The sequence below is a fragment of the Alkalihalobacterium chitinilyticum genome, assembly GCF_029028005.1.
GTDB lineage: Bacteria > Bacillota > Bacilli > Bacillales > Bacillaceae_F > Alkalihalobacterium > Alkalihalobacterium chitinilyticum.
Genome location: NZ_JAOTPO010000003.1, coordinates 403,525 through 460,689, shown reverse-complemented (window position 1 = coordinate 460,689; position 57,165 = coordinate 403,525). Strand labels below are relative to the sequence as shown.

Genomic DNA, 57,165 nt, shown 5'->3' with positions numbered 1-57,165 from the left:
GATCGCGATTGCATAGACGTCAACTCCATTGGCTCTACCTGTTACATGTTCATGATCAATGACTCTATTGTTATTTACCATACGTGAAAGAAGGGCTGCGTGTTGGTTTGGGTTGGATTGAAATAATTGGTCATACCGTTCTCTCATTTTACCAATTCCCTTGTATAATAAAGTTGAAGGAAATTCATAAATTTCTACATCTTCGCTATAAACCGTTAAGAATTCTTCGAGGTTTTGATTATTATAGGCATCTAATTGTTTTTGTGCTAACTTTTCTGCTATGTTTTCCATAATGATCCTCTTTTCCATATATAAAATTTATAAGTAACTTTGTTTATTATTTCCGAATGAACACTTGATGCTCTTCTGACAAACTATTTTCATAGGCTTTTGCAATACCCATGACTTGAATGGCACTTTTTAATACAGTTTTGTACTTTAATGTTAACTCAAATTCATTATCAAATGGAAACGAACTTACCCTTATTTCATTTTGATTGATCCAGTTTGCTACAAAAGGATTGTTGTTACCTGTAAAAATTTCTGAGTTGGCAAACCCATTAACAAACCATGGATGTTCTAGTTTTTTACCGACGCCGGGTTCGTTAAGACAGATATACAATGATAGGTCATCTGAAAGTTGCAGTAAACGGAAATGTTCAAAAAGCAATTCATGATTAAGAGTTGTTATATTTTGTTTAATTTTTGCTTGTCTCTTCCGTTCATGATTTAGAAATTGAACCGCACGTTCATCCGTCGACTTCGAAAAGAACGAGCAGTAGTGGAGACTGCATAATAAACTTGCATACGGATTGGCTTGTTCAATTTCATCCAGCCCGATCTTGTAGAATGCTAGCTTCGGGATTAGCGGGAAATCGGAAAACGAGTAAGGCACTTGAGCTTGATCATTCCAAATAGGAGTTTCATCTAAACCGATCCAACTCCGGTCATGCTCATAAGCAGCATAACGTATATCTTTCATGAAATGGTTGGATTGGAGCAAGTCGGGTGAGAAGTGCTCAACGACTCTCCCTGAGAGAAAGGCGTGGTCATGTTGTTTTATCATTATAAATGCATCTTCGGTTTCTCTAATAATCATTACATCAACGCCCTTTCTATAATGAATACTTCTATTGTAACGATGTGCAGCTATTAGTTCAAAGAGAAAGACCAAATTGTGGATACGACTTTATTCTCATTGAGTTGTGAACAGGCATATATGAATAAAAAACGGGTATGTTAACTGTAGAGAAAAAAGGTAAGTAATAACAATTAGAAAACAAAAGTGCCTTAAGGAGTTGGTGTCGTGGGTAAAAAAAGTAATCTAGGACCAGGTTTTGTCATTGGAACTCTTATTGGGGGAATGATCGGCGCAACGAGCGCACTGTTACTTACACCAAAACGAGGAGAAGAGATGAGGCAAGATCTCTTTGAAAAAATGAACGTTACACCTTCTGAAGAAAAACCGCTATCTCATATGATTTTGGAAATGGGGAGCGAATGGGCTCAGGACCTGTTTGAAATAGACGAAGAGCAAGGAAATTTACAGCAAGAGGATCAAGGTGGCGGTGATACAGGGTATGTCGTCCACAGTATGCTGGAAAATATAGATGGAGAAGAACAAAGAGGTTGACAAGGAAGTCAGCCTCTTTATAATTTCTACATACTTTTAGTTTATAGTTGATAGGTGATGGTTAAGTACAATTTACAGCGAGTGAATGATTTTCTCTAAGTTTAGTTGGACAAGGGGCTGATCGTTCATTATTCGAAGATATATCCCATTCAACAGCTTTTTTTGCTGATCATTCAAGTGATCTAGATCCCATTTTTTATGAAAAACACCATATAGTTCGCAGTCCCTTAATTTCAAGAATAATGATATTTCTTTAAGGCTTTCTAAGTGTACAGAACGTTCGGTTTGATAACCCTTTAAAAAATGCATAAGGAATTCATGACCAAAATGATTTCTGTCTTGTTGGTTGTCGCATTTTAACCAGGTAGAATAGTATAAGGGAATGGCGATATCACTTATAAAATGATGATAAGAACAATCATCAAAATCAAATACAGTCATCTTGTCCGTCGCTTCATCATAAAAGAAGTTCCCTGAATGAACATCAGAATGAATCAGACCATAACGTATGGAGGACTTGGGTAATTGCTTGACCGCCTGTAGAACTTCATTTACCTTGGATAGCAACTTCTGACCTTTAGGTAAAAAAGGAGCAAACTGTTTGTCATACTCTTCAACCAGATCGGGGCGCTTTGTAATGAAGTCTGGTCGAGTATAGTTGACTGTTAATCGGTGGAAGCGACCAATCGTTTTCCCCCATTTATAAAATAATGTTTCATTAAATAACGACTCGGTTACTTTAACGGGACGACCTATTGCTTTTTCAAATAAGCTTACGAAAAATGAGGTATCCTCAGATTGGACCGTTTCAACCAAATTACCATTAATAGAAGGTAAGCAGCCGGAAACGGGTGCGTTATTATTATGTAAGTATGATAACCAATGGAGCTCAGCTTCAACTTGTTCTTTCGTTCTATGACTGCTGTGGGTTAATCTTAAGATGACCTCTTCACCGTGAGAGTTGATACCTTCAAATACGTAGTTTTCAAAGCTTCCTAATTTTTTTAAAGAGGTGAAAGGGATTTGAAAGCTAGTAGCTGCTTGAAGTAAAATATCATCATTTAAATATTGTTCAACTTCTTGTTCCATACGTTCACATCCTTTTTATTTATATTTTATAGACGTCAAAAAATAAAACATAGTTACAAATTTAACATTGGAGGACCTATCAATGAAAAAAAAGATCATTCTTATTGTAGATGATGAAAGCGATATGCGTGAATTGATTAGTATATGTTTACAAAATGACTATGAAACTGTAGAAGCAGAAAACGGGGAAGCTGCATTAGAAATTCTTGACACACAAAGTGTCGACCTTGTTCTTCTTGATGTAATGATGCCCATAATGGACGGTATTTCCGTACTGACTGAAATGAAACAATTAGAGAAAATGAAAGAAATTCCAGTCATATTATTAACTGCACTTGGAGATACAGATGATATCGTAAAAGGGTTAAATAAAGGCGCAGACGATTATATTGTTAAGCCATTTGAACCGCGGGAAATGGTTGCAAGAATTCAATCGGTGATAAGAAGATCGGCAATTAGTGAACAAACATTTGAAATACACGGCTTACTGTTTGATCAGGAAAAATATCAAGTATCCCACGATGGAAAAGTTGTTCCGTTAACGAAAAAAGAGTATCAATTATTTTTTCGATTGGCCAGTCATCCAGGAAGAGTCTATTCACGTGAACAATTAGTTGAATTGGAATGGGATTTTTCTTTTGATGGTGACGCTAGAAATGTGGATGCCCACATAAAAAATATACGTGAAAAGTTAAAGAAAACAGGATACACACAGAAAGTAATTGAAACGGTTTGGGGGATTGGTTATCAAGTCGTTGAAGACTTTTCGTGAAGATTGGAGGATACAATGAAGCTCTCTTCAAAACTAGCGATGCTCTTAGTTATTACCCTATTAGCGACAATATTAACGATGAGCTTTACGTTTTATATTCAGTCCAAAGAATTTTATCGAGATCACCTAACGAAACAGTTAGAACACCGACTAGTAGCTCATGCAGAAAGTATTGAAAATCACTTTGTGATTGATACGATATTACATGTATTAAAAATGGAAAAAGAAGATACCGTTAACTTTCTTCTTTTTGATGAACATTTAACTCCCTTAGTAATGGCACAGCCTATTGATGCGGATTTGATCGAGGCGTACCATATATGGATCGAACAAATTATTGATACAACAGTGCTTCACCCAAGTATCAAACAACCTATTACAGATTATGTTTCCATACGAGAACATCCTATTCAGCACATATGGTCGATGAAACCTATCTACGTAAATGAAAGAGTCAAAGGTTATTTGTTTATTGATCAAGACATGAGGGAATTCGAAACAACAAAAAATAATATCCTCCAACTTGTATTTATAATGAGTATTATCATTTTTATAGTAGGTCTTTTATTTGTTTTATATTTAACAAGAGTATTAACAAAACCACTGCAAATGATGGGTAGGGCAACGAATCAAATTGCTCAAGGGAACTTTGAGTATGAAATACAAACGACGGCTAATGATGAAGTGGGCAGGCTGGCTCAAGATATCCAACAAATGTCAAATCAATTAAAGCGTTATAATAATACAAGGAAACAGTTTCTGTCTCATATTTCACATGATCTACGAACCCCCCTAACGTATGTTAAGGCGTATGCTGCACTGTTAAAGGATCGAGAAGAGAACGATACATTGTGTAAAAAACAAGCAGAGATGATCTACAAGCAGGCTAAGAATATGGAGGTACTCGTAAATGATTTGTTTGAGCTGGCGAAATACGAGGAGGGGAATATACAACTTCATAAGGATGTTGTAAACTTATATTCTTGGTTCCATGATTTAAAGCTGGATTTTGATTTGAAACTCCAGCAGGAAAATATTAAATTAAAGCTAGAAATAGAGAATAACGAGTGGTCTGCATTTTTTGATAAAGAAAAGATGAAACAGGTAGTGAAAAATTTAATTGAAAATAGTATTCGTTATACTCCAAATGGGGAAATTCAAGTACGGATTGAAAAAAATGAACAGTTGCAGCAACTCGATATTTCAATCCAAGATAATGGACAAGGTATTCCAGAAAGTGAATTACCTTTTATTTGGGAACGATTTTATCGGGTCGATAAATCCAGAACATCTAAAAATGGTGGGAGTGGTTTAGGCCTAGCAATTGTAAAACATATTGTCGAACTTCATGGTGGAACAATTACTGTTGAAAGTAAGCCAGGGTTTGGTACAATCTTTACTATAGTTCTGCCACAGGGAACTGGATTGAAGGAAGATTGATTGGGGGAATAATGCGTTGCCTGAACTAATGAGTCAACTAATTGCACTTTTTATGCAATATCGAGAAATTACAACAATTATCGTCGTCGTTTTCTTTGTTTTTATCAATCGATGGTTATCAAAGCTTGTAATCTATTTACTTTCAAAATTGATTAATAAAACAAATAATGAATTTTTTATCTCGGTTTTAAATGCGTTTGAAAAGCCGCTTCGGACGTTTTTTATCTTTTTACCGATCTATATTGGAATAAAAACTCACGATCTTCCAATTGGCACCGAGCTATTAGTGGACCGTATTTTTAATACGATCGTTATTTTAGTTATTGGCTCAGGTTTAGTTAAGCTGTCAAGTAAGAGTTCAGCAGTGTTTGAAAAACTAAAAGAGAAGCTCGATGTAGAGTTTGATGATATTTTAATTCCATTTTTTTCAAAGGTTGTACAAGTTGTCGTTATTGCTGTGATCCTAAGTTTAGTTGCCCAAGCGTGGGGACATAACATTAACAACTTAGTTGCAGGTTTAGGAATTGGTGGACTGGCTGTTGCTCTTGCAGCCCAAAGTACATTAGGGAACCTTTTTGGCGGTGTTGTAATTATAACAGAAAAACCATTCTCACTTGGGGACTGGGTTAAGACACCTTCAGTAGAAGGCGTTGTTGAAGACATTGGTTTTAGAAGTACAAAAATTCGTACGTTTGCTAATTCCGTTATTATAGTCCCGAACTCAACATTAGCCAATCAAGAAATTGAAAACTTTAGTAACATGGGTAAACGGAGAATTATGTTTAACCTAGGTTTAACTTATCAAACGACTAGAGAGCAGATGCGTAAATGTGTCGACCGTATAAATGAATTAATCCAAAATCATGAAGAAGTTCACCCTGAAACGATTATGGTTCGTTTTGATAAATTTAATGAAAGCAGCTTAGATGTGTTTATTTATTTCTATACGAAAACAACGATTTGGAGCGAGTATTTAGAAGTAAAAGAAGATATTAATCTAAAAATAATGAAGATTTTAGAAGAAGAAGGAGCATCTATTGCCTACCCAAGTCGTTCTTTATATGTTGAAACCGTAGAGAAAGAAACAAAAGGTAAAGAGATTACTGCAGAAAGCTAGTAAACAAGGAAGAGGCTGACACTAGGTCAGCCTCTCTTTTATTTCATAGACGCTTTAGTGAATTAAAGGTACCTGGTACCATTTAAATGGTACCAGGTACCTTTTATATTCCATCAATAATTTGTGCGATTTAATTCTAGTTTTCCTAACGCCTCGTGCGATGGTCCATGATATCATAAAAGACAATAGTAAAGTCCTGGGTTTCAAAAAAATGTTACTAACCCAGGGAGTTATTTCTAGGTCTATTAGGTTATAATGAGAAACTATTGCAAACGGAGGGGTAGTAAATGGAAGTTATTGTGTATTCAAGTAAAGGCTGTCCTTATTGTGAGAAGGTAAAAACGGCGTTACAAGAGTGGGGGATCGAATACGAAGAACGAAATGTATCGATTGTAAAAGAGTATTATGATCAATTAAAAGAAAAAAAGATTATAGGTACACCAGCAACCTTAGTTAATGGGAAATTAATTCTAGGATTTCGAGAGAAGAAATTTAGAAAAGCACTTGGTTTACCTTTAGAAGGTGTGTAAAAGTCGAAAGCCCATGAGCATGACTATAAGATAATCAGTTTTGTAGATGTTTCATTTTCTATGTTATCAAATGTTACATCATTGTAGTTAGAACGGTTGGTTTATTATTATAATTGCCCTCAATACAACAGGTGTGGAGGGGTTATTATGAAACTTGAAAAGGAATTGATTTTTCCAAAAGGGTTTACGGTAAGAAAAGTGATCGAACTTGTAACAGCAAATGAACGTTTTGCCAGCAAAATCTACTTCCAAACGAAAAGTCATCAATGTAACGGAAAAAGTATGCTAGGATTAATGTCGTTTATGCTAATGACGACAATTGGAGAGTCATATATAATTTCGGTTGAAGGTGAAGATGCTGAGAAGGTAATTCAATTTTGGAACAAATTTGTAAGAGAAATTCACGAAAACACAACATTGAGCTACTGGGAGGAGGAGGGCGCTCAAACCGTTCAAGAAGCGATGTGCCAATCGATATCGTTCTGGAATTCCTCGGTTCGTTCAGTAGCTCAATCGTATTTAAAGCCGGGTAAAAAAGAGATATAACATTATAATTCTAGTTTTAATAGAGCAGCCTTTTTCCGTTCGTTGTAAAATAGACTGTAGCATCCAATTCCACAAACCAAACATGTAATCGCTGATAAAAGGTGGGCGCTTAAATAGGAATTAGTATAATCAATTAGAAGCCCGGTTACTATTGGAGAAACGAGCTGTCCAGCACTAAAGAATATCGTTACAAAGCCCATTGCGACTGGAATGTATTTCGCGTCAATATAGTCTCCTACACTCGCATTCATTATAGTCGGTACGCCCCATAGCGTTGAACCGTAAATAATCACTTGCATAAAAATGAAAAAACTGTCTGTGGAAAAACTAAGACCCATTAACATAAGGAACTGCGTAAAAAATACAATCATCAATGCAACCATTCTACCAACTTTATCAGAGACACTTCCCCAAACAAATCCGCTAATGATGCTGGCGATGCCTGCTGCCGCAAAAAAGTTTCCAGCTTGTTGACTTGTAAATTTAACGTCTGTAATTAAGTAGTCTACAAGGAAAGTTGAGAAAATTAAGTAGCTTACTCCCCATAAAAAGTAGATCGATCCAATAAACCAAAGTGTTTTGTTGCGATATACATTTTTGGGTTTAGCAACTGACGGTTCAGATGAGCGGATTTGTGATAAGCGACTGTCAGTTGCTCCAATGGGGTGTAATCCAACATCCTCTGGTTTATTTTTCAAAAGTATCCAATTGAGAAGTGCGATAATAATAACTAAAAAGGCAAGTAAATACCAGCTTAAGCGCCAGCCTTGATCGATATTGATAACAACTAAAGCGGGAACCACGAATCCGCTAAATACCATACCAATACCCGACCCTGCCATAGCTGTCCCCATAGCCATTCCTCTTTTTTTAGGTGAAAACCATTGACTTATAAGACCTAATGATGGAACGTAGGATCCTCCAGTCCCAAGCCCTGTTAGAAAGCATCCAATGTAGGCTATTAAAAAGGAAGGAGAATTTGCTGTAATCAGCATTCCTATTGCAATAACGATTAGTGAAGCAACAATGACTCTTTTTGCTGTGTATTTTAAGACAAAAAAACCTGAAAGCAGGACTGCAACTAAATAACCTAAAAAAATAGATGATGCAATTAACCCTGTCTCTCGATAATCTAGCAGTAAACCTTCTTTCATAAATGGAAGAATGGCTCCAAATGAAAAACGGCCAAAGCCAAGACAAGCTAATACACTGAGAACGATAAGGATGAGCATGAACCATCCTTTATGAAAAGAAGAAGACTGTTTCATTTCAACCAACCTTTAAGTGTTTATTTTGAAAATTCATACTAATTATTGTAATGGAATTTTCAGAAAAAACATAGAGGTAAAAAAGTTTCTGGGAATAATTTGGATCAGAAGAAGGGAATTCAATTACCATGAGGAATTATATACATATAAAAGTATAACCGAGTATGATTACTTCATAACAAAAAGGGAGAGCGTGGCGTTCTCCCTTAATTAAACTTAATACTTTAGTTTAGTAAATCTTCATATGGAGTTAAATCAATATTTTTACTTTTTAATAAAGCTACAGCACGTTTTTGCATTGGACCAGGAGAAGCTAAGATATAACCGCGGATCACATGGTCTTTCGTAACTTCTTCACCATTTGCTAATTCATTAATCTTTGCCTCGATACCTTTTTTGGCCATTGGTCTTACAAATACAGGTACTGGTGCTAATAATTCTTCTAATAAAGATGTTGCTTCAGCATTCCAACTCACTATGTTTCAATCCTTTCAAAAACTATAATATTTTTCAAACCTATTATATACATAATTGCTAGCCTATAACAATTTGTTAATTCTCCAAACCATACTTCGTTTAATTTCCCTGATCTAAAAATGATGCATATTTTTAGATTACAAAGGGTAAACATGTAACAAACAGTTATATGGACAAGCTTTAAATTTTATAGAACGTTATACTTGAAGTTAAAAAAGTTAGGTAGTTAACCTTTACAAATTAGGCTTTAATAAGGTCCAGAATAAGAGACTTAAGGAACGGTTATTTCACTTTTTAAGTTTGGAGGAGTACGGATTATGAAGCATATTACGTTTAAATTATCACTTGTGACATTGTTTGTGATTTTGACTATTTTTTCGATTGATTTTCTAAATAATCAATTCTCTTATAGCAATGGCGAGTACGATAATGGGGATTACGATATTGAGGAGACAATTGAAAAGAGCGGAGATGCAGGTACAGTATTTGCAGCCGATAAACAAATGATTAATAGGGACTGGATTGAAAAAGGAGTTGAGGGTCAGCTCGATCATATTGAGTTCCAACTAGGCACTGCAAAAGAGACGATTTTAGCGAGCAGGGGAGATGCAATTGATACAGGGTTTTATGAAGGAGGAGAGTTTTTTCGTTATGATGACGCAACCTTTTTTATTAATCCTGAGACGGACCGCTTAGTAGCCATTGCACTTTCTACAGAGGCATATGAGCTAGATGCAGCAAAGTTAAAAGAAGTGTTCGGTAACCCGGATGTTAGTGAACGAAATGAAATGGAAGGACTATGGATGTACGAATATTATTTAGATAAATATTCTCTCATGTTTGAAGCTGAAGAAGAGGATGGAAGAATATTATTTGCTTGGTTGAGAGAAAGACTGTAGGACCTCATGACGTTCTCGGTAAAAATAAATTTGAAGAATGAAAAAGCTGCACATCACAGTGCAGCTTTTTTGTAAGAATTCGAAGATGTCTAGCTCCAGGCGCCATCGGCTCGAGGTCGCTTCGGTCCACCAAACGTGGGGGTTCTCCAGTCCGTACTTTGCAACCCGGGCGATTACGTTTTTTAAAAATCGTTATTCAGTAATATTTTCAAAAATTGTAGTTACTTCAGGAGCCTCTTCAATAAGTCCAGCAGATAATAACCAGTCAATGACTTCTTGCCAAGATTCTTTGGTTTGACTACCAAAACTTTCATTTTCAGTTTCCATTTTAGAAAGAAGAATCTCTAAGCTCTGATCTTCAACTTCGCGAATAAGAGGGAAGTTGGCTTGGTCTTGATTTGCAAATAGAATATCTAAACTTTCTGCAGGGCTGTTTTTCATTTTCTCATATCCTTTTACAGCTGCGCGCCAGAATGCTTCAATCTCTTCACGTTTTTCTTCTAAATTATCTTCATTGGTTACAATAACTAACTCGTAGTATGCAGGAACACCGTAATCTATTGGATTGAAATAACGGATTTCATGTCCTTGGTGCTTTAACACAGGATATTCATGGTTAATATAAGTTCCAATCACAGCATCTACACGCTCACTTACTATTGAAGAACCTAGTTCGAAGCCAACATCCATTAAGTTTACTTGATTGTAATCACCGCCATCAGCTTCGACCATTGTCTTTAAAATTGGTTCATTAACAGGAATGCCAGGAAACCCAACCGTTTTTCCTTCTAAATCAGAAGGTGACTCAATGTCACTGTCTGCCATAACCATCATATGGTTTAAAGGAGAGCGAACAATAGCAGCGATAGAAACGACTGGAACATCTTTTGTGCGTGCCATAATGACATCAGGCTGATATGTAATCCCTAGAGTCACTCCGCCAGAAGCAGCGAGATTTATAGGATCTGTTGGGTTGGCAGGGAATACAATTTTTACATCTAATCCTTCTTCTTCAAAGTAACCTTCCTCTAATGCCGCGTATAAATAAGAATGGACTGCATTAGGATACCAATCTAGCATAATATCAATACTAGTTAATTCTTCTGTTTCAGCTGTGCCTGGTAAATTTCCAGCTGTTGCCTCTTCGTTTTCTTCTTGTTGATCATCAGCACCACACGCGACTAGGCTTAATGCGGTTGCAAGAGAAAGGACAAACATCGATAGTTTTTTCATGATTTTTTCCTCCATTTAAGTAAATAAGTTTCAAGTGCTTTAACGATTAAAAATAAAGTAATGCCAAGAATGGATAACCAGACAATCGGTGCAAAAACTCCGGCACCATCAAATTGGGTCATCATTCTGCGGCTAAAATAACCTAAACCTGCATTCGCCCCTAACCATTCACCGATTGCTGCTCCAATGACGCTTAAAGTAACAGCTACTTTTAAGCCAGAGAAGAAATACGGCAGAGCAGTTGGAACTTGAATTTTATAAAAGATTTGCCAGCGGTTAGCTCCCATTGTTCGTAATAAATCGATATGATCTTTACTTGTGGATCGCAGACCGTCAAATACGCCAATCGTTATTGGAAAGAATGTGATAAGAACGGTAACAAAGACTTTACTCCAAATGGTATAGCCAAACCACAACACGAAAATAGGTGCTAAAGCAATAATGGGTATGGTTTGAGATGCAATCACAATAGGAAAAAATGTTTTTTCAGCAAGTGTGCTCATGTTCATCCAAACGGCTAAGCTAACCCCAAAAACAACCGAAATAAACAGGCCAATGAGTATGACTTCTAGTGTTGCAAGTAAATGGACTTTAAAAAGAACGTCATGTAATTCAAGCATCTTCGCTAGTATTAATGTAGGTGATGGTAGAATAAAAGGTTTATTCACCTGATTTGCACCTATTTCCCAACCGATAAGCAGCAGGAGTAAAAGGACGACTGAACTTGTATAATGCTTTAATTGTTTCATAGTTTCACCTGCTGCCGTAATTCCCTGAGTAATTCACTTTTGATTGTTGCGAGTTCAGGTGACAGTAAGTCTTCTAGTTTTCTAGGCCGCGGCAGTGGCACTTGTATTTCTTTAAAAGTAGATAGTGGCGATTGCGAGAAAAGAAACACTCGATCCGATAAAAATAATGCTTCGTCTACATCGTGAGTAATAAAAACAACTGTTTTTTCAAGCTTCTCCCATTGATCTAGAAGCCACTCTTGCATGGATAGACGTGTTACTGCATCGAGTGCACTAAAAGGTTCATCAAGAAGTAATAGGTTCCCCCCGCCAAGCATGGCCCGTAAAAAAGAGACTCGTTGTCTCATTCCTCCAGAAAGCTGATGGGGATAGTCATATTCATGTCCTTTAAGCCCGAATTCTTCAAGTAGCTGCAAAACCTGTTCTTTTCTGTCTTTTTTAGTAAATCCATTAATTTCAAGTGGTAGAAACGCATTATCAAGGATATTTCTCCAGTCGAGAAGCATATCTTGTTGAGGCATGTAACCGACTTTGCCTAAGCGTTTCATTTCCTCTTCTCCATATAGAGAAATCAAACCTTTTGTCGGTTGTTCCAGCCCCGTTATTAATCTGAAAATAGTGCTCTTGCCAGATCCGCTCGGTCCTAATAAGCTTACAAATTCACCACTTTGGACGCTTAAAGATAATTGGTCAAGAATGGGCGTTACCTTTTCTTTCTTTTTTCCTTTATAGGAAAATGAAACTTCATCAAACGTAAGAACATTATTGCTCATCATCTGTTGGCCACATCTGTAAGTTGTAAGACATATCCCAGAACATATACTCATAGCGACTTGTATTTAGAAAAATTTCTTCAAGGGCTGTTAGTTCGGCTTCTGTTTTTCCTTCTGCTAGTTCGTTCATTAAAGTGATAAGCCAATCAGCTAGTTCCCCAAACTCTTCAGAGGCGTACATCTTTACCCATTCACCGTATGTTTCATTTTCAAGTGCTCCAGGAATTTTACTTAACTCAGTTCCAATCTCATAATAACTCCAAGTGCAAGGCAGGACTGCGGCAACGAGGTCTGCTAATGATCCGCGTTGGGAAACATTTAGCATGTATCCACTGTAAGCTAGAGTAGTTGGAGCGGCTTTTGTTGCTTCAAGTTCTGCTTCACTAATTCCAAGACGACTTGCATATTGACGATGTAAATCCATTTCTACATTTAATGTAGAGTCTAGTAATTTTGCAAAGATTGACATCGTTTTAAGGTCAGTTCCTTTAAGACTTCCTAATGCAAATAAACGAGCATAATCAATGAGATACAAGTAGTCTTGTTGCATAAAAAACTTAAACTTTTCAATATCTAACGTACCATGGCCAATTCCTTGAACAAACGGATGGTCATGGCTTTTTCTCCAAATTGGTTTTGCTTTTTTGTATAAACGATCTGTAAATTGCATTATAATCACTCCTTGATTTTTGGTTTTCTTATATGTCCTCCAGCGCTTGTCGCCGATTAACAGGAGCCTTCCACTTTTCGTGTGTTACACCATTCGTAAATGAATTGTGTCATAACTTTTGTAAATTGAACGAGTTGATCAATTGAAAGTTGTTCATTTACAGCATGGGCATGTTCGAGCTTACCAGGTCCATATATAACAGTAGGAATACCTGCTTCTCCAAGCCAGCCCCCATCTGTTACTGTGGGAGACATCCCCACTGTCGCCTTCTCATGAAGGACAGACTGATGAACATGAGCCAATGATTGAAGGCCGGCGTGCTTCTCATCAATTGCAAGAGAAGGGAAGATTTCACCGCGGTCTTCAATCATTGATGAGCCTCCCCAACGAAAGGTAGGCAGGTTTTCTCGGAGCCATGGGTCAGCTTTTGCTACATTAAGAATATGTTCCTCTATTTCTTTTGCAATCTCTTCATGGTTTTCATTTGGGTAAAAATGTACCGTAATCCATAAGGCGCATCGATCAGCTATGAAAGCAGCATGACGTCCACCTTCAATAACGGCTGGATTAATCGTTGTCATTCCAGCAGGAAATCCAGGGAATGATTTTGTAACTGCCCAATGTTTCTCAAGATCTTTTAACCCTTCAATAATTTTTGTCATTTTTTCAATGGCACTAGCTCCAAATAAACCACCACCGGCATGGATCATACTGCGCCGGTTTGCATCATGAAATGTTTGTGCACTTTGTATTGTAATCCAGCCGGTAATGACGCCGCCTTGTCCTTGGATTTGGCAGTCACTCGTATCGACAACGACAGCGAAATCAGCATTATACCCTCTTTTACAACACTCGAGTGTTCCTGCTTCACCAACTTCTTCACCGATGACCGATTGGAAGGTAAGATCTCCAGGAAGGTCAACGCCAGCTTCTTTTAATAGCTTGATAGCGAATAAAGCGCCAGCGAGACCGCCTTTCATATCAGCAGCACCACGCCCGTATAAGATATTATCTTTTACAACTGGGGTGAAAGGATCCTGATCCCAGTTTTCACCTTCTTCAATAGAAGCGACATCAATATGACCATTAATAAGGAGGCTGTTGTATTCTATAGAATTTGTTCCCGCTAAAACCCCAACTACATTTGGATCCCCATCATATACATCCCATTTATCAATCGTAAACCCTAAATTCTTTAAATATGTAGCAATAAATTCTTGTGCATCAGCTGTATTTCGAGCAGGAGGACTTGGTGTTTTATAGCGAATTAATGTTTTGGCTAGATCAACAAGTTCCTCTTTTCGCTCATCGATCTGGTGAAGTAGTAGTTCAATAGATGTTTTGGTCAAAATACTCACTCCTTTCAAATTATAAATGAAACACTGATCCTACTTAAAAATAGCATTAAAAAACCACTTCCGATTTGGAGGGAAGTGGTTGAATAGTCAGTACGAATTTAAATGTGAGCATCATTCGCTGTTCCGACTATCCACTTCCCTCCGCTAGTATTATCTAGATCAGGTACAAGGGTTTAGGCATTTGCCAGTCTCAGCTAATAAAAAGCACCCCTAGTGGACATTTCATATTAAGATTTAAATATTTTGCTTTGCTATTCTGAGTACAAAATTAACACACTTACAGTAGAAACTCAACCGAAAAATCAGAAAGTATTGAAACTATAAAGAGTTATGAGAATATCTGTTTCATAACAGGGGAGGAGTTGTATTTTTTTGTGTAACAGTTATTGTAAATCCTAGTATAGTGGGAGTGTTAGTGACCTAAAATTATTAATTTGTGGGATGGGCTTTAGGAATCGAGTATTATTTATTAAGTTAGTTTAAAAAGATAGACTGTAGTTTAGGCGTTCATAAAGATTATAGAAGTAGTTAAGGATAAAAGAAATATTAACTATATAGTCAAAAGATTGAATATTACGACTATTTGTAAAAGATCTAAAAAAATGAAAAAAGTGGTTGAGTTTTCTATTTATCTGTTATATTATAAAACTGTAAACAACAAACTGTAGTAATACAGAAAAAGTAAAGAAGTTGGGGTCAAGTGATTGAGACCTATTATTATCTACGAGTTGTGATCAACTAGTAATTATTCTCTATACACAAACTTACATAGCATTGATCAACTAGAAATAATACCTCAATCATAAATTAAAATTTTCTTAAGAAAAGGGAGATGGAGATTATGGCAAAAGTAAACATTCAAGAAGAAGCTAAGAAATTACAAGAACAGTGGGATAATGATCCACGTTGGGCTGGTATCGAGCGTCCTTATTCAGCTGAAGAAGTAGTTCGTTTACGCGGTTCTGTTCAAATTGATCATACATTAGCACGTTTAGGTTCACAAAAATTATGGAAACTTGTAAATGAAGAGCCTTATGTAAATGCACTTGGTGCACTTACTGGTGGTCAAGCGGTTCAACAAGTAAAAGCTGGACTAAAAGCAATCTACTTAAGTGGATGGCAAGTTGCTGCTGATGCTAACCTTGCTGGTCACATGTATCCTGACCAAAGTTTATATCCTGCAAACTCAGTACCACAAGTTGTTAAGCGTATCAACAACTCTTTACAACGTGCTGATCAAATCCAACATATGGAAGGCGAAGGCGAAGTTGATTATTTCGCACCGATCGTAGCTGACGCTGAAGCTGGATTTGGTGGACAGTTAAACGTATTTGAACTTATGAAAGGTATGATTGAAGCTGGTGCATCTGGTGTTCACTTTGAAGACCAATTAGCTTCTGAGAAAAAATGTGGTCACTTAGGTGGTAAAGTACTTATCCCTACACAAACAGCTGTACGTAACTTAGTATCAGCTCGTCTTGCAGCAGACGTTTCTGGTGTACCAACACTAGTAATTGCTCGTACAGATGCTGATGCAGCTGACTTAATTACAAGCGACATCGATCCATTAGATGCTCCATTCATTACTGGTGAGCGTACTCCAGAAGGTTTCTTCCGTACAAATGCTGGTATCGATCAAGCGATCGCACGTGGTCTTGCTTATGCTCCATATGCTGACCTTATCTGGTGCGAAACTTCTAAACCAAGTCTTGAAGAAGCGAAGCAATTTGCTGATGCTATTCATGCAAAATTCCCTGGGAAAATGCTTGCATATAACTGCTCGCCTTCATTCAACTGGGAAGCTAACCTTGACAAAGATACAATCGAAACTTACCAACAAGAACTTGGGAAAATGGGATACAAATTCCAATTCGTTACACTTGCTGGTTTCCACTCTCTTAACTACAGCATGTTTGAACTTGCTCGTGGCTATAAGACTCGTGGTATGGGGGCTTACTCTGAGCTTCAACAAGCTGAATTTGCTGCTGAAGAGCATGGTTACACAGCTACTCGTCACCAACGTGAAGTTGGTACTGGTTACTTTGACCAAGTATCTCAAACTGTATCTGGTGGTACTTCTTCAACTACAGCTCTTAAAGGTTCAACTGAAGAAGCACAATTCCAAAAGCAATAAGCAATCTAGCGTTTTTCTAACAAAACTCTCTCATCAATTTAAATATATTCTTGAAAGGCTGGCTGCAGATCGTAGTCAGCCTTCTTTTTGTCTGTTAAAGGTGCAAAAAAACGAGCACATCCCATGTGCTCGTTTTCGTCATTAATTTTGTATCAAAGGTTAGTCAACCTTTTTTTTCGCAATTAATATACCGTCGCTGTCAGCGTAAACATAATGATCAGGCTCCCAGTTTACTCCTGCAAATTGTACAGGGACGTTGGTATCACCTAGACCTTTTTTGATACTGCGAATTGGATTTGTTCCAATTGCGAATACTCCAATATTCATTTCGTTAATTTGTGCAGAGTCGCGAATGCAGCCATTAATAATAACACCCGCTAAATTTCGTGAAACAGCAATTTCAGCTAGGTTATCACCCATTAAAGCACATTTCTTAGACCCGCCACCGTCAACTACAAGGACACTTCCTTCAGGAACTTCTTGAAGAGCTTTTTTGACTAATACATTGTCTTCGAAGACACGTACAGTAGAAATCGGTCCTTCAAACGTTTTTTTCTGACCCCAAAATTGAAAGATTGGTTCAGCAAGTAGTAGTTGATCTCCATGTGCATCGTGTAAGTCAGCAGTTGGTATTGGCATAGTTTCTCCTCCTAGACTATTGATGAATAATTATTCGTCATATCCTATTAAAATTCCTGCTTTTTTGCTAAAGAATTTAAACAAGGAGAGAATATTTTTGTTATTGTGGGATGTTATAATAGAGCTCTGTTAGCTTTTTTGGTACAATCATACTATCGGAAAAATTCGTCATGTGTTTATGACGCAGAACGACATTTTTCTTATACTTATTTAAAAAGAAAGAAAATTATTGGAGGATTAAACTATGAAAATGATGGATGCAAATGAAATTATCTCTTTTATCTCAAATAGTGTGAAAAAGACACCAGTTAAAGTACATATTAAAGGTGATTTAGAAGGAATCGACTTCGGTTCTGAAACAAAAGCATTTATTACAGGAAATGTAGGTGTTCTTTTCGGAGAGTGGAAAGAGATCGAAGCTGCAATTCAGCAAAATGAAGCAAAAATTGAAGATTATGTAGTAGAAAATGATCGTCGCAATTCAGCGATCCCGTTACTTGACATGAAAAATATCCAAGCTCGTATTGAGCCGGGTGCAATCATTCGTGACCAAGTTGAAATCGGCAATAACGCAGTCATCATGATGGGTGCAAGCATTAACATCGGTTCAGTTATCGGCGAAGGCACGATGATCGATATGAACGTTGTAATGGGTGGACGTGCAACAGTAGGGAAAAACTGCCACATTGGTGCAGGTTCAGTATTAGCAGGTGTAATTGAGCCACCTTCTGCAAAACCAGTTGTAGTTGAAGATGATGTAGTAGTTGGAGCTAACGCGGTAATTCTTGAAGGTGTTACTGTTGGTAAAGGTGCAGTAGTAGCTGCTGGGGCAATTGTTACAGAAGATGTGCCTCCAAATACGGTTGTTGCTGGAACTCCAGCTCGTGTAATTAAAGAGATTGATGAAAAAACTAAAGGGAAAACAGAAATTAAGCAAGAATTACGTCGCTTAAACGAAGATAACTAATCAACTACGGCATTCATTGAGCTTCCGCTTGATGGATGCCTCAATTCTATCTAAAAGGAGGGCCACTCATGACAGATTGGCAAGGCCTTGATCAACAATATATGATGGCTACGTATAATCGTTTACCGATTACGATTGAAAAAGGCGAAGGGAATCAGCTTATTGATACGGAAGGAAAAAGCTACTTAGATTTATTTACCGGCTTAGCGGTTAATGTACTCGGTCACTCTCATCCGGAGATTGTGAAAACGATTAAGGACCAAGGTGAAAAGTTTTTACATATTTCAAACGTGTTTTTAAATCAACCAGCTATTCAATTAGCGAAAACGTTAGTTGAGCAGTCCATTGACGGAAAAGTTTTCTTTACGAATTCAGGGGCTGAAGCAACAGAGGCTGCGATTAAATTAATTCATAAGTGGACGAAAGATGGAGAAAAGAGTAATCGTGGTGTTGTCGTTCTAGAAAAGAGTTTTCACGGCAGAACATTAGGTGCAATAAAATTAACCCGGCAACCGGGTGTTTATCAAGATTTTCCTGTAACGGATATGCCGGTTTATGAAGTTGAACCTCATAATCTTGAACAGCTAGAAGATATCATTAAGACAAAGAAGCCTGCAGCTGTATTAATGGAACCGGTACTTGGATCAGGTGGTATTTTACCATTAGAAGAGGAGTATCTACGTGAGGTTGCTCGTTTGACGAAAAAATATGGTGTACTTTGCTGCATGGATGAAATTCAAACGGGTATTGGACGTACAGGAAAAATCTTTGCTTATCAACACGCAGGTATTTCACCAGATTTAATTTTATTTGCTAAAGGAATTGGCGGGGGCTTACCGCTTGGAGGTATTATCGTATCAAACGAATTAAGTCATCTATTTAAGCCTGGAGATCACGGGACAACTTTTGCACCTTCACCATTAAGTGCTGCCCTTGGTAATACAGTGTTCAAGGTTTTACTAGAAGATGGTGAGCTGGAGAAATCAGTGGCGCGTTCCAAATACTTACATGAAAAATTAAATCGTTTAAAAGACAAAAATCCTAAAATTTTAGAAAAAATTCGTGGTAAAGGAATGATGGTTGGTATAGTAACACTCCTTGCTCCTGAAGATGCAAAGAAGTTACAACGCGACCTGTTGGCAGAAGGCTATTTAGTCGATGTGACCCAACAAACGATCATTCGCCTACTCCCGCCGCTTACGCTCACGGAAAAAGAAATAGATGCATTCATCGAAGTTTTAGAGACAAAACTTCAGCTTGTACTGGAGAAGGAGCTTAACCAATGATTGATGGTTCTAAATTAGTTGAGGTAAGAAGAGCACTTCATCAAATTCCAGAGTTAGGGTTTGAAGAAGTGAAAACACAAGCTTTTCTATTAGAATATATCAACCAATTACCGCAGGCGTATCTAGAAATAAAAACATGGAAAACAGGGATCGTTGTAAAGGTTCAAGGCAGTGATCCTTCAAAGATGATTGGCTATCGTGCTGATATTGATGGGTTGCCTATGGATGAAGAGACATCTTATTCGTTTCGTTCGACTCACCCTGGGAAGATGCATGCTTGTGGTCATGATCTCCATATGACGATTGCTTTAGGAGTGCTTACCCATTTTTCAAAAGCCCAGCCTAAAGATAACCTTTTATTTATTTTCCAACCTGCCGAAGAAGGTCCAGGCGGGGCACAGCCGATGCTAGCATCAGATATTCTAAAAGAGTGGCGTCCTGATCAAATCGTTGCCTTACACATTGCTCCTGAGTATCCAGTAGGTACAATTGCAACAAGAGAAGGACTGCTTTTTGCAAATACGTCTGAACTATTTATTGATTTAAAAGGTCAAGGCGGCCATGCAGCTTATCCGCATACGACGAGGGATATGATCGTTGCCGGAGCATATTTAGTAACTCAACTTCAATCTATCGTATCGCGTAATGTTGATCCGCTTGATTCAGCCGTCGTTACAATTGGAAAAATTACTGGTGGCACGAAGCAGAACATCATTGCGGAAAAGGCACGTATTGAAGGAACGATACGAACGCTTTCCATTGAATCGATGCAAAAAGTCAAACAGCGAATTGAAGCACTTGTAAAAGGGATAGAAGCGGGGTTTGAATGTAGCGCAACAATCGATTACGGTGCAAACTATTGTCAAGTTTTTAATGATGAAAAGTTAACTCGCGAGTTTATTAATTTCACTCGTGATCATTCATCTATTGAGTTGATTGAATGTACAGAAGCAATGACTGGTGAGGACTTTGGTTATTTCTTAGAAGAAATTCCGGGCTTTATGTTCTGGCTTGGAGTCAACAGTCCATATGGTCTTCATGATAATCGTTTGGAGCCAAGTGAACAGGCGATAGAAGTTGCGGTCACACACTTAATTAATTACTTGCACTATAAATCAGAAAACTAGATCTTCACTATATGTGAGGGTCTTTTTTTATTTAGATTTAAAATCAGAATAAACTTCTAATAAATGAAGAAAATATGAACACCTATTGTACCGAGGTGTTCGTTCGATGAAAAAACTTCTAGGAGTTAAAAACAAGCTTTTATCAGAGCAACATGAACAAAAGCAAGAAGAACCCAGGGACTTAATCCATAACCCAATTACGTTACAGGAGATTCAAAAGGAGTTCGAAAATTGCTCAGATATTAAACATTATTCAATGCCCTCACTACAGATTGATTTTTTATATTTCAAGTCTCTAATTAGTAAGGACATTTTTGAAAGAGAAATATTAAACCCGCTTAATCATAATCTTGAACCTTCTGAGCTTTTTACTAGTCAACAATTTGAAATAGGAAAAAGCGCTGAAAGAGTGGTTGAAGGAATTTTAGATGGCAATGTAGCTGTTTTTTATAATCAGCAAGTATTTTTATTAGATGCTTATGAGCCGAAAAATCGTGCAATTGAACAGACAGAGACAGAAAGTACAATTACTGGTGCTCACGATGCATTTATTGAAGGGTTGGAGCCGAATTTATCTCTCATTCGCAAAAGAATTAAAAGCTCAAAGTTAAAAATTATAAAACTACGAGCCGGTGAAGTGACAAAAACGGATCTTGTAATATTGTATATCGAAGACATTGCCAATGAAGTATTTGTTAATACACTAAAAGAACGGATTTCAGCAATAGAGATTGATGCGATATACGATACAGATATGTTTGTTCAATTAATCGATGAACATCCTAACTCGATCTTCCCGCAATTTAATACGACGGAACGTCCTGATGTGGTTGTCAATCAACTTGTTAATGGAAAGGTAGTCGGTCTGGTTGATAATAGTCCAACAGCATTTATTGCACCGACGAATTTTTTTGAATTTTTTGATTCACCAGATGATAAAAATCAACGTTGGGCGATTGGGACAGCGACAAAATTATTACGATATTTGTCTATCGTTATCACAATTACGTTTACTGCTTTTTATGTTGCCGTTACAACGTACCACTATGAAATGATACCGGAAACGTTGCTATTATCGTTAGCGGAGTCACGCCACCGGGTGCCGTTTCCACCACTTTTAGAAGCATTAATTATGGAGATCACGATTGAACTTTTACGTGAGGCAGGAGCACGGTTACCAACTAAGATTGGACAAACGATCGGTATTGTTGGCGGAATCGTTATAGGACAGGCTGCAGTACAAGCTGGTTTAGTCAGTAATACATTAATTATTGCTGTAGCTATATCGGCAATTGCTTCGTTTGTTCTACCGAGTTATATGTTGAGTGCATCTATACGAATTGCGCGTTTTGGCCTCATTATTCTAGCGGGAGCATTGGGAAATTTCGGACTGTTAATTGGTATCATTTTCATCCTTCTGCACTTAGTAAAAGTAACAAGTCTGCAAATGTCTTATCTAACACCGGTAGCTCCAATCGAAGCTTCTGATTTAAAAACTGCAATACTAAGGGCTCCATTCTGGGCAGATAAAGAAAGGATGTCAGAAGCTGTAACGGAGAACAAAATTAAAACGAAAATGAGAAAGTAGTGTGGAAAGCGTATGGAAGGAAGAGTGTATCAATTTCACTTAATTGTATTAACGTATATGATTCAGTCTGGCGTCGTTATATTCGCTCTTCCTCGTATTCTAGGTGAGGTGTTTGGAACCAATGGCTGGATTGCGATTTTTCCTCTTTCGGTCATTGTTATATTAAATATTTGGTTATTTTCATTTGTATATAAGAAGATTGGCGAACGGTCTATGTTTGAAGTAATTTCAATTGCGTTGCCAAAGTGGATTTACTATCTGCTGTTCTTCATCATCATTATCTTGTGGTGTGCACTCGCTGCCCTTGTATTGAAACAGTTTGCAATTATTATTCAAATTATTTTTTTTCCAACAACACATGTTTTTTGGTTTATTACGACTATGTTTATTATTGTTTTTGTTTTTTTGAACTTAGGAATAACGAACATGGTAAAAGCAGGGACAATCTTTTTTTATTTTTCGATTTGGACTTTGTTATTAGGGTTGATTTTTTTGGGGGAATTCGATTTCGTACGATTAACTCCTTTTTTGTTTAAGGACGGGGATCTGACCCTTTTTCAAATTGGATCCGTTTATACCTCTTTTCTTGGTTTTGAAATTATGTTTTTACTAACACCATATGTAAAAAAGAGTGCCAAATTAATTCGTTCGATGATACTTGGTAATTTACTGACAACCTTCGTTTACGGATACACCTCGTTAATTTGTTTTGGGTTTTACAGTCTGCAACAATTAGTTAAAATTCAGTTTCCTACTCTAGAGCTTTTTGCATACATTGAGGCCCCGTTCTTAGAAAGAGTTGACAATTTAATTGTTCCTGTCTTTATCATTAAGATCATCGTTACAGGTGTGTTCTTTTTATGGGGAGCAAAAGAGGCGTTAAGTTTTATAGGTAATAATGTCAAAGAGAAGAAAAGTATAATTATAGTAGTTGTTACTGCTTATGTTATTACTTACTATTTCACTACCTATACAGAGTTAGAGACGTGGTTAACGGACATTGCAGTGATCGAAATTGGTGTGGCGTTCGGCTTACCGCTTCTTACCTTATTGCTCCTGCCAATTGCAAGAAGGAAGGTGCAGCTATGAAGATGATTCAATGGCTTCTACTGGTGGTTTTGTTAGTTGGTTGTACCGACCAGAGAATTATTGAAGATGTAGGTTTCGTTCAAGGGATGTCATTGGATATCTCTGATCCAAAACAACATGAAGCTGACAATCGATTACTTGTATCAGTTTCTATTCCTCAAGTAGATCCAGAAATGGCTGCGAAGCGAGAAGTTTTAACAACATTGGCGAATAGTGATAAAGAAGCCATGCTCGCTATTTCTCGTAAAACAAACCGACAAATTGTAAGTGGCCAATTAAGGACATTATTCTTTGGGTTAGAACTTTCGGAACATGGAATTGGTGAGAATATTGAAACGATGAATAGAGATCCCATTTTTGGTCCAAGAGTAAAAATTGCAGTAGTAAACGGTAAAGCTCATGATCTATTAATCAAAGAATATAAGCAACATCCGAGAACAAGCAGATATGTGGATCAACTTCTCGAAAAAGAAGCCAACTTAAATATGATACCGGAAGTTAGGATTTATCAATTTACGAGAGATTGGATGGATGAAGGAATAGACCCTGTTGTTCCTATTTTAAAAGAAGGCATAGATGATATTATCGTTGATGGAATAGCTCTTTTTCAAGAAGATCGGTATGTAGGGAAAATTGAGCCTAAACAAGCACGCATTTTCTTTTTTGTAAGTGGAAAGTTCACTGGCGGTGCCTTACAAATGTCATTTAAAGAGGAAGGCATTGAACGATCTGTACAGGTATTATATTCTTCGGTGGTAAATCGAAGAAAAATTAATGTGATACATCATGGACCAAATGATATTGAGATTGAACTTGGCATCTGGGTACGTGGTCAATTACTTGAGTATAATGGTAAGTTAGATGTTACAAGTGAGGAAGGACAACACCGGTTAGAGAGGGAAATTGAACAGTATATAAAAGAAGAAGTCGAGGATATTGTAAAGACCATGCAACAATTAAATGCAGATAGTATTGGTCTAGGGAGATATGTTAGAAATAGTATGAGTTATAATGACTGGAAACAAATGGACTGGAGAGAGGTATTCCCAACTATACATGTTACATGTAACGTAGAAGCAAAAATAAGAGACTTTGGATATTTCAGATAAAACAAAATTAGAATAAAAATCCTTTTTCTGTACATCCTAACATTGAAACAAATAATTGATATGTTTTTTGGAGGTGTATGTCATGCCAAGAATTGGTGTGGAACAATCGTTAACTGCTGTACAACAAGAGCTTCAATCAAGAGGCTATGATGTCGTTCAATTAAAGCAAGAGCAAGATGCAAATGGTTGCGATTGCTGCGTAATTACAGGACAAGACCAAGATATGATGGGGATTCAAAATGTAGTTACAGCCGGTTCTGTTATTTCAGCACAAGGAATGTCGGCTGAAGAAGTTTGTCAACAGGTCGAGCAAAAATTAAATCAATAATGATAAAAAAGGTGAGGTACACTTTTCATAGTGTCCTCACTTTTTTTGTGGAATAGGACATTCTAGTCACCGAATGTAATAAGTATGGAGGTGATTAAATGTTCTATCATGTAAAGGAGTTACAACATCCTGCTAAACCTGAATGTCCAGATCCAGTCTTTGCAAGAAAATTGCAAGAAATTTTAGGAGGACAATTTGGCGAAATTTCAGTAGCGTTACAATATTTATTTCAAGGGTGGTCATTTAGAGGAGACGAAAAGTATCGAGATCTACTTATGGATACTGGAACAGAAGAGTTGGCACATATTGAAATGTTAGCAACGATGATTGCGAGATTACTTGATGGTGCACCAGTTGGGGATTTAGAAGATGCCGCAAAAGACCCTGTCATTGGCGCGATCTTAGGTGGCATGAACCCGCAGCATGCAATTGTTTCTGGCTTAGGTGCAATGCCTGCTGACAGTGTAGGTAACCCTTGGACAGCAAGCTATATTAATGCGAGTGGGAACCTATTAGCTGATTTTCGTATGAACCTAACCTATGAGTCTCAGGGACGACTCCAAGCAGTAAGGCTTTATGAAATGACAAATGACCGTGGAGTTAAGGATATGTTATCATGGCTAATTGCTCGCGATACGATGCACCAGAATATGTGGCAAGCGGCTATCGCTGAGCTAGAAGCTCAAGAAAACATTGTTGTTCCGAGTACGTTCCCTCGGCATTTGGAAAAACAAGAAGTTTCTTATACCTTCTTCAATTTGTCTCGCGGTGAAGAAAGTAGTAGAGGACGATGGGCAAGTGGACCAAGTATGGATAGTATGGGACAATTTCAGTATGTGGCACAACCAGTTCCATTTGGCAGAAAGCCTAAACTTAAACCAGCCCCGCCTTATATGCATAACACGATGCTGCCAGGCCATCATCATAATATCCCGCCGCATCTGGCATAAACACAAAACTCTCCCTGTACCCCGGCACCTCTTTAGTTTGTTAAAGGTGCCTGGTACCAGGGAGAGTTTTTTTGAACATAGGCCCAGCGATTAGTGAGACTTAGCCGATTGGGCGCTTGCGCTTTTGCTTTTCTTGTTAAAGAATGTCGACTTGAACTAGTATCGCTAGTAATAATTGAAGTAACACTTGAATATTTGCTGCAATTTGAGTGTCAGTTGTTGTAACTTGGACGTTACGGGAGTTTTCAATAATCGTTTTTTGTTTCGTTACTTGCTTGATTTTAGAAGATTGAAGTAATTCTTGCGTGATCATATCTGCTTTTGTGCTGTCTGCAATTGAAATACTAATTACAATTGCAATCGCTGCCTGTAGTGAAGCTTGAAGAGATAGTGCAGCTTTCGTATCAGTACTATTTACAGAAACATCACAGGAATCTTTGATCATAATAGACTCTTCTGATAACTGAAATGTTTTATTTGTCTGTTCAGCTACTTGTGCAACCTCTTCTTGTTCTTCTTTTTTCGGTGGGCATAATGGGTGTTTCTTTTTAGGATCTAATGCTGACCAGTCTGATTTTTTCTTATCAGTCGAATAGAAAACTTCTTGGTTACTCATAATTAGTTATTCCTCCTTTTTGTGTGTCTACTTCAACTTATGTACTACAAGTGCACATTGTTTGGACAAATATCTTGATTAAATAGTCCAATTGTAAAAAAACAGCTCCAACAAATTTGGAGCTGTTAAGCTTACTTTCTACGATTGAAAAAGGTTTTTACGGATGTAACATCGTTTGTGGACTGGAAGGTTTGCCGTTGTGGTGTACTTGACTGGGGTGCTTGATTTATTTGTGATGTTTCAGGTGTTGATGTTGATGTGCTTTCCGTTGAAAAGTCTTGTTCTGTTAATTGTTTATTTTGGTTTTCAAGAAAGCGCTGTACCTCACCTTCAATATCTCCAACAATTTCCTTAATCTTCTTTTTTTCTTTTTTCGTAAGGTCTATATCTTTAGGGGAAACCTTATGCTTTTTTAATACTTGACCTACAACTAACTCCATTAATTTCTTTTGGTTACTTGGATTAAAGTTTTCACTCATCTTGAATCTCCCTTTCTTTGCGTACAAGATATTAATAACATATGGGACATATGCCGAAATGGTGTAGGCAGCTGGAGAAACTCTTTATATAATTATAAAAAAAGTGGCTGATACACGTTATCAGCCACTTGAAAAATTGGTACCTTTATTCTTTTAAGTCAACTATGTTATTGGACCTATTTTTTCAATTAGCAAGACCATAATTCTTGACAGAGTTTATTGTTGCAAGAAGTATACCTTATATAATCCTCTATGCATTTTTCTTTTCAATATATACTTGATGCGGGAAAGGAATTTCAATACCATTTGCATCTAGAGCTTCTTTTAGCTCCTTACGCAAAGTACGTTCAACTGCCCATTGTTCCATATTAACAGTCTTAGCAACAATACGAAGAACAACATCAGAATCTCCTAAACTTTGGACACCAACAACGTTAGGCCCTTCTACAATTCTTTCATCCTCAGTTGCAATTCGATCACATACTGCTTGCATCACTTTCACAGCTTCATCAATATTGTCATCGTAGGAGATACTCATATCTACTAATGCACGCATATTGCCTCTAGAGTGGTTACTGACACTTGAGATATTTCGGTTAGGAATAAAGTGCAGAGTCCCGTCAAAACCTCTAATTAAAGTTGTGCGTAATCCAACTTCTTCCACGATCCCATCGAGCCCTGAAGCTGTTACGTAATCGCCAACATCAATTTGTCTTTCTAATAAAATAAAAAAGCCAGTAACGACATCACTCACTAAGCCTTGAGCACCAAAACCAATTGCTAAACCAATAATACCAGCACCCGCAATTAACCCGGTCGCATCAAGTCCGAATATACTAATTACAATCGTAATAAATACAAAGATAAGGACGTATGAAAAAGCATTCAAAGCTAACTTTTCTAATGTTTTAACTCGACCTAACGATATATCTTTTTGCTCTTGCATCTTTGTAAAGCCCGTCTTAATTATTTTATTTCCAATAGACTTAGCGATAATAAACGCAATGATAGCAATTACGGCTTGCCCAAAGATCTCTATGCCTCCTTCTAAAAATGAAGTCCAATTAATATCTTCAAACCATTGATTCACAAAACCACTCCTATATTTATTTTTATACCGGTTCATTTTAAGTAAATCCTCATTAAGAATTTATGAAAGATCCACCCATATTAAAGAAAAACCTTCCCTTATTCTATTCCCAGAAAATTTGAATGTAAAACGATAAGTGTAGAAAAAAGGAAACTTTTTTATAATGTAACGAGATAAAGGAGAATTTTAAAAGTGTAATCCCAAGCATTTATTGTAGAAAAACTTTAATAATTGTTTACGTAAAATTAAAGTTTAGTTCATTAAACTGTGGGTATAATAGCAATAGTGTGACAAGAGGAAGGAATATGATAGTAATTTAGATGAACTATAATTTAATATGATCTAAAATAACCTTCTCTTAAATCTCAACGTTAAATCACTTAGGAGGTATGTACATATGTCAGATAAGCGTATGGTAGCAAAGCAAGCTCCTCGTTTTGAAATGGAAGCTGTTTTACCGAACAAAGAATTTGGAAAAGTTAGTCTTGAAGATAATATGAAAGATGATAAATGGACCGTTCTATTCTTCTATCCAATGGACTTCACATTCGTTTGCCCTACAGAAATTACTGCACTAAGCGACCGTTATGATGAGTTTGAAGATTTAGATGCAGAAGTAATTGGTGTTTCTACTGATACGATTCACACGCATAAAGCATGGATTAACACTTCTCGTGATGACAATGGTTTAGGTGAATTAAAGTATCCGTTAGCTGCAGATACAAATCACCAAGTTTCGCGTGATTATGGTGTGTTAATTGAAGATGCAGGTGTAGCACTTCGTGGACTATTCATTATTAGTCCAGAAGGTGAGTTAATGTACTCTGTAGTAAATCACAATAACATTGGTCGTGATGTTGATGAAACGTTACGTGTGCTTCAAGCACTACAAACGGGTGGACTATGCCCAGCAAATTGGAAACCAGGACAAGAAACCCTAAACGCTTAATTTAAGTACATATGATAAAAAAATAAAGGTCTAGCATTTATGTTAGACCTTTTTTCAACTATTTTAATATACCAAGGAGGGAAAAGGATGGCGCTAAAGTTACGCTCACCAATGCCAGACCTAAGCGGGGCAACTGAGTGGTTAAACGGCAGTGGGATAAGCAAAGAAGAATTACTAGGAAGTAAACCGACATTATTTCACTTTTGGTCAGTTTCATGGGGGCTTTGTAAAGATGCTATGCCAAATATTAATGAATTCCGTGATAAATATGCGAATCAGTTAAATGTAATTGCTATTCACATGCCACGTTCAGAAAAAGATACAGATATTGAACAGATCAAACAGGTAGCTGAGGATCATGGCATCTCACAACTAATTGCTGTTGATAACGCACATAAAATTACGGATTCGTTCGAAAATCAGTATGTCCCGGCCTACTATGTGTTTGATGCCGAAGGTCAACTTCGCCACTTCCAAGCAGGTGGAAGTGGTATGAAGATGTTAACAAAACGAGTTAATCGAGTATTAGGAATCAAAGAAGAGTAACTTTAAATATGAAATAAATCTATTTATGAGCAGTCGAATGTGTAAAATTCGCCTGCTCTTTTTTGTATTTGAAGTATGGAATGTTAAAAGGTATTTGGTTTAAATCCGTTTTTTTCAGTTCTAACGTCAACAAAAGGCTGGATATTAAAAAATCACTATGGGTATATCACCATTTTTCACTTATTACCATATATAAGTAATGAGGTGATTTGATGAATATTATAGACAAGCGTAATTCATTAGCGAGACACGCGAGTAGAAGATACCGTCGTCGTTCTAGAGGTGCTATTAGAAATATTGCTATTCATCATAGTGCCACAACTTCAGGTAGCGCAGAAGCATTTGCGAGGTACCACGTTAACAATTTAGGGTGGCCAGGAATTGGGTATCACTACGTGGTAGATCGTGATGGGGCCATTAGCTGGTGCCATGATCTAGAAGTTGTTAGTTACCATGTAGGTAACAGTAATGGGATGGCTGTTGGCGTTTGTATGGTCGGGGATTTCCGTACTCAGACTCCTACATCTCAACAACGTGAAGCCGCTTTAGAACTGACACAGTTTTTAATGAATGAGCTCAATATACCTGTTGATAACGTGTGGGGCCACATTGAATTTCCAGGGTATTCTTGGAAACCTTGCCCTTCAATCAGTATGACGCAATTCCGCTCTCAATTAGCCGAAAGAACGGGTCAAATTGACCGTTCAGCCATCCCTTCACCGACGTATGTTGCTGGAGCTAGACAACGTACCATTTTGTCAAGAGGCGACCAAGGTGATGATATTATGGCACTTCAAGAACGCCTTAATGAATTAAATTTCATGCCAGGACCAATCGATGGAATTTTTGGTCCGCAAACATTTGATGCAGTGGTTCGGTTTCAACGAGCTGCTGGTATTGCTGTAGATGGAATCGTCGGTCCTCAAACACGTGCCGCATTAAGAGATTTCGATGGAAATATGGAAATCGTTGAACATGGGTCTCCAACAGATGAACCGGATGAGCGTGAAGAAATATTTACAAGTGAATCAAGAAGGATGTTACGTCATATTACACCTCTGATGCGTGGTGAAGATGTGCGTGAAGTTCAACAAAAAGTAGGAGCAATGGTGGATGGATTGTATGGACCTGAAACAGCACAAAGAGTGAGAGACTTTCAACGAAGAGAAAACATTACTGTAGATGGTATTGTTGGACCGCAAACATGGAGAGCGTTGGATCGTGTCAGTCCGAATGAACATCCTAGCTACACTCGATTAATCTCTCTTCAGACACCATTTATGAGAGGAGACGATGTTAGAAGGGTTCAGCGTGCTTTAAATGTTACCGTAGATGGATTATATGGCCCAATAACTGAACAGGCGGTTAGAAACTTTCAGCGAAGGGAAGGTATAACCGTAGACGGAATTGTCGGACCGCAAACTTGGTCACGTTTATTTTCTTAACTAATTTATAGATAACAACAATGTGCCAGTTTTCCTCTAACTGATATAAAGGACTAGATAAAATGGTTCCTTTTATTGAGGTTGAGGTACCTGGCACTCTTTGTTTTTTTAGGCATTATAAATACTTTCTATGATAAAATTTAAATAAAATAAACAAGGCTTGCGTGAGGAGGACTTCATGAAAAAGCAATTTGCTGTAATCGGTTTAGGGAGATTTGGGGGAAGTATCTGTAAAGAACTAAGTAGATTAGGAATGGAAGTTATGGCAATTGATCATTCTCCAGAAAAAGTAGACGAATTTAAAGATATTGTCACTCATGCAGTTGTAGCTAATTCCACGGATGAAGCAGCCTTAAAGAATTTAGGAATACGAAACTTTGACCATGTAATTGTTGCGATTGGTGACGACATTCAATCAAGTATTTTAACAACTTTAATGTTACATGAATTAGGTGTAAAGCATATTACAGTAAAAGCACAAAATGACTATCATGAAAAAGTGCTTGAGAAAATTGGGGCACATGAAATTGTTCATCCAGAGCGAGATATCGGGATTCGCATTGCGCATCATATTGTCTCCAAAAATGTTTTAGACTACTTAGAACTCTCAGACGAATATAGTATAGTAGAGTTGATTGCTGGCGAAAAAATACACGGAAAAACATTAATAGACTTAGATATTCGTGCTAAGTATGGGATTAATATTATGGCGATTAAACGCAAAGAAGAAATCAATGTTTCTCCGCAAGCGTATGAAAAAATTTGTAGAGGGGACATATTAATTGTTATCGGCGCCGATAGAGATATTGACCGCTTTGAAAAACAGTTGTTAGATGAAGGATAAATGAATTAATATTTTAGAATATAGTTTATATTAAGAAAGTAGAAGAGCACCAATATTTATAATTAGAAAGTATGAGAGCAACATACGAGGCTCGATTAACCAAAATAAAAAGAGTAGAGGTCATTAAACTGGTACCTCCTACTCTTTTTACTATGGGTTTTACACTTCCATAATTATAGGTAATATCATTGGCTTTCTCTTCGTACGCTCGTAAAGGAAAGGACCAAGAATATCACTTATTTCATTTTTGATTTCAGACCATTGCGTCGTTTTTCTTTCCATGACCTCATCAAGGTGTTTTGCAAGCATTTGCTGTGCTTCTTGAATTAAATCTCCAGCTTCACGCATGTAGACAAATCCTCGAGAGATAATATCTGGTCCGGCAGACACTTTAAATTCTTTCATATTTAAGCTTACAACAACAACTACTAACCCTTCTTCAGATAGGATGCGACGGTCCCGTAAAACAATATTTCCAATATCGCCTATACCGCTGCCGTCTACATAAACTGAACCAGAAGGAACCTTACCAGAAATTATGGCTTCTTCTTTATTCATTGAAAGGACTTCACCGTTATCCATAATAAAGCAATTTTTCTCAGGTACACCACAATCTTGTGCGAGCTTCGTATGCATTTTTAACATACGATACTCTCCGTGAATAGGTAAGAAATATTGAGGCTTGATGAGTCGTAACATTAACTTTTGTTCTTCTTGTCCACCATGACCAGAAGTATGAATGTTGCTTAAAGAACCGTGAATGACATTCGCACCAACACGATAAAGCTGATTAATCGTCTTACTCACACTTAAAGTATTGCCTGGTATTGGAGACGATGAAAATACAACCGTATCTCCAGGAATAATTTGGATTTGTCGATGCGTACCAAAGGCAATTCGTGATAATGCAGCCATTGGTTCACCTTGGCTTCCTGTACATAGAATCGTTACTTGGTTGTCAGGAAGTTTATTTAATTGCGATGGTTCTATAAATGTACCTTTAGGTGCACGAATATATCCAAGATCTTGTCCAATTGTTAAAGCCGATTCCATACTTCTTCCGAATACGGCTATTTTTCTACCGTACTGAACTGCAGATTCGACAACTTGCTGTAAACGATGAATATTCGAAGCGAAGGTTGCAAAAATGACGCGCCCCTCTACTTTTCTAAAAATACTGTCAATACTTTCACCGACTTTACGCTCTGACATGGTAAATTCAGGGATCTCACTATTGGTACTGTCTGAAAGGAGGCATAGTACGCCTTCCTCACCGATTTTAGCCATTTTTGTTAAATTGGCTGGTTCACCAACAGGTGTAAAATCAAATTTAAAATCACCAGTATGAACGATGCTGCCAGCTGGTGTTTTTACTACAATTCCATATGCATCAGGGATACTATGAGTCGTTCTGAAAAATTCTACAGTTGTATTGGCAAATTTAATCGGTTGATCTTCATGAATTTCGTGCATTTTTACTTTGCGAAGTAGTCCATGCTCTTCTAATTTATTTTTAATTAAACCAAGAGCTAGTTTTCCGCCATAAATGGGAATATTTACGTCTCGCATTAAATATGGAATTCCACCGATGTGGTCTTCATGTCCGTGCGTTATAAATAGACCTTTAATTTTTTCTTCGTTCCGAACTAGGTATGTGTAATCGGGAATGACATAATCAATTCCTAGGAGCTCATCCTCTGGAAATTTAATTCCCGCATCAATTAATATGATTTCGTCTTGATATTGGACTGCATAGGTGTTCTTGCCGATCTCACCTAGGCCGCCTAATGCAAAAACGGATGCTTGATTTGGTTTAGCTTGTTTCATGTCTTACCCCTGTTCTATCTGGAAGTTAGGATTTTGTTTTTCATACTCAAGAAACACACCTGATATTTGTTGGACAAATTCGATGCTGATGTTTTTGTCGGCAAGTTTTTTTCGAGCTTCTCTTTCACTGTTCGCTTCAACATAATAAGACCTTGTATTTTCTCGAACAGGAACTTGGTCGGGTCTTGGTTGATAGAATACTTTATAAATCATAATACCTCTCCTTTAATAAGTGTTGAACCTTTTATTTATTATCATATTATAAATTAAATTGGTTAGATTTTCATGCATTTATTCTTCTTTGCCAATTTATTTCAATAATATTCATTTTTTATGTAAAAAGGGGAAGCTTTTTTGAAAATCTTCCCTTTGTTAGTTATACGTTTTAATGTGGGCTTTGCGCAAGTCTTTTTTTGGGAAGTATTCCTCGACAGTGCTTGACCAATTTTCGTTTCAATTTTTTTAGCATGTCATCCGCCTCCTTTTAGGAAGTGATAAAATATACGGTCCTAACATTTTGTTTGTCTTAGTATGTGGAAATTTATAAAAAAACTACAAGGTAATAAATGGCTATTAATATTTTTCCTTTAAACTCAGTTTGAAATCCTTCATACTTAAAAGAGTAAGTTTTGAATTTTTATTTTGTTTAAAAATTAAGCCCATCTTTGTTTTGGTTCTTTTTTGAAGCTTTAGGCCAAAGTGTGATTAGAACGAAGTATTGCTTAGCTAACGGTACAATAGCAACAATAGGTTTTAATTATAAAAAAGTAAATAATATAAATTAGAGAAGGAGCTATGTTCAATGATGAAGGGAAGAGAAGAGAAAATTGTTTTTTTTGACATTGACGGAACATTATATGACCATAACAAAATGATACCTGGTTCAACAGTAGCTGCGATTAATGAGTTGAAACGAAATGGAGTTCATGTTGCTATTGCGACTGGGAGGGCGCCTTTTATGTACAAAGGGTTGCGGGATGAATTAGGAATTGATACATATATCAGCTTCAACGGTTCCTATGTGATTTTTAACAATGATGTTATTTTTAAATCACCGTTAGAAACAGACAAACTTAAAGTACTAGAGAAGGACGCCTTGGCAAATGAACATCCAATGATCTTCTTAGACGATAATAATCACTATTCTAATTATAAAGAGCACCCTTATATTCATGAATGTATTAGCAGCTTAAAGCTTCATTTACCTGACTACAATCCAGGCTTTTACCATTCACAAGAAGTATATCAAGCGTTGATTTTCTGTGAAGATCATCATGAAGAGATGTACATGCATGGACATGATCACTTTGATTATGTCAGGTGGCACCGTTATTCTATTGATGTCTTACCCAATGGAGGTTCCAAAGCAAAAGGAATTGAAATCCTTTTAAAGCAGATGGATATCCCTGTTGAAAACGCCTATGCTTTTGGTGATGGTTTAAATGATAAAGAGATGTTGTCTTATGTAGGTACGGGTGTAGCGATGGGGAATGGTCACGAAGAGGTGAAAGATGTCGCAAATATAGTAACGAACCATGTAGACGATGACGGGATTTTAGTCGGCCTGAAAAAGGTTGGACTGTTGAGATAAATGCGATAAGAAAAGACGTGACACACGATTTGTAGTCACGTCTTTGTGTTATAGCTTAGGAAGTGGTTTGGTAAATTTATCTTGGTAACCTTCTATACGGTCGTAGAACATAATTCCATTTAAGTGATCTATTTCATGTTGGAACACAATGGAAACTAGTCCTTTCAAACGCATTGAAACTTCTTCGCCCTCAAGTGTAGTTCCTTTTACCGTTATCCTAGAGTATCGTGGGACGAGTCCAGGAACGTCTCGATCAACAGAAAGACAACCCTCACCATTCTCTAAGTGATTTAGTTCAACGGAGTGGCTGATAATCTTCGGATTAAACATCCCGCAGCTTATTAATTCCTCATTTTCGTCATATACATGAACAGCAATCATTCGTTTACTAATTCCAATTTGCGGTGCAGCAATACCGATTCCGGGCCTTAAATTATAACGTTCTGCTATTTCAGGGTCTTGACTATTAATAACAAATTGAAGCATTCCTTCTAAAGTTTCTCTGTCTTCTTTTGATGGTGGAAGCGGAACATCTTTTGCAATTTGTCTTAAAACAGGGTGCCCTTCTCGAATAACATCTTTCATTGTGATCATTTCTTCTTACAACCCCTTTATCTACATTTACATATGTATCTTAATAAACATATATTATTTCGTAATTATAGTATACCAAAAAGGTAAAATGGAAAAAACGGAAGTCTTTTTGACCTCCGTTTTTTTTATAAAATATTAGCAGCCGTATTTAGACGCACCAACAATAATTAATAGAATGAAGAGAACAACAATTAAAGCGAAGCCTCTTCCGCGTCCGTAACCAGGTGTGTGTGCAACACCTGCAACTTGTGGTCCGTAACCATATCCACAAGGATCATAGCATCCGTATCCGTGTCCGTACATTTATATGACCTCCTTTTGAAAATGCATCGCTTTCTTGCGACTCACTAATAACCTATGCAGGGAAATATAATCGTGTTTGGTCATATACCCAATTTTCAATTGGAAATTTTTAAAGAACATAAATTTTTCATGTAGTTTAAAGTACTATATTTCTTTAAACTCAATATACTACCTATAAAAGTACAAGCGCGTTGAAATAAATATTGTCAACTGGTGTGTTTTCGTATAGTGTTTTTATTAATGAATATGTATTATTGGGATTTTGGAGATAGGAGGTTTTCAGTTTGAAACTGAAACATTTTGGTTTGATTTTAAGTATAACAATGGTGATGTTCCTCGCTGCCTGTGGAAACAATCCAGCAGAAAATATGTACACCCATATGGAAAAGGCGGTTGTACTAGAGGAGGTTTTTGAACAACAACAAGAACCGCTTATAATAGCTGAAAAGAAAGAGCACGAACTGTATGAACAGATTATTAAATTAGGTATGTCTGAATACGAAGAAATTGTAGACCTTTCACAACAGGCTATTGCGATTGTACAAGAGAGAAAGCAGTTAATGGATAAAGAAAAAATGAGTATTGAAGCAGGCTATGAAGAATTTTTAAAAATTGAAGCTGAAATTGAAGAATTGAAAGACGAAGAACTTAAAAATTTCGCTCTCCAATTAAAAGAAACGATGACCAATAGATTTGAGAGCTATCAAGTACTATACGATGAATATGACATGGCGCTTAGTCTAGACGAAGAATTATATACCATGTTACAACAAGAAGACTTAACCATTGATGAATTACAAGAAAAAATCGATGAAATCAATGAAGCGTATGAAAGAGTAATGGAAGCTAAGGATGTATTTAACGAATACACGGAAGCTTACAATGAAGAGAAAAAAGAATTTTATACGCTGGCTGAATTAGATATTACGTTTGTAGATTAACGAAAAGAGGAAGTGTCCGTTATGGCATTTCCTTTTTTTTGTGGGCTATTTGCCTAACGTAGTTGCTACAGATCGCTCGCTTAAAAACTGTACTAATCAGGTTATCTTTATTATATAACACAGTTGCTCATGTTATATGTGAATACCTTTTGGTTTATCTTTTTAAAAAATGTTAAGCAAAAGGATTGACGGAAGAAAACTTTGTGATGTAGACTATAGCCTGAAAGAGAAATTGTATTAGTGTATTTTAAAAAAGACTAGTACAGCTTTTGAGATATTTATAATTTTTGGTTAAGCTAAAACAACGTAGGGTATTTAATAAATTACATATTTACAAACTAAACATTGGATAGGCTATGTTTTTGATAATTTAAAACCTAAAAAACTTAACTAAAAAAATGGTAATTTGCTTATAACAAGCGTTGGAAACAGTGTATTGGAATCAAGTTAAAATGGGTATCCTAATAGTGGGTATTCATGTTAGTTTTTAGATTATTAAATACGATTAGTTTCAAGGCTTGGGATAGTAAAGTCCGATTACAAAATATGCCTTTACGGCTTTTATTAGAAAGGAAGAGGTGAAGAACTTGAGTACAAAAACAGTAGTAAAACAAATTGAAGACCAGTTTGAAATGTTTCAAATTTTAAATGAAGAAGGTAAGGTTGTTAACGAGGCGGCTATGCCGGAACTTTCTGATGAGCAACTTCAAGAAATGATGCGTCGTATGGTCTATACACGTATTTGGGATCAGCGTGCTATCTCACTAAACCGTCAAGGACGTTTAGGTTTTTATGCACCTGTATCAGGACAAGAGGCATCAATGTTAGGTTCACAATATGCCTTAGATAAGGAAGATTGGATCCTTCCTGGATATCGTGATATGCCTCAGATGGTATTCCACGGCTTCCCGTTATATAAAGCTTTCTTATATTCACGCGGGCATTATGAAGGTGGGAGATTCCCTGAAGGTGTTAACGTGTTAATGCCTCAAATTATTATCGGTGCACAAATCGTGCAAACAGCAGGTGTGGCTCTTGGACTAAAACGTAAAGGTAAAAAGAATGTAGCGATCACTTATACTGGTGATGGCGGTGCATCTCAAGGGGATTTCTACGAAGGAATGAACTTTGCTGGTGCGTTCCAAGCCCCTGCAATTTTTGTTGTACAAAATAACCGCTTTGCGATTTCGGTACCAGTTGAAAAGCAATCTGCTGCAAAAACAATTGCACAAAAAGCAGTTGCCGCTGGAATTGAAGGCATTCAAGTAGATGGAATGGACATTTTAGCAGTTTATGCTGCTACTTCACAAGCTCGTGAGCGCGCAATTAACGAAGGAGTACCGACTCTAATTGAAACAATGTGTTACCGTTATGGTCCGCATACAATGGCTGGTGATGATCCAACTCGTTACCGTACAAGTGATCTAGATGACGAGTGGGAAAAGAAAGATCCATTAGTTCGTTTCCGTAAATTCTTAGAAGGTAAAGATTTATGGACTGAGGATATGGAAAACGAAATGGTAGATAAAGCAAAAGAAGATATTAAAGAAGCAATTAAACAAGCAGATGCTGCTCCTAAACAAAAGGTGACAGATTTAATTGAGTTTATGTATGAAGAACTTCCACACAATTTACAAGAACAAATGGAAGAATATAAAGCAAAGGAGTCGAAATAATCCATGGCGCAAATGACGATGATTCAAGCCATTACCGATGCAATGCGTAATGAGCTGAAAAGAGATGAGAATGTTCTCGTATTTGGAGAAGACGTCGGAAAAAACGGTGGAGTATTCCGTGCTACTGACGGCTTACAAGCTGAGTTCGGTGAAGAGCGCGTATTCGATACTCCATTAGCTGAATCTGGAATCGGTGGATTAGCAATTGGTTTAGGTTTAACTGGTTTCCGCCCTGTAATGGAAATTCAATTTTTCGGTTTCGTATTTGAGGTGTTTGACTCAGTAGCAGCTCAAATGGCACGTATGCGTTACCGTTCTGGTGGAAAGTATCATTCACCAATTACCGTTCGTTCACCATTAGGTGGCGGGGTAAAAACTCCAGAATTACATGCAGATAACTTAGAGGGATTAGTCGCTCAAACGCCAGGTCTTAAAGTCGTTTATCCTTCAACTCCTTATGATGCAAAGGGTTTATTAATTTCTGCAATTCGTGATAACGACCCTGTTATCTTCTTGGAACATATGAAATTATATCGTTCTTTCCGTGGAGAAGTGCCTGAGGAAGAGTATACAATTCCACTTGGTAAAGCTGACGTTAAACGTGAAGGTAAAGACATTTCTATCATTACATATGGTGCGATGGTTCACTCTTCACTAAAAGCTGCAGAAGAACTCGAAAAAGAAGGTATCGATGCGGAAATTATTGACCTTCGTACGGTGAGTCCGCTAGATATTGATACAATCATTGCTTCTATTGAAAAAACAAATCGTGCGATCGTTGTACAAGAAGCTCAAAAACAAGCTGGAGTTGCTGCAAATGTTATGGCTGAAATTACTGAACGTGCAATCCTTCATTTGGAGGCACCAGTATTACGTGTAACCGCTCCGGATACAGTGTACCCGTTTGCTGCCGCTGAAGATGTATGGCTTCCGGACTATAAAGATATCGTTGAGAAAGCGAAGCAAGTCGTTAACTTTTAATTAGTAGTACTGAAAAAGAAGTCTTACAGGTTTCTTTTTCAGTCTTTTTTCACGAATTTCAACCTAAATATTAGGTCAAATATTGAACCCGTCTAATTTTATTTGGCATAAAGACTGTAAATAATGACAAAAATTAACGGACAAAAAGGAGGCGCTTTTCGTGGCATTTGAATTCAAACTTCCTGATATCGGTGAAGGTATCCATGAAGGTGAAATCGTTAAATGGTTTGTTAAACCAGGTGACGAAGTAAAAGAAGATGATATTTTACTTGAAGTACAAAACGATAAAGCTGTTGTAGAAATCCCATCACCAGTTGAAGGTAAAATCTTAGATCTTAAAGTAAGTGAAGGAACAGTTGCTGTTGTAGGTGATGTTCTAGTAACGATTGATTTTGATGGTGAAGCTCCTCAATCAGCGCACGGTGATCATGAAGAGGAAGCTCCTGCACCTGCAAAAGAAGAAGTAAAAGCTGAAGAAACGAAAGAGGCTGCACCTGTTGCTACGGAAACGGAAGTGGATGAAAACCGTCGTGTCGTTGCTATGCCGTCTGTACGAAAATATGCACGTGAAAAAGGAGTTAATATTCGTGCTGTTCAAGGAACAGGAACTAATGGGCGTATCGTAAGAGAAGATATTGACCGTTATTTAGCAGGTGGACAAACACAAACAACTGCTGCTACAGACCAAGTAGAAGAAACTGCTCAAGAAGCAGCAAAAGCTCCGCAAACACCAAAAACAACGCCTGTTGCTATTCCAGAAGGTGCTAATGAAGAAAGAGTTCCGCTTAAAGGAATTCGTAAGGCGATTGCAAAAGCAATGGTTAATTCTAAGCATACTGCACCACATGTAACGCATATGGATGAAATTGATGTTACTGCATTGGTTGCACACCGTAAACAGTATAAAGAATCTGCTGCTGAGCAAGGTGTTAAATTAACATACTTACCTTATGTAGTTAAGGCTTTAACTGCCGCTTTACGTAAATATCCTGCTTTAAATGCATCAATTGATGATGTAAATGAAGAGATTGTTTATAAAAACTACTTTAATATCGGGATTGCAGCTGATACAGAGCAAGGCTTAGTTGTACCTGTAGTTAAAGATGCTGATCGCAAATCGATCTATACAATTGCAGCAGAAATTAGTGAATTAGCTGTAAAAGCTCGTGACGGAAAGTTAAGTCCGAATGAAATGAAAGGTGGAACATGCACAATTTCAAACTTAGGTTCAGCACGTGGTGCATGGTTTACACCGGTTATTAACCATCCGGAAGTTGCGATCTTAGGAATTGGACGTATTGAAGAAAAAGCTGTTGTTAAAAACGGCGAAATTGTAGCTGCTCCAGTACTAAACTTATCAATAAGTTATGACCATCGTTTAATTGATGGAGTAACAGCACAAAATGCCTTAAATCATGTAAAACGTTTATTAAACGACCCACAATTGTTATTAATGGAGGGATAAACAAATGGTAGTTGGAGATTTCGCAACAGAAGTAGATACTCTCGTCATTGGTTCAGGCCCTGGCGGTTATGTAGCAGCTATTCGTGCTGCACAACTAGGACAAAAAGTAACAATCGTTGAAAAGGGCAACCTCGGTGGGGTTTGTTTAAACGTCGGTTGTATTCCTTCAAAAGCTTTAATTCAAGCAGGTCACCGTTTTCATGATGCTAACTCATCAGAAAATATGGGGATTACAGTTGATAAAGTGAATTTAGACTTTACAAAAATGCAAGAATGGAAGTCATCGGTTGTAAATAAATTAACTGGTGGCGTTGAAGGGCTAATAAAAGGAAATAAAGTTGAGATTGTTAAAGGTGAAGCATATTTCGCTGATAAAGATTCGGTACGTATTATGGATGATAAACAAGCTCAAACCTATAAATTTAAAAATTGTATTATTGCAACAGGATCTCGTCCAATAGAAATTCCTGCTTTCAAATTCAGTAAGCGGATCTTAAGTTCAACTGGGGCGCTTAACTTAACAGAACTTCCTAAGAAGTTAATTGTTATCGGTGGAGGTTACATTGGTATAGAGCTAGGCGCAGCATATTCTAATCTTGGATCAGAAGTTGTTGTACTAGAAGGTGGAAAGCAAATTCTACCGGGCTTCGAAAAACAAATGAGTCAACTTGTAACGAAACGTATGAAAAAGAACGGTGTAGAATTCTACACAGAAGCATTAGCGCAAGGTGTAGAAGAGACTGAAAATGGAGTTACAGTGACAGCTGAAGTGAAAGGTGAGACGAAAACGTTTGAGGCGGATTACGTTTTAGTAACAGTTGGTCGTCGTCCTAACACGGAGGAAATTGGTCTAGAACAAATCGGTGTTGAACTTGATGAGCGTGGATTTATTAAAGTAGATAAACAGTGCAGAACATCTGTTGAAGGGATCTATGCAATCGGTGATATTGTTCCTGGACCAATGCTTGCTCATAAAGCATCCTATGAAGCGAAAGTGGCTGCTGAAGCTATTGCAGGCCACCCTGCTGAAGTAGATTATTTAGCTATTCCTGCGGTTGTTTTCTCAGGTCCGGAACTTGCAACTGTCGGTTTAAATGAGAAAGAGGCAAAAGAGGAAGGATACGATGTAGTTGTATCTAAATTCCCATTTGCAGCTAATGGTCGCGCACTATCAATGGATGAAACAGAAGGCTTCATGAAAATGGTAACACGTAAAGAAGATGGTTTGGTCCTAGGTGTACAAATTGCTGGAACGAACGCGTCAGACATGATTTCAGAAGCATGCGTTGCCATTGAAGCAGGTATGACAGCTGAAGATATTGCATTAACCATTCACGCACATCCATCATTAGGTGAGATTACGATGGAGACTGCTGAGGTTGCTATTGGTATGCCAATTCATATTGTAAAATAGTTCGAATTTCTCTCCCCTGATTATAAAAAGAAGAGGCTGACTTGAAGTCAGCCTCTTTGTATTATTAAGCTAATTGAATTAATGTTTAATATGATGATAAGACAATTCGGGCTCATTCATTTTTAAAGTGGTAGTAAGTAAATTGATAATATCCTCTTTAGAATGTGTTCCTTCAATTACTAAATGAACATCATCACCGCTAAGTACCATTAAAGTTGGGTATGTACTTACATTAAAATAGCGGATTACGTTTCGTTCGCTGGCGTATACAATTTGAAACGGGAAGTGGTGCTCTGGAAATAATCTTTGCATCTCTAATAAAGCATCGTAAAAACTTGCTTCTTCCAAAATTGATTCTTCATTTGAAAACAGTACAGTCATATATTCTGTATTATCTGTTGCTAGTGGATTAGTAGTTGCTTCTGATGACCAACACCCTGTAGTAATTAAAAAGGTCGATAAGAGCAAGTAAGATAAATGATGTCTCATCCTTTGACCTCACTTCCTATAAAGGATAAATTAATTGATATTATTTTACCATGCCATTATATGGTTGTACGTGAAGTAACAAAAATGTAATGAAATAGAAAAGTAATGATAAAAAGACGGTTATAAATAACCGTCTTAGTCATGATTTTTTTTCTTATCTAGTTCGTTTACTTTCTTTTTAAGTGCAACAATTTCTTCTTTCAGCTTTAATTTTTCTTCACGCAATCTTAATTTTTCATCCTTCATACGCAACTTATCTTGATAGAGTATCGGTTTTTCTTGGCGTAATGATTTCATTAATGAAATAATCATTAAGATCATGATAATGGCAAAAGGAAGTGCGGCGATGATAGAGGCGGTTTGCAACGCTCCTAAACCACCCGAAGTTAATAATATCGCTGCTGCTGCAGACTGGACTAATCCCCATACAAACTTAACTGAGTTTGCTGGATTTAAATTTCCATTTGTCGTCTGCATACCAAGAACGAATGTAGCTGAATCTGCAGACGTAATAAAGAAAGAACAGATTAATAAAATCGCAATTGTCGACATAATGATGCTTAATGGAAATTGGTCTAATACTGCAAATAAGGCAAGCTCCATTCCCTGGTCTTCAATGACGTTCATAATTCCCATATCACTATGTAGATCAAGTGAAATGGCAGTTCCGCCAAATACAGAAAACCATAGAGCACCAAAGATCGTAGGAACTAGTAAAACTCCAACTACAAATTCTCGAATTGTACGACCTTTAGATACACGAGCAATAAAGGTCCCAACAAATGGTGCCCATGCAATCCACCAAGCCCAATAGAAGATTGTCCAGCCTTGAACCCAATTTGTTTCAGGGTTATACGGATCAATTCTAAAACTCATGCCAGCAAGATTTTGAAGGTAACTTCCTAATGTCTGAGTAAATACCCCCATAATATAAGTAGTAGGTCCTAAGAATAATAAAAATAGCATTAATCCTATAGCTAAATATATATTCGCTTTACTCAGGATACGGATTCCTTTATTCAATCCGGTTTGGGAAGATAGCATGTAAAGGATGGTGATAATTAATATAATGACTAATTGTGTCCATATATTATTGTTTACACCAGGAATTATGTGCGAAGCTCCCCCGGAAATTTGCAAAGTTCCAAATCCGAGTGATGTTGCGACTCCAAAGATAGTTGCAAAAACAACAATGACGTTTATCGTTGTTCCGATGGGTCCATTAACGCGATCACCCAGTAGGGGTCTAAAAGCTGCACTAATTACCCCGGGTGCATCTTTTCTAAACTGAAAATAAGCGAGAATTAAAGCCACGATGGCATAAATGGCCCACGGATGTAACCCCCAATGGAAGAAGGCATAGCGCATCGCTTGACTTGCTGCTTGATAGGAATCTAGGTTTGGATTGGGCGGATAATAAAAGTGATACATTGGTTCAGCGACGCCCCAGAAGACAAGTCCAATCCCCATACCTGCTGTAAATAAAAAGGAAAACCAAGTTACATAATTGTATTCTGGTCGGTCCTCAGGTTTTCCTAAGCGAATCCTACCATAAGGACTAAAAATAAGGTAAATAGCAAAAATAAGAAAACCTGTTGTGGCTAATAAATAAAACCATCCAAATTTTTCAGTTATAAAACTTTGAACAGCAGCAGTAGTTGCGTCTAGATGGTTCGGAGCAATGACACCCCAAAGAATGAAGGCAATTGCAATAAACAGTGAAATAGTAAAAACAGGTGTTAGTTTTTTCAAGTTATCATACTCCTTTGTCGCTCCCTATTAAGTTTTTCCTGTTCCACACTACCATACCCAAATTTACTATACAAATAACATGTACTAATCGTACTGTATTTTTGGAAATACATAACTTGGGTAAGATTGTTCAGTTAAAGAATATTGTCTTTCTTTTTCTGTTACCTCAGCTAATTCAATTGTCAGCTGTTGAATAATAGATAGTTCATAGAAAACGCGTTGAACAAATTGTAGTTCATCATTGTTATTAGGTTCAATATACTGTAAGTTTTCCTTATTTTTGTTAATCCATTCATAATGACTTTCATGCATTTGATGTAACGGATCTTTATAGATTTCAGCAAGAGATGTTATTGACTTTTTTAGTAGGTCCCATTCAAATTCAGAAAAATGACTTCTCTTAATTTGTTGGTAAGTTAAGTTTCCGATTCTCAAATTTATTTGTTCGATAAAATGGAGCTTTTTAATCAGGTATTGAAATGAGCGAAATTCATTTTCTTCAAAATTTCGATATTTCCATTCATCAGTCTGAAACTGAGTAAATTGATAGATCTTTTCTATTTGTTGTGAAAGTGGGCGGTACGTTACAGAAGGATGCTCTTCTATAGAGTTATCAATGAGTAACATTAATTTATTTGCTGCTTCCGTATAAAGTGTTTCTATTTGTTGGACGACGATAGGACCAAACTTAGGTGGCAGAATTACATAGTTTACACAGGTTGATACAATAATTCCAATTGAAGTACCTGATAACCTAAAAATAAAATCGTGTAACATACTATCAGTTGTACCAGGTATCATTGCAACTGCTGTTAAAGTCGCAACCAGAGTGCCTGTATCTAACTTTAAGCGAGCACAGGCAATGATCGTTAGCATGGCTACTAATGAATATGTTAATGCAGATTGACCTAGGAAAAAATCGATTAAAACAGCAAAAAGAGCACCTATCGCAGCTGCTGGCAGGCGGACAAGTCCCTTTTTTAATGAATCTGCGGCAGTGGGTTCTGTTGTGACAATTGCAGTGATAATAGCAAAAACAACCGGTAAATCAAGTAACTTACAAATAAAAGCTGTTACAAATACTGAAAGTCCAGTTTTTATAACTCTACGACCAACCCATTTTGTATTTCTCATTAAACCACCTTCTTAGCTGACTATCCATCTATAGTATTGGATTGCTATTTATTAGATATACAGACAAAGGTGTATTTAAAAAAATAATTTGCTAATATATTCACTAGTAGAAGGTGACTTTTGACAAGTCAAATCATAAATATAGTTAGGTTGGTGTGTATATGAAATGGTTCGCTGTATTATTGTGTAGTTTCCTTATTATACTGGCTGGATGTAATTCTGAAAGTACTGAGAAGGAGCATGCCTCGATTGAAGAGGATGCAGAAAATATAGTTGAAGAAGCGGGGACAGGTGATCAAAGTGTTACTGAAGAGAAACTAGATGTAGAGCCTGAAAATAGTTCTGAAACAGGAGAAATGGAGCAGGTTGATCAAATAGAAGAGGTTGTCGTGCCACAGTATACTTTAAACGAAACAAACTTTCTTATTCAACCTAAAAAAGAGGGTGTTAATGAGAAAGTTGTCCTCTTAACGATTGATGATGCCCCCGATCAATTCGGAGCTGAGATGGCTCAAATTCTTTATGATTTGGATGCAAATGCCATTTTTTTCGTTAATGGTATTTTTATAAATAAAAATGATGGTAAAGAACAATTAAAAAAGATTCATGAATTAGGTTTTGAAATCGGTAATCATACGATGAGTCATAAGAAATTGAGTGAACTATCGGCAGAAGAACAAAGAAAAGAAATTGTAGAACTAAATGATCTAATTGAAGAAATTATAGGGGAGCGGCCACGTTTTTTTAGAGCCCCATACGGAGTAAACACGGACATCTCTAAACAAGTAGTTGAGGAAGAAGGAATGCAATGGATGAACTGGACGTATGGTTATGATTACTTTCAACAATATACGAATGCCGAAGCTTTAGCAGATATTATGGTGAATGCACCAGAGTTGATGAATGGTGCCAATTTATTAATGCATGATAGAAAATGGACAAAAGAAGCCTTAGCAGATATTGTGACTGGTTTAAGGAATAAAGGGTATGAAATTGTCGACCCTAAAAAAATTCAGTAAATTTGAATAAAATGTAATAAAAGCGTCTAGGCTGTTATGTAGCTAGTCGCTTTTTTTCTTAGCTATTAACTATAGCCCAACCGCGAAGAACTTATTGTTAAAATTTGTAGAACCTTGTCATTTTTTTAGAGAAAAGATACAATAGGTATGAAACGTTCGAGAAAGTAGAGATGATGATGTACAAACGAAAGTTAATTAATTTGGTTGTGTTGAGCGTATTAGTCTTAACCGGCTGTCAATCAGAAGATAAAGAATTTCAACAACTGGCAGAAAAGAAAACAATTGAACATCCTGCTAACTTAGTTCAATTACCAATTGAAATAACACCTACTGAAGCAAAATTTTCAGTGGATAATTTAGTTGCTGAAATGAATGGGTTTTATGAATATGATCCAATCCATCGTACGCTAAGATTGACTATAGATGATGATCATTTCTACTTAATAGACGGTGTGCCTGTTTTAGAAAGAAATGGTGAGTATTTAGCTGAAAATGACATCTACTTGATTATTGAAGATGATCAAGTATATTTACCTTCATCTTTTCTGGAATTAGGACTTGGGATGAATACAACCTATACAAAAGATGCCATATCGTTTGAATGGTATGGACCTGTTGAAAAAGCAGGAGGACCACCGGAAGATTTCAATTTTGAAACATGGAATGCTGAACAAATGATTGATTACCTTTCATTTTTAAAAAAGCCGATAAAAGAAGCTCAAGTAAGTACGATACCTAGTCATTTGCCTGGTGCAAAACGTCCGTATCGTAATGGATATCACGAAGGTTTAGATTGGTATGACTTTGCATCTGGCGGTGATATTAATTTTGATACCCCCATCTATGGAATGGCAAAAGGTATAGTTGTACGAGCAGATCATAATTATGAAGAATACGCTTCTCCTGAAGTGAGAAATACAGATTTGAAGTTTACTTCTAGTTTGGGTGAAACGCCCGAATATATTTTTGACAGGTTACGGGGTAGACAAGTTTGGGTGCAATATCCGAATGGGGTTATGAGTCGGTTTGCCCATTTATCTGATATCCCGGAAGACATTCGAGTCGGACAAGAAATTGATGAAAATACAATTATCGGGTACGTTGGTAACTCTGGTACTAGTGGAGCGGTAGACCAGGACGAAACAGAGTTGCATTTACATCAGGATCTACTAATATATGGTGAGTTGTTCTGGAAACCATTAGACCAAGATGAAGTACTAAATGTACTTAAAAGTATTTTTAAAGAATAAAACGAAAAAAGCACAGGCAGCTGCCTGTGCCTATCTTTTATAGAAATACATAATTCTACCATTAAATAAATGAACTTCAGCTTGTAATTTCTTGCCTAAGAATTTACAGAATTCATTTGCTTTTCCTTTATCACCATGTGTGGCACCTTCAGGAAGTATAACTTGTATGTACGATTGTAACGTCTCATTTCCTTCACTATCTTCAATCGTTTCTTTACCTACACCAAACACGATGTATTTGTATCTTGTTGATGTGCCATTACTTTTTAAATAAAACCAGTTATCGTCACTGTCGGGTACTTCTGAGATCCCATATGGGAAAGCTGCGTCACCATAGCCCCAATCTAATTGATCTCCAGTTTTAGTGGTGATGGTTTGGTAATACTTGAAAATATCCTTCAATTCTTCTAATGTTATGTCTTGTTGTGTTGATTTTTTCACTAGCTTTATGTATGCATGGTCGGACATAGACATCTACTCCCAACTTTAAAACGTTTTCAATTCCATATCTATCTTAGCATTAGTAATGAAAGCTGACAACATAATTAAAATTAGTATAAAAGAACGAAGGTAATACGAATCATTATCTCGTAATATAAGTAATATAATTAAAATGTACGAATTTATAGTTAAAATTGTATATATTGGAATACTAAGTTTAAATATAGATAAAATGAACTGACGTGACGCAATGGTAAAAGGCATATAAGCTAAAAACTTCAGCGATACTTTATAGTGCCAAATAAAAAAGAAAACCGTTTAACAAAAATGGGGGAAGCAATATGGATAAGTCAGCATTCTTAGATGAACTTCGACTCGAAGTGGGACTTGTTTCAGAGTACGCAAACTCACAAAATGAATTTTTCAATGGGATTATACAAGTGTTTGGAAAGTACATAAAACAAGGATTTAGTACTGGTTTGTATAAATCACATGAGCGTTTTTTTAAACTGATTGCAAGTGTGGGAGATGAAGCATACAATTTGATAGAACTTTTTGGAGAAGGTCCATTAAGTATAAGTGCTATCAGAGGTCGTATTTCAACAATAGAGTTTGAAAATACAATCCGTCTGCTAGCTCCATTTTATGAGGGGCATCATTTAATTGGGATCATGGTCTTTAGTTTACCTAAAATAGGATATGAGGTAACAGAAGAGGATTTGATTTTCGTTCACGAAGTATGTAGGCATATAGAGTTAAATCAAAGTCATTATAGTAACTAACCAAAAGGTAATTTTCACAATATTTACACAACTTAGTCTAAAAGTAGGTTGATTAATCAAGAAAAAGGATATATAATGTTAATATCAGAAAATTTAAAAAATATTTTTTGGACATAGCAATAAATAAAAAGACGTCTCCTTTTTGTTTATTGTTGTCATATATGAATTAATTATGGAGGTGTACTAAATGAATCTGTTTGAGCGTTTATACGACGAGCAAGAAAATGTGAAGGTGCAATTTATTGGGTTTACTACTGACGATGTTCGTTATGATTTTGGCATTGTCTATACAAACATGTTCTTTGGTAAACCTCTTGTGATCTGCATGCAAACAGGACGTTCTGCACTACTTTGTGCTGACGATGTAAGTAATGTAGATCATATTCAAAAAGTATTTCATATTCAATCTGCTAAAGAGGCAGAGGATCTTGCAACGTTTTTTGAAAAGACCTTGCCGACAATGCCGCTAGAGCCACAATATTGATTTTAAACTAAAGGAATATACTTGGTTCAATAAGAGGCTGATGCTTAATTCAGCCTCTTGTTTATTAATGTGTAATATTTATTGAAAAGGAAAGTGTTCTGAAACATTTAATACACAAATTAAGGTGAAAAGAATTAAATGTGTTATACAATTTAATATTGACATTAACAATGTGACATATTATTATAGATACATAGAGATCAGAAAACGTTTTCAGTAAAAAACTATAATAATATGACAAGGGAGATGGGATTTGTGGGGATTATCGTATGTCAAACTTGCAACACAACAATTGAACATTTCGAAGGCGAAAAAGTTACAACTTTATATGCAAAATGCTCAGGTTGTGAAAAGTGTAAAGAGAAAGCTAGTAAACTAAAATAATTATGGAAGGAACTCCTTTTAGGAGTTCCTTTTTCTGTTGTTTTATGAATGATGTAGTCAGTAATTCATAAAAAAATCCCGAACCTAAAAACGGTTGGGACTTTTAAAAAAGATAATAAATAATAAAATTCGAAGGTGTCTAGCTCGGGCGCCTAGCGAGACTTCGCCACTATACGGAAGATGGTGCCTTTCTTATTTTACACACTTGCTTATTGAATTGGTCGTCTTTCTTTAATTACGCGAATTTTTTTAAATGTTGCATCCTCTGGGCCTTGAACTGGCAAGCCTGCATATAAATTCTCCTGAATATAATTTATATTTTCCTCAGTAATAACTTCTCCTGGGATAAGTATAGGGATACCTGGAGGGTAGACCATCACGAATTCAGCAATAATTCTTCCAGCCGAATAATCAAAAGAAATCACTTCCGTATCAGAATAAAAAGCATCTCGAGGTGTTAAAGCCAGAGTTGGGCTGTTAGGAACATATACAGAAACTGCTTCACGGGCTTCAATTTTATCTTGATGTAAATCTGACAGCTCACGTAAAGCGTGAACTAATGCAGATGTTTCTTTTTCAGAGTCACCAAATGTAATGATACATAGGATATTGTATAAATCTGAGAGCTCCACTTCAATATTATGCTTTTCACGCAAATAAACTTCAACTTCGTATCCTGTAATACCTAAGTTTTTGATTGAGATAATTAATTTTGTAGGATCGTAATCATATGCAGCTTTCGAACCTAATATTTCTTTTCCAACACAATATAGACCAGGGATCGTATTGATGGCTTCCCTTGTTCTCTGAGCTAATTGAATAGAGTTGTCGATCATTTTCTTTCCAACAGTCGCCAACTGTTTTCGGGCAACATCAAGAGAAGAAAGGAGTAAATACGACGTAGATGTTGTTGTTAACATACTTATGATGGCTTGAACTCGTTTGGGAGACACCAGCCCTTCTTTAACATTCAATACGGAACTTTGTGTCATTGATCCGCCTAATTTGTGCACACTTGTAGCTGCCATATCTGCACCTGCTTGCATTGCAGATAACGGTAGTTCATCATGAAAATGAATGTGAACCCCGTGAGCCTCATCAACTAATACAGGAATATTTGCATGATGTGCAATTTCTACTATTTCTTTTAAATTGGCAGAAATGCCGAAGTATGTTGGATTGATAACGAGTAATCCTTTTGCATCCGGATGTTGTTCAATTGCTTTTATTACAGAATCTGTAGTAATGCCATGTGATATGCCAAGATCTTTATCAATTTCAGGGTGTATAAAAATTGGATTCGCACCTGAAAAAATAATCGCAGACATAATGGATTTATGAACGTTTCTAGGCACAATAATTTTATCACCAGGACCACAAACACTCATAATCATGGTCATAATTGCACCGCTTGTCCCTTGTACGGAAAAAAAAGTGTAATCTGCCCCAAATGCTTCAGCAGCAAGTGATTGTGCTTCTTTAATGATGCCGTGAGGGTGATGCAGGTCATCGAGTGGGCCGATATTAATTAGGTCTATGGATAAGGCATTTTCACCAATAAACTCTCTAAATTCAGGATCTATCCCATTTCCTTTTTTGTGACCAGGAATATGAAATTGTATAGGGTCTTTTTTTGCATGTTCTTTTACGCCGGTATACAGCGGAGTTAAGCGTTGTTGCGACAACCGATTCACCTCTTCTACTTTCTAATTGCAAGTTGTCACCTTGCATATAAAACAAGATTGAGTATATCAAAAAATAGGTGAAAAGCAATGAAAATTTTTACTTTTTTCGACATTAATAAATCGTTAGTGACTGTAGGGTTTTCTATAGCTCTTGTCGAAATGATATGAGACCGCTTTCAGTGAGGTTAATGGTGCTCTTAACTTTATCATTTATTAGTTTGGTTAATGAAAGCAATGATATACAAGGTAAGGAGGGATTTCATGAATTGGGAAACAAGAGTAACAAAAATGTTGAACATTAAGTACCCTGTCATTCAAGGTGGCTTAGCGTACTTAGCTTATTCAGATTTGGCTGCTGCAGTGTCAAATGCAGGTGGTTTGGGTCAAATTACAGCAATGTCCCTAAGTACACCTGAAGAATTGAGGAAAGAAATTCAAGCTGTAAAAAAGAAAACAAATAAATCATATGGTGTTAATTACGCGATCGGTCAGCATGGAAGGCCGTTTGAACATATGTTGGAAGTAGCAATAGAGGAAAAAGTTCCTGTTATCACCATGACGGGTGGTAATCCTGCACCTATTTTTGATATGCTAAAAGGTGTGAATACGAAAAAACTGGTTCTTGTCGCTGCGAGAAGACAAGCTGAAAAAGCAGAAGAGCTTGGTGCAGACGCTGTAATAGTCGTTGGCCAAGAAGGCGGTGGGCACTTAGGAAGAGCCGATACAGGCACAATGGTGTTGATTCCTCAAGTTGTAGAGTCTGTTAAAATCCCAGTAATAGCCTCTGGCGGTATTGGGGATGGAAAAGGTTTAATGGCGGCCCTTGCTTTAGGAGCTGAAGGAATAGAGATGGGGACTCGCTTTATTGCAACTAAGGAATGTATTCACGCACATGAGTCTTATAAACAAAAGTTAGTTGACGCTAGTGAAGCAGATACAGTGGTCATTAAGCGCTCAATCGGTGCCCCTGCCCGTGCGATTAAAAATGTATGGACTGAAAAAATACTCCAAGTCGAAGAAGAAAACCCGACCTATGAGTCATTAAAAAACTTAATTAGCGGAGAAGCTAATAAAAAGTATATCTATGAAGGAAATGAGTCTGAAGGTTTTGGTTGGGCTGGACAAGTAATGGGGAGAATTAAAGACATCCCAACTGTACAGGAACTCTTTAATCGAATGATTAAAGAAGGGCAAGAGATAAGAACAACTTGGAGTAAATAACCGTAAAAGGTGGAATAACAATGAACATGCCAATTTCCTTAGACTGGAGTAAAGAAGAGGTGATAGATGTCATGTCTTTTTTTCAAGCAGTTGAAGAAGCGCATGCCAATGGAGTAGAGCGAGCTAAATTATTATCTTTATACCGTCGCTTTAAGGAGATTGTTCCTTCAAAAAGTGAAGAGAAACAATTATTTAAACAATTTGACCAAGAGGCAGGCGTATCCTGTTATCATGCAGTAAAAAAAGCACGTGAAGAAGAACAGGCTCTAAAAATTAAGATGTAAGGAAGAAAAGCGGAAGGCGCCTGCTTATCGGTGACAAGCGCTGGAGGGCCAGCAGTAGCGTCCTGGTTTTGGACGCGTTTGATGGACCGAAGCGACCTCGAGCCGATGGCGTCTGTAGCTAGACATCTTCGAATTATATACATTCATAAAAAAGGGCAAGCATATTCGCTTGCCCTTTTCTTAATTGTGAATTGGACTGGTTAATCGATAAAGGGGAGCTAAAGTTGTAAAGGTTTCATCGATCAAATTAATTAATTCTGGACCATTTGAAACAAGCGGATCGTTTCGGTCAATATGTATACCACATAAAATTTCTGCTTTTTTCACGTCACGAAGGCGCTCGAATAGAGCTTGCAGATCTGCTTCCTGATGTGACGTTGCTTCAGGTTTGGTATGATCACCAGACCAAACAAAATGAGAAGGAATTTGCTGCTTAATTGTATTCATTTGTGACAATAATTGTTCTGCGAATTGTTGTTTAATTGGACATTCGTAAATGACGGCGAACCAGACAAATAAATGGGTCTCAAACAATCCAATTTGAAAATGCGGAAGCATTTTATATCCACGGTTGCTATTAGCTATAGCAACCCAAGTATCTTTAGGTGGATTAACCTTTCTTCTAGCATGTTTTGCCACATGGTAATACATCTCGTCACCAACTAAAGAAGAGAGTGTAGGAGCAAAATGATGACCCAATTCCTCTAATTTAGGTCGTATTTTTCCTTTTAGTTGATCCATGCGCGGCTCTAATCCTTCAACTGCAAATACGTTAAAGTCTTCTTCTGTAAATCCATTAAATGACATAGCAATCACCTTCAATTATATTTTTCAATTAGTTTACCACAAATATGAAATAGGTTGTGCCAATTTGCTGTGTACTAACATATGCTATAATACAAAACAATAATCTGAATTTTCGGTTAAGTTATTTTGGACACGTTAAAATTAGGGATATAAGGGGTGTGAGTTTCTGTGGAACAAGTCATTCAAGCCTTCAAGAGAAGGGATGCCGAACTAAGAATCCCAGTCCTTCGTCTAGAAATTGATTATGAACTAGCAACTCTACACGATGCTATGTTAGCAGAAGACTTAGAAACAATGAACAAATGTAAGAGGAAGTTGAAGAGATTGAGTCAAGAGTTAATATTATTAGAAGTTTAAATACTTTTACGGTGCGGAGAATATTCCGCACTTTTTTATTTTTGCAAACTATGTTTAATAATTTGATATTACTCTATAATATTTTAATTTATATTTCTCACACCCAATTATAGTATTCGTAATTTTCGGAATGTGTTCATGATTTTTAACTTTTCTTGAAATGAGTATTTGTGTAATAATATAACATAACAAAAAACAAGCTTACTTGCTGTACTCAAACAGGGGGTCTCATATAGATGAATGAATTGGATTGGCTCAAAATAAAACAAATGGCTATTATATGGGTAAAAGAAGCAAGTAATCAATTAAAAGCTTCATTATTAGAAACCATACATGTTGAAACAAAATCCAGTCCAGATGATCTTGTTACTGAAATGGACCGAAAAATAGAACAGTATTTTTTAAAAAAAATTCAAACGAATTTTCCAACCCATGCTTTTTTAGGTGAAGAAGGGATCAGTAAAGACGAACACGAAAATCAGGATACAATTTGGATTATCGACCCTATTGATGGGACGACGAACTTTGTTCATCAACAATACAACTTCGCTATAAGTGTAGCTGTTTATCATAAAGGGGAAGGTAAAATTGGTTTAATTTACGATGTAATGAATGATGTGTTGTATCATGCTGTGGCAGGGCAAGGAGCATATAAGAATGATGAGCGCTTAGAACTGTTAACGGAAGTTGAAATTAGTAAAGCTATTATAGGCTTAAATGCAAGATGGCTTTTAAATGATGATCAGCCGTACCAACCGCTTCTTGTTCATCTTGTTGATAAGGTTAGAGGTGTTCGTTCCTACGGGTCGGCTGCTTTAGAAATGGCTTATGTTGCATCAGGAAGGTTAGATGGATACATAAGTTTAAAGTTATCACCATGGGATTTTGCTGCTGCACTCGTGTTACTAAATGAAGTAGGTGGATGTTATTCTACGATTTATGGAGAGCCTTTAGCAATGTTACAGTCAAGTTCTGTATTTGTAGGAAGACCTCAGTTCCATGAGGCGGTTATAAGTGAGTTTGTACATAGGAGATGAAGTTATGAAGGTAGGTTTTATAGGTCTTGGGACAATGGGACTTCCAATGACAAAAAATATATTAGCTTCTGGTTATGATACGTATGTAGTGAGCAGAAGTCGTCCTCCAATTGAGGAGGCGTTAGAGTTAGGCGCAAAAGAAGCAAGCAGTCCAAAGGAATTGATAGAAATCTGTGATATCGTGTTAACTTGTCTTCCTTTACCCCAAAATGTTATTGACGTATATGAAGGAGAAAATGGAATTATTGCTGGTGCAACAAATGGAAAAATAATTATTGATCATTCTACAGTCAGCCCTCAACTAAATCAACAAATGAATGAGCAATTAGCAAGCAAAGGTGCTTTATTTATGGATGCACCTGTTAGCGGTGGTCCGATGGGGGCAAAAGCAGGGTCTTTAACGATTATGTGCGGTGGAAGTGAAGAAGCGTTTAATAAATCGTATAATGTTTTAAAGGTCATCGGTGATTATATTGCCTATGTCGGTCCAACTGGAAGTGGAAGTGTCATTAAACTAATAAATAATATGCTAGTTGGTGTACATACAGCTGCATTATCAGAGGCGTACGTTATGGGAGCTAAGGCAGGGGTCAATCCACAGGTATTGTACGACATTGTGAAAAGAAGCTCTGGTTTTTCAAAAAGTATGGATTGGTCTGTTGAAGCGATTATGGACAGACAGTTTGAACAACGATTTAGTATTAACTTATTACATAAGGATATGGGGCTTGCTATTGACTTAGCAGAAAGTCTAGGTGTACCGGTGGAGCTTGTAGAGCACTCTGAAAATATTGTCCGTCGAGCGAAAGAAAACTATGGTAAAAATGATGTTTGTGCGATTATTCGTCCATTAGAACAACAAGTAGGGGTAGAGGTAAAACGGTGGAAGTAAATACTGGATAAAAAAAGAGTCAAGTGAGTACAGTACTCATTTGACTCTTTTTTTTATATTTCTTCTGTTTCTCTTAGTTTTTTTCTAAGAGAAAAGCCCATTCCACAAGCAACTGTTATGCCAAGTAATGAAAGTATTCCAATAAGAATACTACGTTCTGCGATCGCAACACCAATAGCCATAATCCCGATCACGGTTACAATAGCAAGCGTTAAAAAAAGTATATTCTCTTTCTTCACACTATTTCCCCCTGATTTAATCAATTCAAATAATTAAGTACTTTTATTTTACCTTGAATTGTACAAAAGAAAAAGACCAATAATATGACAATATAGTTAAACATCATCGGAATAGTGGAAAAAATTTTGGATAAGTTATCGATTCTTTTTCATTTATGATATAATTAGACAGTTATAATAACCTGTAAAAGGATAGGAGCGTTCAATTAGAATGAATTTACGTGAAGATATTAGAAATATAGCCATTATTGCCCACGTTGACCATGGAAAAACAACTTTAGTAGACCAATTATTAAAACAATCAGGAACTTTCCGTGAAAATGAACAAGTTGACGAGAGAGCAATGGATTCCAATGCCTTGGAAAAAGAACGAGGT

At 36.9% G+C, this 57,165-nt stretch carries 62 protein-coding genes and 1 riboswitch (2 of these 63 cut by a window edge); of the genes, 37 read left to right on the top strand and 25 right to left on the bottom strand.

What is annotated here, in order from left to right; all coding sequences use genetic code 11:
- Together N7Z68_RS07255 and N7Z68_RS07250 are read right to left on the bottom strand one after the other, a co-directional pair.
- Nucleotides 1-291 carry the 5' portion of a nuclear transport factor 2 family protein gene (locus tag N7Z68_RS07255; protein WP_275117791.1) on the bottom strand. The gene continues 48 nt to the left of window position 1, outside the view, so only the first 291 of its 339 coding nucleotides appear in the window; it begins with the start codon at nt 289-291; the stop codon falls past the left edge of the window.
- A 46-nt stretch (nt 292-337) separates the two neighbouring features.
- Complete coding sequence (locus N7Z68_RS07250; RefSeq protein WP_275117790.1) at nt 338-1,099, bottom strand: DUF3891 family protein; 762 nt, start codon at nt 1,097-1,099, stop codon at nt 338-340.
- A gap of 207 nt (nt 1,100-1,306) precedes the next feature.
- Here N7Z68_RS07250 and N7Z68_RS07245 point away from each other — a divergent pair, with 207 nt between their 5' ends.
- Nucleotides 1,307-1,633, top strand: a complete 327-nt coding sequence (locus N7Z68_RS07245; protein WP_275117789.1) for a YtxH domain-containing protein — start codon at nt 1,307-1,309, stop codon at nt 1,631-1,633.
- Between the two features lie 72 nt (nt 1,634-1,705).
- Here the strand turns inward: N7Z68_RS07245 and N7Z68_RS07240 are convergent, their stop codons facing one another.
- Nucleotides 1,706-2,722: a phosphotransferase enzyme family protein gene (locus N7Z68_RS07240; protein ID WP_275117788.1), complete on the bottom strand. Its 1,017-nt coding sequence runs from the start codon at nt 2,720-2,722 to the stop codon at nt 1,706-1,708.
- Between the two features lie 82 nt (nt 2,723-2,804).
- Between N7Z68_RS07240 and N7Z68_RS07235 the strand changes: the two genes are divergently transcribed.
- The 5 genes from N7Z68_RS07235 (at nt 2,805) to N7Z68_RS07215 (ending at nt 7,127) form a co-directional block, all read left to right on the top strand.
- On the top strand, nt 2,805-3,494 hold the full coding sequence (locus N7Z68_RS07235) for a response regulator transcription factor (RefSeq protein ID WP_275117787.1): 690 nt from the start codon (nt 2,805-2,807) through the stop codon (nt 3,492-3,494).
- Between the two features lie 15 nt (nt 3,495-3,509).
- On the top strand, nt 3,510-4,934 hold the full coding sequence (locus tag N7Z68_RS07230) for a sensor histidine kinase (RefSeq protein ID WP_275117786.1): 1,425 nt from the start codon (nt 3,510-3,512) through the stop codon (nt 4,932-4,934).
- Between the two features lie 16 nt (nt 4,935-4,950).
- Nucleotides 4,951-6,051: a mechanosensitive ion channel family protein gene (locus N7Z68_RS07225; protein WP_275117785.1), complete on the top strand. Its 1,101-nt coding sequence runs from the start codon at nt 4,951-4,953 to the stop codon at nt 6,049-6,051.
- Nucleotides 6,052-6,338: 287 nt separating this feature from the next.
- Nucleotides 6,339-6,581: a glutaredoxin family protein gene (locus N7Z68_RS07220; RefSeq protein ID WP_275117784.1), complete on the top strand. Its 243-nt coding sequence runs from the start codon at nt 6,339-6,341 to the stop codon at nt 6,579-6,581.
- 147 nt (nt 6,582-6,728) lie between these two features.
- A complete protein-coding gene (locus tag N7Z68_RS07215; protein WP_275117783.1) occupies nt 6,729-7,127 on the top strand; it encodes an HPr family phosphocarrier protein in 399 nt (132 codons plus the stop codon).
- A 2-nt stretch (nt 7,128-7,129) separates the two neighbouring features.
- On the opposite strand, the gene N7Z68_RS07210 is transcribed toward N7Z68_RS07215, so the two are convergent.
- Nucleotides 7,130-8,395, bottom strand: a complete 1,266-nt coding sequence (locus N7Z68_RS07210) for an MFS transporter (RefSeq protein ID WP_275117782.1) — start codon at nt 8,393-8,395, stop codon at nt 7,130-7,132.
- A 224-nt stretch (nt 8,396-8,619) separates the two neighbouring features.
- Nucleotides 8,620-8,871, bottom strand: coding sequence for a DUF2621 family protein (locus N7Z68_RS07205; RefSeq protein ID WP_275117781.1), 252 nt, complete (start codon nt 8,869-8,871; stop codon nt 8,620-8,622).
- 318 nt (nt 8,872-9,189) lie between these two features.
- Here N7Z68_RS07205 and N7Z68_RS07200 point away from each other — a divergent pair, with 318 nt between their 5' ends.
- Nucleotides 9,190-9,771 carry a hypothetical protein gene (locus N7Z68_RS07200; protein ID WP_275117780.1) on the top strand — a complete coding sequence of 194 codons (582 nt, stop codon included), beginning with the start codon at nt 9,190-9,192 and terminating at the stop codon, nt 9,769-9,771.
- A gap of 192 nt (nt 9,772-9,963) precedes the next feature.
- Here N7Z68_RS07200 and N7Z68_RS07195 read toward each other — a convergent pair whose 3' ends face one another.
- The 5 genes from N7Z68_RS07195 to N7Z68_RS07175 are packed head-to-tail and all read right to left on the bottom strand — an operon-like array spanning nt 9,964 to nt 14,545.
- On the bottom strand, nt 9,964-11,004 hold the full coding sequence (locus tag N7Z68_RS07195; RefSeq protein ID WP_275117779.1) for an ABC transporter substrate-binding protein: 1,041 nt from the start codon (nt 11,002-11,004) through the stop codon (nt 9,964-9,966).
- A complete protein-coding gene (locus tag N7Z68_RS07190) occupies nt 11,001-11,753 on the bottom strand; it encodes an ABC transporter permease (protein WP_275117778.1) in 753 nt (250 codons plus the stop codon). Before N7Z68_RS07190 ends, N7Z68_RS07195 begins: the two co-directional genes overlap by 4 nt.
- Nucleotides 11,750-12,526: an ABC transporter ATP-binding protein gene (locus N7Z68_RS07185; protein ID WP_275117809.1), complete on the bottom strand. Its 777-nt coding sequence runs from the start codon at nt 12,524-12,526 to the stop codon at nt 11,750-11,752. The genes N7Z68_RS07190 and N7Z68_RS07185 overlap by 4 nt, the downstream gene beginning before the upstream one ends.
- Entirely contained in the window at nt 12,516-13,196 is a 681-nt protein-coding gene (gene tenA / locus N7Z68_RS07180) for a thiaminase II (protein ID WP_275117777.1), read from the bottom strand. The genes N7Z68_RS07185 and tenA overlap by 11 nt, the downstream gene beginning before the upstream one ends.
- Before the next feature lie 56 nt (nt 13,197-13,252).
- Entirely contained in the window at nt 13,253-14,545 is a 1,293-nt protein-coding gene (locus N7Z68_RS07175; protein ID WP_275117776.1) for an acetylornithine deacetylase, read from the bottom strand.
- Nucleotides 14,546-14,673: 128 nt separating this feature from the next.
- A riboswitch (TPP riboswitch) is annotated at nt 14,674-14,776 on the bottom strand.
- Nucleotides 14,777-15,395: 619 nt separating this feature from the next.
- Between N7Z68_RS07175 and aceA the strand changes: the two genes are divergently transcribed.
- Nucleotides 15,396-16,688 carry an isocitrate lyase gene (aceA, locus tag N7Z68_RS07170; protein WP_216828156.1) on the top strand — a complete coding sequence of 431 codons (1,293 nt, stop codon included), beginning with the start codon at nt 15,396-15,398 and terminating at the stop codon, nt 16,686-16,688.
- A gap of 159 nt (nt 16,689-16,847) precedes the next feature.
- Here aceA and rraA read toward each other — a convergent pair whose 3' ends face one another.
- Nucleotides 16,848-17,327: a ribonuclease E activity regulator RraA gene (rraA, locus tag N7Z68_RS07165; protein ID WP_275117775.1), complete on the bottom strand. Its 480-nt coding sequence runs from the start codon at nt 17,325-17,327 to the stop codon at nt 16,848-16,850.
- Between the two features lie 244 nt (nt 17,328-17,571).
- Between rraA and dapD the strand changes: the two genes are divergently transcribed.
- The 8 genes from dapD to N7Z68_RS07125 all read left to right on the top strand — a co-directional run bounded on the left by dapD (nt 17,572) and on the right by N7Z68_RS07125 (nt 25,771).
- Nucleotides 17,572-18,294, top strand: coding sequence for a 2,3,4,5-tetrahydropyridine-2,6-dicarboxylate N-acetyltransferase (gene dapD / locus N7Z68_RS07160; RefSeq protein WP_275117774.1), 723 nt, complete (start codon nt 17,572-17,574; stop codon nt 18,292-18,294).
- Nucleotides 18,295-18,362: 68 nt separating this feature from the next.
- Nucleotides 18,363-19,580, top strand: coding sequence for an aspartate aminotransferase family protein (locus tag N7Z68_RS07155; RefSeq protein ID WP_275117773.1), 1,218 nt, complete (start codon nt 18,363-18,365; stop codon nt 19,578-19,580).
- Entirely contained in the window at nt 19,577-20,707 is a 1,131-nt protein-coding gene (locus N7Z68_RS07150) for an N-acetyldiaminopimelate deacetylase (protein WP_373323116.1), read from the top strand. The genes N7Z68_RS07155 and N7Z68_RS07150 overlap by 4 nt, the downstream gene beginning before the upstream one ends.
- Nucleotides 20,708-20,813: 106 nt before the next feature.
- Nucleotides 20,814-22,295 carry a spore germination protein gene (locus tag N7Z68_RS07145; protein WP_275117772.1) on the top strand — a complete coding sequence of 494 codons (1,482 nt, stop codon included), beginning with the start codon at nt 20,814-20,816 and terminating at the stop codon, nt 22,293-22,295.
- 12 nt (nt 22,296-22,307) lie between these two features.
- Complete coding sequence (locus tag N7Z68_RS07140) at nt 22,308-23,384, top strand: GerAB/ArcD/ProY family transporter (RefSeq protein WP_275117771.1); 1,077 nt, start codon at nt 22,308-22,310, stop codon at nt 23,382-23,384.
- Complete coding sequence (locus N7Z68_RS07135) at nt 23,381-24,493, top strand: Ger(x)C family spore germination protein (RefSeq protein WP_275117770.1); 1,113 nt, start codon at nt 23,381-23,383, stop codon at nt 24,491-24,493. The genes N7Z68_RS07140 and N7Z68_RS07135 overlap by 4 nt, the downstream gene beginning before the upstream one ends.
- An 82-nt stretch (nt 24,494-24,575) precedes the next feature.
- Nucleotides 24,576-24,821 (top strand): YkuS family protein, encoded by a 246-nt coding sequence (locus tag N7Z68_RS07130; RefSeq protein WP_216828151.1) that lies wholly within the window; start codon nt 24,576-24,578, stop codon nt 24,819-24,821.
- Nucleotides 24,822-24,919: 98 nt separating this feature from the next.
- Nucleotides 24,920-25,771 (top strand): manganese catalase, encoded by an 852-nt coding sequence (locus N7Z68_RS07125; protein ID WP_275117769.1) that lies wholly within the window; start codon nt 24,920-24,922, stop codon nt 25,769-25,771.
- A gap of 136 nt (nt 25,772-25,907) precedes the next feature.
- Here N7Z68_RS07125 and N7Z68_RS07120 read toward each other — a convergent pair whose 3' ends face one another.
- From N7Z68_RS07120 to N7Z68_RS07110, 3 genes are all read right to left on the bottom strand, one after another.
- On the bottom strand, nt 25,908-26,387 hold the full coding sequence (locus N7Z68_RS07120) for a spore coat protein (RefSeq protein ID WP_275117768.1): 480 nt from the start codon (nt 26,385-26,387) through the stop codon (nt 25,908-25,910).
- Nucleotides 26,388-26,518: 131 nt separating this feature from the next.
- Complete coding sequence (locus tag N7Z68_RS07115; RefSeq protein ID WP_275117767.1) at nt 26,519-26,866, bottom strand: hypothetical protein; 348 nt, start codon at nt 26,864-26,866, stop codon at nt 26,519-26,521.
- Between the two features lie 250 nt (nt 26,867-27,116).
- Nucleotides 27,117-27,956 (bottom strand): mechanosensitive ion channel family protein, encoded by an 840-nt coding sequence (locus tag N7Z68_RS07110; protein ID WP_275117766.1) that lies wholly within the window; start codon nt 27,954-27,956, stop codon nt 27,117-27,119.
- Nucleotides 27,957-28,353: 397 nt separating this feature from the next.
- Between N7Z68_RS07110 and N7Z68_RS07105 the strand changes: the two genes are divergently transcribed.
- From N7Z68_RS07105 to N7Z68_RS07090, 4 genes are all read left to right on the top strand, one after another.
- Nucleotides 28,354-28,905, top strand: coding sequence for a peroxiredoxin (locus tag N7Z68_RS07105; RefSeq protein WP_275117765.1), 552 nt, complete (start codon nt 28,354-28,356; stop codon nt 28,903-28,905).
- An 87-nt stretch (nt 28,906-28,992) separates the two neighbouring features.
- Nucleotides 28,993-29,451, top strand: coding sequence for a TlpA family protein disulfide reductase (locus tag N7Z68_RS07100; RefSeq protein WP_275117764.1), 459 nt, complete (start codon nt 28,993-28,995; stop codon nt 29,449-29,451).
- Nucleotides 29,452-29,663: 212 nt separating this feature from the next.
- A complete protein-coding gene (locus tag N7Z68_RS07095) occupies nt 29,664-30,896 on the top strand; it encodes a peptidoglycan recognition protein family protein (RefSeq protein WP_275117763.1) in 1,233 nt (410 codons plus the stop codon).
- A gap of 178 nt (nt 30,897-31,074) precedes the next feature.
- Nucleotides 31,075-31,740, top strand: coding sequence for a potassium channel family protein (locus tag N7Z68_RS07090; protein WP_275117762.1), 666 nt, complete (start codon nt 31,075-31,077; stop codon nt 31,738-31,740).
- A gap of 159 nt (nt 31,741-31,899) precedes the next feature.
- On the opposite strand, the gene rnjA is transcribed toward N7Z68_RS07090, so the two are convergent.
- Both rnjA and N7Z68_RS07080 read right to left on the bottom strand, forming a co-directional pair.
- The gene (gene rnjA, locus N7Z68_RS07085; protein ID WP_275117761.1) at nt 31,900-33,567 is read right to left on the bottom strand and encodes a ribonuclease J1; all 1,668 of its coding nucleotides are present in this window, start codon (nt 33,565-33,567) and stop codon (nt 31,900-31,902) included.
- Between the two features lie 3 nt (nt 33,568-33,570).
- The gene (locus N7Z68_RS07080; RefSeq protein WP_275117760.1) at nt 33,571-33,780 is read right to left on the bottom strand and encodes a DNA-dependent RNA polymerase subunit epsilon; all 210 of its coding nucleotides are present in this window, start codon (nt 33,778-33,780) and stop codon (nt 33,571-33,573) included.
- 589 nt (nt 33,781-34,369) lie between these two features.
- Between N7Z68_RS07080 and N7Z68_RS07075 the strand changes: the two genes are divergently transcribed.
- Nucleotides 34,370-35,158: a Cof-type HAD-IIB family hydrolase gene (locus tag N7Z68_RS07075; protein WP_275117759.1), complete on the top strand. Its 789-nt coding sequence runs from the start codon at nt 34,370-34,372 to the stop codon at nt 35,156-35,158.
- Between the two features lie 48 nt (nt 35,159-35,206).
- Here the strand turns inward: N7Z68_RS07075 and def are convergent, their stop codons facing one another.
- A complete protein-coding gene (gene def / locus N7Z68_RS07070) occupies nt 35,207-35,752 on the bottom strand; it encodes a peptide deformylase (protein WP_275117758.1) in 546 nt (181 codons plus the stop codon).
- Nucleotides 35,753-35,887: 135 nt separating this feature from the next.
- Nucleotides 35,888-36,055, bottom strand: a complete 168-nt coding sequence (locus N7Z68_RS07065; RefSeq protein WP_275117757.1) for a YjcZ family sporulation protein — start codon at nt 36,053-36,055, stop codon at nt 35,888-35,890.
- A 284-nt stretch (nt 36,056-36,339) separates the two neighbouring features.
- On the opposite strand from N7Z68_RS07065, the gene N7Z68_RS07060 reads away from it, so the two are divergent.
- The 5 genes from N7Z68_RS07060 to lpdA all read left to right on the top strand — a co-directional run bounded on the left by N7Z68_RS07060 (nt 36,340) and on the right by lpdA (nt 42,532).
- Nucleotides 36,340-36,996: a YkyA family protein gene (locus N7Z68_RS07060; RefSeq protein WP_275117756.1), complete on the top strand. Its 657-nt coding sequence runs from the start codon at nt 36,340-36,342 to the stop codon at nt 36,994-36,996.
- A 632-nt stretch (nt 36,997-37,628) separates the two neighbouring features.
- Nucleotides 37,629-38,672, top strand: coding sequence for a pyruvate dehydrogenase (acetyl-transferring) E1 component subunit alpha (gene pdhA, locus N7Z68_RS07055; protein ID WP_275117807.1), 1,044 nt, complete (start codon nt 37,629-37,631; stop codon nt 38,670-38,672).
- 3 nt (nt 38,673-38,675) lie between these two features.
- Entirely contained in the window at nt 38,676-39,653 is a 978-nt protein-coding gene (locus N7Z68_RS07050) for an alpha-ketoacid dehydrogenase subunit beta (RefSeq protein WP_275117755.1), read from the top strand.
- 160 nt (nt 39,654-39,813) lie between these two features.
- The gene (locus N7Z68_RS07045; RefSeq protein WP_275117754.1) at nt 39,814-41,118 is read left to right on the top strand and encodes a dihydrolipoamide acetyltransferase family protein; all 1,305 of its coding nucleotides are present in this window, start codon (nt 39,814-39,816) and stop codon (nt 41,116-41,118) included.
- A 4-nt stretch (nt 41,119-41,122) separates the two neighbouring features.
- Entirely contained in the window at nt 41,123-42,532 is a 1,410-nt protein-coding gene (gene lpdA, locus N7Z68_RS07040) for a dihydrolipoyl dehydrogenase (protein WP_275117753.1), read from the top strand.
- A 78-nt stretch (nt 42,533-42,610) separates the two neighbouring features.
- Here lpdA and N7Z68_RS07035 read toward each other — a convergent pair whose 3' ends face one another.
- The 3 genes from N7Z68_RS07035 to N7Z68_RS07025 form a co-directional block, all read right to left on the bottom strand.
- Nucleotides 42,611-43,021, bottom strand: coding sequence for a hypothetical protein (locus N7Z68_RS07035; RefSeq protein WP_275117752.1), 411 nt, complete (start codon nt 43,019-43,021; stop codon nt 42,611-42,613).
- Nucleotides 43,022-43,156: 135 nt separating this feature from the next.
- Nucleotides 43,157-44,773 (bottom strand): glycine betaine uptake BCCT transporter, encoded by a 1,617-nt coding sequence (locus tag N7Z68_RS07030; RefSeq protein ID WP_275117751.1) that lies wholly within the window; start codon nt 44,771-44,773, stop codon nt 43,157-43,159.
- Between the two features lie 84 nt (nt 44,774-44,857).
- Nucleotides 44,858-45,907 carry an FUSC family protein gene (locus N7Z68_RS07025; protein WP_275117750.1) on the bottom strand — a complete coding sequence of 350 codons (1,050 nt, stop codon included), beginning with the start codon at nt 45,905-45,907 and terminating at the stop codon, nt 44,858-44,860.
- Between the two features lie 161 nt (nt 45,908-46,068).
- On the opposite strand from N7Z68_RS07025, the gene N7Z68_RS07020 reads away from it, so the two are divergent.
- Both N7Z68_RS07020 and N7Z68_RS07015 read left to right on the top strand, forming a co-directional pair.
- Complete coding sequence (locus N7Z68_RS07020) at nt 46,069-46,926, top strand: polysaccharide deacetylase family protein (RefSeq protein ID WP_275117749.1); 858 nt, start codon at nt 46,069-46,071, stop codon at nt 46,924-46,926.
- Nucleotides 46,927-47,096: 170 nt separating this feature from the next.
- Nucleotides 47,097-48,176: a M23 family metallopeptidase gene (locus tag N7Z68_RS07015; protein WP_275117748.1), complete on the top strand. Its 1,080-nt coding sequence runs from the start codon at nt 47,097-47,099 to the stop codon at nt 48,174-48,176.
- A 30-nt stretch (nt 48,177-48,206) separates the two neighbouring features.
- Here the strand turns inward: N7Z68_RS07015 and N7Z68_RS07010 are convergent, their stop codons facing one another.
- The gene (locus N7Z68_RS07010) at nt 48,207-48,644 is read right to left on the bottom strand and encodes a DUF1885 family protein (RefSeq protein ID WP_275117747.1); all 438 of its coding nucleotides are present in this window, start codon (nt 48,642-48,644) and stop codon (nt 48,207-48,209) included.
- 314 nt (nt 48,645-48,958) lie between these two features.
- Here N7Z68_RS07010 and N7Z68_RS07005 point away from each other — a divergent pair, with 314 nt between their 5' ends.
- The 3 genes from N7Z68_RS07005 (at nt 48,959) to N7Z68_RS06995 (ending at nt 50,267) form a co-directional block, all read left to right on the top strand.
- A complete protein-coding gene (locus N7Z68_RS07005) occupies nt 48,959-49,399 on the top strand; it encodes a hypothetical protein (protein ID WP_275117746.1) in 441 nt (146 codons plus the stop codon).
- Between the two features lie 187 nt (nt 49,400-49,586).
- Nucleotides 49,587-49,883 (top strand): DUF3055 domain-containing protein, encoded by a 297-nt coding sequence (locus N7Z68_RS07000; protein ID WP_275117745.1) that lies wholly within the window; start codon nt 49,587-49,589, stop codon nt 49,881-49,883.
- 234 nt (nt 49,884-50,117) lie between these two features.
- Nucleotides 50,118-50,267, top strand: coding sequence for a GapA-binding peptide SR1P (locus N7Z68_RS06995; RefSeq protein WP_373323114.1), 150 nt, complete (start codon nt 50,118-50,120; stop codon nt 50,265-50,267).
- 209 nt (nt 50,268-50,476) lie between these two features.
- Here N7Z68_RS06995 and N7Z68_RS06990 read toward each other — a convergent pair whose 3' ends face one another.
- A complete protein-coding gene (locus N7Z68_RS06990; protein WP_275117743.1) occupies nt 50,477-51,952 on the bottom strand; it encodes an aminotransferase class I/II-fold pyridoxal phosphate-dependent enzyme in 1,476 nt (491 codons plus the stop codon).
- A gap of 234 nt (nt 51,953-52,186) precedes the next feature.
- Here N7Z68_RS06990 and N7Z68_RS06985 point away from each other — a divergent pair, with 234 nt between their 5' ends.
- The gene (locus N7Z68_RS06985) at nt 52,187-53,173 is read left to right on the top strand and encodes an NAD(P)H-dependent flavin oxidoreductase (protein WP_275117806.1); all 987 of its coding nucleotides are present in this window, start codon (nt 52,187-52,189) and stop codon (nt 53,171-53,173) included.
- A gap of 20 nt (nt 53,174-53,193) precedes the next feature.
- Nucleotides 53,194-53,457 (top strand): UPF0223 family protein, encoded by a 264-nt coding sequence (locus N7Z68_RS06980; protein ID WP_275117742.1) that lies wholly within the window; start codon nt 53,194-53,196, stop codon nt 53,455-53,457.
- Nucleotides 53,458-53,637: 180 nt separating this feature from the next.
- Here the strand turns inward: N7Z68_RS06980 and N7Z68_RS06975 are convergent, their stop codons facing one another.
- Nucleotides 53,638-54,264, bottom strand: a complete 627-nt coding sequence (locus tag N7Z68_RS06975; protein ID WP_275117741.1) for a YktB family protein — start codon at nt 54,262-54,264, stop codon at nt 53,638-53,640.
- A gap of 168 nt (nt 54,265-54,432) precedes the next feature.
- Here N7Z68_RS06975 and N7Z68_RS06970 point away from each other — a divergent pair, with 168 nt between their 5' ends.
- The 3 genes from N7Z68_RS06970 to N7Z68_RS06960 all read left to right on the top strand — a co-directional run bounded on the left by N7Z68_RS06970 (nt 54,433) and on the right by N7Z68_RS06960 (nt 56,550).
- Nucleotides 54,433-54,621, top strand: coding sequence for a YkzI domain-containing protein (locus N7Z68_RS06970; RefSeq protein WP_275117740.1), 189 nt, complete (start codon nt 54,433-54,435; stop codon nt 54,619-54,621).
- 236 nt (nt 54,622-54,857) lie between these two features.
- Nucleotides 54,858-55,658 (top strand): inositol monophosphatase family protein, encoded by an 801-nt coding sequence (locus tag N7Z68_RS06965; RefSeq protein WP_275117739.1) that lies wholly within the window; start codon nt 54,858-54,860, stop codon nt 55,656-55,658.
- Nucleotides 55,659-55,662: 4 nt separating this feature from the next.
- A complete protein-coding gene (locus tag N7Z68_RS06960; RefSeq protein WP_275117738.1) occupies nt 55,663-56,550 on the top strand; it encodes an NAD(P)-dependent oxidoreductase in 888 nt (295 codons plus the stop codon).
- A 53-nt stretch (nt 56,551-56,603) separates the two neighbouring features.
- On the opposite strand, the gene N7Z68_RS06955 is transcribed toward N7Z68_RS06960, so the two are convergent.
- Complete coding sequence (locus N7Z68_RS06955; protein ID WP_275117737.1) at nt 56,604-56,789, bottom strand: DUF5325 family protein; 186 nt, start codon at nt 56,787-56,789, stop codon at nt 56,604-56,606.
- 211 nt (nt 56,790-57,000) lie between these two features.
- On the opposite strand from N7Z68_RS06955, the gene typA reads away from it, so the two are divergent.
- Nucleotides 57,001-57,165: the start of a translational GTPase TypA gene (gene typA, locus N7Z68_RS06950; RefSeq protein WP_275117736.1), read on the top strand. The gene runs 1,677 nt beyond the window's last position; the window shows 165 of its 1,842 coding nt (coding positions 1-165); it begins with the start codon at nt 57,001-57,003; its stop codon lies beyond the right edge, outside the window.

Excerpts from the sequence above, each read along its gene's own strand:
- N7Z68_RS07250 (WP_275117790.1), bottom strand. The coding sequence starts at position 1,099 with ATGATTATTAGAGAAACCGAAGATGCATTTATAATGATAAAACAACAT.
- N7Z68_RS07240 (WP_275117788.1), bottom strand. The coding sequence starts at position 2,722 with ATGGAACAAGAAGTTGAACAATATTTAAATGATGATATTTTACTTCAA.
- N7Z68_RS07235 (WP_275117787.1), top strand. The coding sequence starts at position 2,805 with ATGAAAAAAAAGATCATTCTTATTGTAGATGATGAAAGCGATATGCGT.
- N7Z68_RS07230 (WP_275117786.1), top strand. The coding sequence starts at position 3,510 with ATGAAGCTCTCTTCAAAACTAGCGATGCTCTTAGTTATTACCCTATTA.
- N7Z68_RS07220 (WP_275117784.1), top strand. The coding sequence starts at position 6,339 with ATGGAAGTTATTGTGTATTCAAGTAAAGGCTGTCCTTATTGTGAGAAG.
- N7Z68_RS07215 (WP_275117783.1), top strand. The coding sequence starts at position 6,729 with ATGAAACTTGAAAAGGAATTGATTTTTCCAAAAGGGTTTACGGTAAGA.
- N7Z68_RS07210 (WP_275117782.1), bottom strand. The coding sequence starts at position 8,395 with ATGAAACAGTCTTCTTCTTTTCATAAAGGATGGTTCATGCTCATCCTT.
- N7Z68_RS07200 (WP_275117780.1), top strand. The coding sequence starts at position 9,190 with ATGAAGCATATTACGTTTAAATTATCACTTGTGACATTGTTTGTGATT.
- N7Z68_RS07195 (WP_275117779.1), bottom strand. The coding sequence starts at position 11,004 with ATGAAAAAACTATCGATGTTTGTCCTTTCTCTTGCAACCGCATTAAGC.
- N7Z68_RS07190 (WP_275117778.1), bottom strand. The coding sequence starts at position 11,753 with ATGAAACAATTAAAGCATTATACAAGTTCAGTCGTCCTTTTACTCCTG.
- N7Z68_RS07185 (WP_275117809.1), bottom strand. The coding sequence starts at position 12,526 with ATGAGCAATAATGTTCTTACGTTTGATGAAGTTTCATTTTCCTATAAA.
- tenA (WP_275117777.1), bottom strand. The coding sequence starts at position 13,196 with ATGCAATTTACAGATCGTTTATACAAAAAAGCAAAACCAATTTGGAGA.
- aceA (WP_216828156.1), top strand. The coding sequence starts at position 15,396 with ATGGCAAAAGTAAACATTCAAGAAGAAGCTAAGAAATTACAAGAACAG.
- rraA (WP_275117775.1), bottom strand. The coding sequence starts at position 17,327 with ATGCCAATACCAACTGCTGACTTACACGATGCACATGGAGATCAACTA.
- dapD (WP_275117774.1), top strand. The coding sequence starts at position 17,572 with ATGAAAATGATGGATGCAAATGAAATTATCTCTTTTATCTCAAATAGT.
- N7Z68_RS07155 (WP_275117773.1), top strand. The coding sequence starts at position 18,363 with ATGACAGATTGGCAAGGCCTTGATCAACAATATATGATGGCTACGTAT.
- N7Z68_RS07150 (WP_373323116.1), top strand. The coding sequence starts at position 19,577 with ATGATTGATGGTTCTAAATTAGTTGAGGTAAGAAGAGCACTTCATCAA.
- N7Z68_RS07145 (WP_275117772.1), top strand. The coding sequence starts at position 20,814 with ATGAAAAAACTTCTAGGAGTTAAAAACAAGCTTTTATCAGAGCAACAT.
- N7Z68_RS07140 (WP_275117771.1), top strand. The coding sequence starts at position 22,308 with ATGGAAGGAAGAGTGTATCAATTTCACTTAATTGTATTAACGTATATG.
- N7Z68_RS07135 (WP_275117770.1), top strand. The coding sequence starts at position 23,381 with ATGAAGATGATTCAATGGCTTCTACTGGTGGTTTTGTTAGTTGGTTGT.
- N7Z68_RS07130 (WP_216828151.1), top strand. The coding sequence starts at position 24,576 with ATGCCAAGAATTGGTGTGGAACAATCGTTAACTGCTGTACAACAAGAG.
- N7Z68_RS07125 (WP_275117769.1), top strand. The coding sequence starts at position 24,920 with ATGTTCTATCATGTAAAGGAGTTACAACATCCTGCTAAACCTGAATGT.
- N7Z68_RS07120 (WP_275117768.1), bottom strand. The coding sequence starts at position 26,387 with ATGAGTAACCAAGAAGTTTTCTATTCGACTGATAAGAAAAAATCAGAC.
- N7Z68_RS07115 (WP_275117767.1), bottom strand. The coding sequence starts at position 26,866 with ATGAGTGAAAACTTTAATCCAAGTAACCAAAAGAAATTAATGGAGTTA.
- N7Z68_RS07105 (WP_275117765.1), top strand. The coding sequence starts at position 28,354 with ATGTCAGATAAGCGTATGGTAGCAAAGCAAGCTCCTCGTTTTGAAATG.
- N7Z68_RS07100 (WP_275117764.1), top strand. The coding sequence starts at position 28,993 with ATGGCGCTAAAGTTACGCTCACCAATGCCAGACCTAAGCGGGGCAACT.
- N7Z68_RS07095 (WP_275117763.1), top strand. The coding sequence starts at position 29,664 with ATGAATATTATAGACAAGCGTAATTCATTAGCGAGACACGCGAGTAGA.
- N7Z68_RS07090 (WP_275117762.1), top strand. The coding sequence starts at position 31,075 with ATGAAAAAGCAATTTGCTGTAATCGGTTTAGGGAGATTTGGGGGAAGT.
- rnjA (WP_275117761.1), bottom strand. The coding sequence starts at position 33,567 with ATGAAACAAGCTAAACCAAATCAAGCATCCGTTTTTGCATTAGGCGGC.
- N7Z68_RS07080 (WP_275117760.1), bottom strand. The coding sequence starts at position 33,780 with ATGATTTATAAAGTATTCTATCAACCAAGACCCGACCAAGTTCCTGTT.
- N7Z68_RS07075 (WP_275117759.1), top strand. The coding sequence starts at position 34,370 with ATGATGAAGGGAAGAGAAGAGAAAATTGTTTTTTTTGACATTGACGGA.
- def (WP_275117758.1), bottom strand. The coding sequence starts at position 35,752 with ATGATCACAATGAAAGATGTTATTCGAGAAGGGCACCCTGTTTTAAGA.
- N7Z68_RS07065 (WP_275117757.1), bottom strand. The coding sequence starts at position 36,055 with ATGTACGGACACGGATACGGATGCTATGATCCTTGTGGATATGGTTAC.
- pdhA (WP_275117807.1), top strand. The coding sequence starts at position 37,629 with ATGTTTCAAATTTTAAATGAAGAAGGTAAGGTTGTTAACGAGGCGGCT.
- N7Z68_RS07050 (WP_275117755.1), top strand. The coding sequence starts at position 38,676 with ATGGCGCAAATGACGATGATTCAAGCCATTACCGATGCAATGCGTAAT.
- lpdA (WP_275117753.1), top strand. The coding sequence starts at position 41,123 with ATGGTAGTTGGAGATTTCGCAACAGAAGTAGATACTCTCGTCATTGGT.
- N7Z68_RS07035 (WP_275117752.1), bottom strand. The coding sequence starts at position 43,021 with ATGAGACATCATTTATCTTACTTGCTCTTATCGACCTTTTTAATTACT.
- N7Z68_RS07025 (WP_275117750.1), bottom strand. The coding sequence starts at position 45,907 with ATGAGAAATACAAAATGGGTTGGTCGTAGAGTTATAAAAACTGGACTT.
- N7Z68_RS07020 (WP_275117749.1), top strand. The coding sequence starts at position 46,069 with ATGAAATGGTTCGCTGTATTATTGTGTAGTTTCCTTATTATACTGGCT.
- N7Z68_RS07015 (WP_275117748.1), top strand. The coding sequence starts at position 47,097 with ATGATGATGTACAAACGAAAGTTAATTAATTTGGTTGTGTTGAGCGTA.
- N7Z68_RS07010 (WP_275117747.1), bottom strand. The coding sequence starts at position 48,644 with ATGTCCGACCATGCATACATAAAGCTAGTGAAAAAATCAACACAACAA.
- N7Z68_RS07005 (WP_275117746.1), top strand. The coding sequence starts at position 48,959 with ATGGATAAGTCAGCATTCTTAGATGAACTTCGACTCGAAGTGGGACTT.
- N7Z68_RS07000 (WP_275117745.1), top strand. The coding sequence starts at position 49,587 with ATGAATCTGTTTGAGCGTTTATACGACGAGCAAGAAAATGTGAAGGTG.
- N7Z68_RS06995 (WP_373323114.1), top strand. The coding sequence starts at position 50,118 with ATGACAAGGGAGATGGGATTTGTGGGGATTATCGTATGTCAAACTTGC.
- N7Z68_RS06985 (WP_275117806.1), top strand. The coding sequence starts at position 52,187 with ATGATATACAAGGTAAGGAGGGATTTCATGAATTGGGAAACAAGAGTA.
- N7Z68_RS06980 (WP_275117742.1), top strand. The coding sequence starts at position 53,194 with ATGAACATGCCAATTTCCTTAGACTGGAGTAAAGAAGAGGTGATAGAT.
- N7Z68_RS06975 (WP_275117741.1), bottom strand. The coding sequence starts at position 54,264 with ATGTCATTTAATGGATTTACAGAAGAAGACTTTAACGTATTTGCAGTT.
- N7Z68_RS06965 (WP_275117739.1), top strand. The coding sequence starts at position 54,858 with ATGAATGAATTGGATTGGCTCAAAATAAAACAAATGGCTATTATATGG.
- N7Z68_RS06960 (WP_275117738.1), top strand. The coding sequence starts at position 55,663 with ATGAAGGTAGGTTTTATAGGTCTTGGGACAATGGGACTTCCAATGACA.